We start from the raw sequence: 57,446 nt of genomic DNA on the forward strand, positions 1-57,446 counted from the left end.
GCCGGTACTGCCCCGGCCTTCGGCCGGGGGCCCTCGGCGAAGCCGAGGGCTGGCCCGTGCTGCGCGCGGGCAGCGGGCCGGCTGCGCCGGCCGGACCGGGCTGCGCCCGATCGGGCAGGGTGGCGGGCGCTGCGCGGGCGTGGGTGGTGGTGGGTCAACTCCGCGCTTCGCTGCGGAGTTGGGTGGGTGTCAGGGTGGGGCCTTCGGCCCTTGGTGGGGTGGGGTGGGTGCCGGGCTTCGCCCGGGCTGGCTGGGGTGGTGAGCGGGGGCGCTTCGCGCCTTGAGCGGGTGGCTGGGTGATGGGTGGTCATGGGGTGGGGTCACTCGTTGGGGTGGTGGCAGGGCGGGCTTCGCCCGTTCTCATGAATCAAAGACAGCAGCCCGCTAGACTCTGCATTGTTGGACAGTCTCCGGGCGGCTCTGGAGCCCGCTGGATCGGCTGGGTCTGGGCCTCTTCAAAGGGCCCGGATGTGACTCCTCAATGGATCGTGAGTGCTGTGATCGTGCGAGACGCTGACGGTATTGAGCTGCCGGAGCCGGAGAAGGCGGCGCCGGTTGATCTGTGGCGGGTGCTGCGGATGTTCCCGGGCATCGCCAACGACATGGAGCAGAAGCCGCACAGCTTCGCCGTCGCCGGTCCCCTGCTGATTGCCCAGTTCGAGCGGGTGGCCGAGCTGAGTGAGTGGGTGACGAAGTGCGCCCACGCGCTGCACGACGAGCTGGCCGATGACCTGCACAACGGGCGGGGCCCCTGGCAGCCCGAAGGCTGATCTGGCGCTGCTGGAAACGGGCCTGCCGAATAGCGGAGCGCCCTATAAAGAGACCGTAGCGGCTTTCCTGTGCGTCGCGTGAATTCCGGAAAATGGAGACAGTAATGATGGCGAAGAAATTGCGCCTGAACCAGGAAGAGGCGTGCGACGCGGCAGTGCGACTTCTGACGCCTCCGGCGTCGGGTCTAGTGCCGCCGGAGGAGCTGCGGTGCCAGATCCGGGCGGCGACGGGTGCGGGCAAGTCGCTGACGGCCGTTCACGTCGCCTCCCGGCTCCGCTCGGAGCGGACGCTGGTGATCGTGCCCTCGCTGCCGCTGCTGGAGCAGACGGCCTCTGTGTGGCAGCGCGAGGGCCACGGCGGGCTGATGGTCGGGCTCTGTTCGCTGGTGGGCAACGAGCAGCCCGTAGGCCTGCGCTGCACCACCGACCCGGCGGAGCTGGTGAAGTGGACGGCGGGCCCGGGGAAGGTGACGGTGTTCGCCACCTACGCCAGCCTGGGCCTGGGCCACCTGGAGAAGGCGCACAAGGCCGGACTGCCGGCCTTCTCGCTCGCGATCGTGGACGAGGCGCACCGCACGTCCGGGCAGGCCGGGCGGCCGTGGGCGGCGATCCTGGACAACGCCCGCATCCCGTGCGACAGGCGGCTGTTCATGACGGCCACCGCTCGGTTGTGGGCGGTGAAGGAGTCGGATCGGGAGCGGGCGGCGGCGGGCGGGATCGAGGCGGCCGAGCTGATTGCGAGCATGGACGACGAGGCGCTGTTCGGCCCGGTTGCCCATGACTACCCGCTGGGGACCGCGATCTCGGACGGGGTGATCGCCCCGTACCGGATCCTGTGCGTGGACGTGTCCGACCCGGTCCTCCAGGGCCTGGAGCAGCGGGGTGCGAGTGATCGGTCGGTGGAGTACCGGGGGGCCCGGTTGGCGGCCTTGCAGACGGCTCTGCTGACGGCCTGTGCGGAGTGGGACCTGTCGAGGGTGCTGTCCTTCCATCACATGGTGGCCGAGGCGCGGGCGCTGAGTGCCGGCCTGCCGGAGGTGACGCGGGTGCTGTGGGAGCAGGACTCCGCTTTGCACCCGGACCCGGCGCTGGTCGGGACGACGTGGCTGGAGGCGGAGCACACGCCGGCCGAGCGCCGGGCCGTGCTGGGAACGTTCGCCTCCCTGATCAAGGATGACGGGTGGCGGCTGCTGCGGTACATCCTGGCCTCGGTCAAGGTGCTGTCCGAGGGCGTGGACACCTTCGACTGCGACGCGGTGTTCTTCGCGGACGTGCGCGGCTCGATGGTCGACCTGGTCCAGGCCGTCGGGCGTGCGCTGCGGATGAAGCCGGGCAGCGGCAAGGTCGCCACCATCGTGGTGCCCGTCCTGCTGTGTGCCGGGGAGAACGGCAGCCAGTTGCTGACCTCCCGGGCCTACGACGGGCTGTCCAAGCTGCTGATGGCGTTGCGGGCGCACGACGCGGCCGCCGTCGAGCGCCTCGCGATGCCGCAGTCCGAGACGCGGCCGCCGAGGCACGCCGGGGAGCCGGACGCGCTGCGGTCCGCCAGCGGTGAGGCGCAGCTGCTCCAGTTCTCCACCGAGCGGGATCCGGCGGTGATCGCGGCGTTCGTGCGGACCCGGGTGCTGGAGCCGGAGCGGGCCGAGTTCCGGCGGGGCCTGGAGGAGTTGCTCGCCTACCGGGAGACGTTCGGTGACGTGAAGGTCCCGTACGCCTACCGGGCGCCGTCCGGGCACCGGCTGGGGGTGTGGGTGGCCGACCAGCGCCGGTACAAGGCGGCCGACGTCCTGGACGCCGAGCGGGTCAAGGAGCTGGACGCGCTGGGCATGGTGTGGTCGGCGTTCGACACCGCCTTCACCGACAACCTGGCCGCGGTCGCCGGCTACGCGGCCGAGCACGGGCACGCCTGCCCGCCGAACGAAGCGGTGTGGGGCGGGCGGCCGGTCGGGACCATCATGAAGAACCTGCGCACCGCCCAACGCCGCACCGAGGCGCTCCAGCGCCGGGCCGAGGCCGGGGAGACCGGGTTGGACTGGACCGGTGCGCTGAGCGCCGACCGCAAGGCCGCCCTGGACGAGATCGACGCGAGGTGGTGCCCGTCCTGGCCGGTCGAGTGGCAACGCTGCTTCATCCTCGCCTGGCACCACATCAAGGCCCGCGGGACGCTCGCCGGGGCCGAGCCGGGCAGCATCATCGTCCAGGGCGAGGACCTGGCCGGGTGGGGCCGCGCCCAGCAGGCCGGGTGGGACAAGCTCGGCCCGGCCCAGCAGTGGGCACTGGAGCACGTCCTCGGACTCGAACCCCTGGCCCCGGAGCAGCGGCCAGCCGTGAAGGTGACGCACGCGGAGAAGGAGGCCCGGAACCTGGCCGCCGCCGCCCAGTACCGCGAGCGGGAGGGCAACCTGAACGTCTCCCGCAAGCACAAGGAGACGCTGCTGCTGCCCGACGGGAGCACCGTTGAGGTCAGCCTGGGCCTGTTCATCGCCAACAGCCGCAGCAGACGCGCCACCATCCCCACCGACCGCGCCACCCGACTCACCAAACTCGGCATGCGCTGGGAATAGCCGGACGCGGGCCGGGGCGCGGGGTGCAACACGCCCTCTGCAACACGGCCCGGCCGCCCTCCGGGGGATGTGGATGCCCAGGTCAGGGGCGCAACACAGGCCGCGTTGCACCCCTTTTTGTTGGCGCTCGGGGCCTGCCGCGCGTAGCTGTCGCGATACACTGCTGCCCAGTACTGGCGGGCCGATTAGGACGACCCGGTCAGCCGGTGTGGTCCGGTCGGGCCGCCCGCTTCCTTGCGGCTGTCGCCCTTGAGCCAGTTCGACACCGCCGTCACCGTCGCGCCGATCTCGTTGGCGAGGGACGTAATCGTGGGGCGTTCAACCTCTGGTACCAGCCAGTACCGTTCGCGGATCTTGCGGATCACAGCATCGGAATATCGTCTGCCCAGGTGATGTGTTTCCCCTCGGCAGTCGGTCCCATGGATCGCCTTGTCGGCGATGTTCTCAGCAGAGGTGCCGGCCTGCAGGTGCCTGGGGTTGTTGCAGTTGTTCCGCAGCTCCGGGTCCGGACACTTATGCATGATGACCGTCGTACTGGGTATCTCCTTGAGCCTCAGACCATGGTGAATGGCGTAGGCGATGCGATGGGCGAGCGCGGTCTGGAAGCCTTCCCACCCCATCTGTCCATACCCGAAGTGGTTGCGGGTGCGGCCGATCCACGGCCAGCACTCGTCATCTGCGCGGCAATCGACACGCGCCCAGAACCGAGACTCGTCCGACGCTCGGAGCATCACTGCCAGCTCTCCGCTAATGATCTTCCACCCTCCCGTCGGGGGCGGCTCCGGATCAGCGACCTCGCGCGCCCCGGTGTACCCCTCCTTGCGGGCGCGCCAGGTGTCGGCGTTGTTCTCGCCCTTGGTTCCGGGGCGTAGGTGAGCGGGGTTGCAGCAGGGCTTGAAGTCGCACAGGTGTCGCAGTACCTTCCTGTCGGGCGCGGCCGGAAGGCCGCAGGCAAGGGTGTAGGCGACGACATGCGAGCAAGTGGAACCGGCGAGGTTCTGGCCAGCTGCGGTCAATCCGTACCGGTTGCCAGTGACGCCCTTAAACGGCCAGCACGCGTGAGGGCCAGCGGTCATGTCGACCCGGTCCCAGAACCTCGCCTCCCGGTAGTGGCGGGTCTCCGGCGTCTCCGCCAGCCCGTACAGCTTGCCTCCGTCTGTGATCCGCTGGCCTGCAGTGCCGTGCAGGTGCCGGTACGTCTTCCCGTTGACGAGTTGGTTGATCCGGGACAGGGTCGCTTGGAGCGCGGCGGCGACGGCGGTCTGCGTCATCCGGCCGGACCGGACTTCGTCGATCGCCCATCGGGCCTGAGCATCCGTCAGGGAATGTCGCATGCGCCCGACGGTAGAGCGGGGGTCTGACACCAGCATCAGCCCGATCCCCAGGTGCCCACCGTCCGCAACTACCTGCGCAGCGTCCTTGGGCTGGGTCCCAGGCGGGCGCGGCAGCCTGACTTGTGGATGGGCCATCGAGGTGCAGCACGGCCTGACGGCGTCGGTAAGGGAGTAACAGGCCGTAGCGCCAGCAGAGGAGTCCGAGCGGGCCGTGCTCGGGCCAGCAGTTCCAACAAGGTGGCGATGACGAGCACGGCATCGTCGTACTTGCGCCCGACCCCGCGGCCCAAACTGGGCTGGACACGCCCATTGTGCTCAGGTTTGTTCCCTAGGGGAGAGACGCCGCGCCATCTCGATCACGAAGGTTGAGGGCCCGTGAGATATCCAGTATCCGCTCTTGGTCTCGTACCCGGGGCCGACGATCATGGTCACGGTCGACTCAGCTCGGGTGAGAGCGACGTAGAAGGTGCGTCTCTGCTCTGCGAGCTCTGTCTCCGTCGGCCTCCGCCACTTCGTCCCGGCGGGTACATCACGCGGAATGATGCCTTGAAGAAGGCCCGGCAGAATCACGGTGTCGAACTCTCGGCCCTTGGCTGCGTGGTAGGTAGCGAGCAGGACCTTCCCGACGACTTCCTCACCGCGCGAGAGATCCTGCAGCGCAAGATTGTTGGACCTGCACAGGCTGGCTAGTACGTCAAGGCTGCTCGTGTTGTCCTGGTCAGGGTGTCCTGCGGCTACCTCGTCGAGAGCCAAACTGGCACGCAACTTCTCCAGCCAGGCGGCGGCTGGAGCCTCCGCTGGGTAGAGCTCCTGAGGGTCGAGGCACAGCTGCAGGGCTCTGGGCAAGAAGAGCCGCGAGGGAGGCGGGGCGAGGTGGGCCTCAGTGCGTAGCGTGGTGAGGGCGCGGGCCAGAGCGGCCAGGGACGGTGCTGGCGTCCGGCGCAGCATGTCGGCGCGGTCGGTGCCGGATGCGACGTGGATCTGGTAGTTGGTGACAGCGCGGCTTGCGCACTGCTGGACGAAGCGGGAGAGACTGCCTGCTGGCAGCTTGTCGTCGCCCTCGTGTCGGAAGTCCAGTTGGCGTCGAGTGAGTTCGTTGCGTACGACGTCGAGCAGGAGACCGCGAGCGGGGTAGAGGATGGCGATCCGCTCGGGGCTGATGCCCCTGTTGCGCGCCTGTTCGACAAGGTCGCAGGCCACCCGAGCGTGGTCTTGGATGCCTCCCTCGACCTGTTCGAGGTTGACATCGCCTGGAGGTGCGCCTTCGCGGGCGAGGCGGCCTCGGGGGAGTCCGAGGGCGGCTTCGGCGGCGGTGATGATGTCCTGGCCGCTGCGATAGTTGACTTCGAGCTCAAGGTCGCGGAAGTCTGCACGGCCTGCCAGTTCGGTCAGGTACTTGGCGTCCGCTCCGGTGAAGCCGTAGACGGCCTGGTCGGTATCCCCGACGGCGAAGATGGTGATGCCCGCCAGGTCGCGCAGTGCGAGGACGAGTTCGTGGAGGACTCCGCCGAGGTCCTGGTACTCGTCGACGACGAGGTGGGGGAAGCGGGCGCGCAGGAGGTCGCGGACGTGTGCGTGCTCCCTGACGAGGTGCACCGCCCGGGTGACCATGGCCTCGAAGTCAATCACGCCTCGGAGGGTGAGCTGTTCCTCGTAGAGGCGTGCTGCCTGGACTTCCCGCGGGTCGAAGCTGTCCAGGTTCTCGTTGCAGGCCAGGGCTCGGCGGATTCGGGTGCTCTGGGGCATGCGGTGTTGGGCGAGGACCTCGGCGATGCCGACTTGGTCGAAGCAGCGCTGCAGGAGCGCTTCGGTGGCCGCCTTGTTGAGGACGTGTCCGGCTTGGGGCGCCGGCTGCCCGGTCAGATGTGCGAAGGCGCGCAGTATCTCGTTCAGGCAGAAGGCGTGCACGGTGGAGCAGGTGATGCGCCCTTCGGCACGTACGCCGCTGCGGAGAACGCGGCGGCGGATCTCCTCGGCCGCCGCGTTGGTGTAGGTGATGCAGGCGACGCCGCGGAAGGCCGAGATCTGAGTCTGGAGCACGTAGGCGATCCGGGCAACGAGGGTGCGCGTCTTCCCACTTCCGGGCCCGGCTCGCAGGACGACGTTGCCGTCGTGGAAAACGGCGGTCCGCTGCCTAGCGTGCAGACTGTCGAGCTCCGCGAGAAGAGTGTCACTGACCTGCATCACTGCCCTGTCCGTTGGCTGGCGGCGCCGTGGGGCCGGTGACCAGCGAGGTTCCGCGGGCCGCGAGACTGATGCGTTCCATGGCCAGGAAGAGGTAGGAAGCCGTGCCCAGGCGGCGCAGGGCGTGCTCGTCCAGCGGGACATCGTCCTCGATCTGAGCTTCGGAGCGGATCCGGGCGCCCAGGTCGACCTGGGCGATGTGCTCGGCGAGGCGCTGTGCGAAACGGCCCTTGCCGAGGTCACCGATCCGCTTGAGCATCTTCTTCCGCAGCTCGGGGTCGATGATCGTGGCCAGCTCGTTGGCGACCCCGCGGCTCACGTCGTCGATCGCGGTGGTGTTGCCGTTCAGCTCCTTGAAGGCCTGGACAATCTCCTCGCCGAACATGGGGCACAGGTCGGTTTCCAGGGTCTGGGCGCCGACGTAGATGTCGAGGTCCTGGAGTTCTGAGGCGAGGGGATCGCGGGTCGTCCGGTAGTCGGCTGCGCCGGTTTCCGGCAGGACGGCAATCTGGGCCAGGAGGGTCGTGCGGCGGGCTGCCTCGGGGTGGAGTTTCGCGCCTCGCTTGAGGCCGGCTTCCCGCACATCGCGTTTGTCGCGGGCGGCGTCTCCGTCGGTGATGACCACGTGGGGGGTGTCGAGGCCCTTCGGGCCCAGGAGCGCCCGGTAGGGCTTGAAGTCGGTGCCGTGGACACTGGCCACCACGGTGCCGTAGGCATCGAGGTCGAAGCTGGCGGCTTCGGCCAGAGCTGGGAGGATGTACAGCTCGGCCAGTCCTTCGACCAGCACGACGGCGGAGGCGAAGAGGACTTCGGCGCGGCTGACGTCGAGGTAGCGCTCCAGGTCCGCGGCTTCCTTGCTGCTGACTGGGAGGGCGGCTGTGGTGGCTCCGGTCGTGCCGTTCTCTGTGGCGCGCAGGACAATGAAGGAGCGGACCGGGGCGACGGCGGCGATGTGCGGGCTGTGGGTGGTGAGGATGAGCGACGGCCCTGTGCGCAGCAGGTACCGAAAGAGGTGCCGCTGGAGGGTGACGTGGAGGTGGGCCTCGGGTTCTTCCACGGCGACCAGGGTGGCGATGAATTCCTCGTCTATTCGCTGCTGGCTGAGGGCTTCGAGCAGCAGACCGAGGTAGATGACGTTGGCGCTGCCAAGGCTGGTGTCGGAGATGCTCCTGCGGCGAGCCGTGTCGAAGAACAGGCGTACGGCGCGGATCAGTTCGTCCGGCTTGGAGGAGGCGAAGCCGAGGGTGGGCTGGACCGCCAGGCGCGGCCCGAACATCGCTCCCAGCCGGTCCGTAAGGTGCCCCTCCAGCTTGACCACGTTGCCGTCCTTGGTGAGCTGGTCGACAGCGGTCGCGATCGCCGACGCGGTGGCTTCCAGGTTCACGGGGTCCAGAGGAAGCCGTTCGAGGAGATCCCGCATCGGGCTGCGCCGCCAGTTGTGCAGGTCTCCTTCGGCGTCACGCAGGGCCGGGAGGACGCGCAGGGCCACTTCGCGGCGGATGGCGCGCACGTCGTTGGTCTCCCGGTCGCCGGCGAAGACGACGACGTCGTAGTCCTTCGCGGTAAGCGGCCGGCCGGTGGCCTGCACCTGGGAGCCCTCAGCGGCTGCCACTTCCGTTCGAGGGGCGAAGCGGTAGGTCAGCCGGGCTACGTATGGGTCGTAGTCCACCATGGCGCTGGACAGGATGCTCTTGGCGTCAGCATCGTCGTCAAAGCCTCGCAGCTCGACCACGATGATCACTTCGGCTCCGCCGGCAAGGCCTGCGGGGTGCCCTTCCCAGATGTCTTCCTCGCGCAGTATGCGCCGGGCATCGGACAGAGACGGGTCGAGGACCAGGCGGACCGCTTCCAGCAGGTTCGACTTGCCGACGCCGTTCTCACCGACGATCACGGCGTGGGCAGGGAAGTCGTCGATGACGAGGTGCTGGAAGTTGCGGAAGTTGCGTATCTCGATCCTCGAAATGTGCAGGCCCATTCGTCCCCTTGCCGATCTGTTGCGATGTGGTGATTCATCATTCCAGGGCCGTCCCGGTGGTGGGCGGTTTCCCGATGTCCGATGTTCTTCTCAGGGCTCCCGATGGCGGAGGAGGCTCGGGGGCGTTCCTGCAGTGCTCCACCGACCACTCCACGTACCACGATTGGGCTTTCTTCGCCGCCGTGGGTACCGGCGGACGCAGCGGGAGCCCCGGTCATGGGGCGATGGCGGGAACGACGGAGCCGCCCTCGGCGCCGTCGATGAGCATTAACGGCCGGACGGGAGCCAGCGGCCCAGCATCCCGAGGGCCCGGGCAAGAGGGAAGGCCACGCCAGAGCGGGGCCTTCCTCATCCCAGCCTCATTCCAGCCTTGCGATGACACCGCTGTGGTGGGTCAGTTCAGGTCGAAGTCGTTGGGGTCGAAGTCGAAGTCGTCCCGGCCGAAGCCGCCGTAGCCGGCGCCGCCGTTGAAGTAGTCGGCGAGGGCCTGGCCGACGATTCCGCGCACCTCGTCCTCGTCCTCGGCGAGGGCCAGGGCTGCGGCCTGCTCGCCCGTCAGGTTCAGGTGGATGTCGCGGGCACGGACGGCGTCCGAGCCGCGGATCTCGAAGCTGACGGTGCGGCCGACCCGGGCGCCGATCCCGGAGACGGTGCCGCGCTGCGCGAGCTGCTTGGCCTTGCGCCCGCGGCCGCGCTCGGTGGTCTGAACGTCGACGGCCTCGCGCTGGAGCTGGTCGACGTTCTGCTGCTTGGTGGGGTGGCGGGTGCCGTCGATCCAGCGCAGCACGGTGCGCGGGGCGACGCCGTAGGCGGCGGCCATGGCCTTGGTGTTCCCGCCGTACTTGCGGTCCCGCACCTGGCCGGCCCGCGTCGTGGACTGCACCGGTGCCTTCCGGGAGGGGAACATGGCCTCGCGTACCCGGCCGAACAACCCGCCCGCCATCAGTTGCCGCCTTCCTCATCGTCGTTGCCAGTGCTGACGGCCCCGTCGGTGCCGGGCTGCTCCTGGTCGATCGGGGTGCCGTCGGTGGTGTAGTGGTGGACCAGCTTGGAGGGGTGCTCCCGGCGCTCCATCGCCTCGACCACGGCCGTGAGCGAGATCGAGGACTCGTGCTTGTGGCTGCCCGGGGCGATGCCCAGGCGCAGCGCGCCGGGGACGGGGGTGCCGTCGTCCTTGACCGGGAGCAGCTCCAGCGGGGACGGGGCGTCGGCGGCGTACAGGTAGCTGTCGACGTTGACGGCGAAGGGGGCCCGGCCGGTGAGGAGCAGGGTTTTGCGCAGGCGGCGGTGGGCGGCGATGCGGGCGGCGGCGATGACCTGGAAGCGCAGCGCGGGGTCGTAAGACCAGGACGCGGCGGCCTTCTCCAGCCACACCTGGTCGTCGAGGTGGCGGGCGCTGTCGGCCCACTTGCCGATCCCGCCCTTGTAGACGTTCTTGTAGGCGCCCGCGAGGACCAGGGCGTCCGCGCGGACCGGGTCGGTGCCGACGTCCTTGTGGACGGCGTAGGCGGCCAGGAACTCCTCCGGGGCCTGGCCGTCGACCAGGCCGAGGTCGGCGTACGTCCGCTTGTAGCCGCCCCGGATCCGACCGGTCCACTCCTTGAGCAGCGGCGCGGTGTGAGCGGCCAGGTAGGCGGCGGTGACGGTGGACGGGTCGAAGCCGTAGGTGGTGGCCATGTAGGCGACCGTGGGGGTGGCGTACCAGCCCGGGCCGGTCGGCGCCTGGCCGTGGAACGTCGCCGGGTGCGGCAGCAGGGGATCGACCTCGATGCCGGTGAAGTCGCACCACCACAGGCCGGCGGTCTTGCCGCCGTCCCAGGCCGGGTTCTCCACGTACTTGTACGGGCCAACCGGCAGGCGCAGGGAGTCGGTGACCGAGAGATAGCTGGCGCAGACGTCGACCGCGACCGCCCACGGACGCCGGGCCTCCTCATCGGTGAGGGGGCGGGCCCACCACTTGTAGTCCTCCTCCTCGCACACCGCCTCCCCCTTACTGCGGAGTTCGCGGGTGAGCGGGTGCCGGGCGCCGGCGGCCGGCGGCACGCACAGGTCACCCGAGGGCAGGGCGCCCTCGCGCGGGTGCGAGGACCACTCCCCCGTCACCTGGTCCTTGACCCACTCCACGCGCGGGCGCACCGCATCCAGGAGCAGCATCGCGGTGGAGGCGGTCGTGGCCCCCGGCGCGACGCCCAGGTCGGCGGTGAAGGCCCGGTAGCGGCGCGCCAGGGTGAGCCCGTCCTTGGTGCCGTCGGGGGCGGTGGCCAGCGGGGCGGCGAGGGCGCTGACGGCCTGCTGACGACCGTCGCCCTGGCCCAGCCACGGCGCCACCGTGACCCGCACCGAGGTCTTCGGGCCGCCAGCCGAACCGGCTCGGCGGAAGGCGTGGAAGCTCGGGCCGATCTGGTCGCTGATCTCCATGCCCACCGTGGCGGCGGCCTTGGCCAGCTTGGCCTGGAGCGCGGTCAGGGCCTTCTCGGTTGTCGGCAGGGCGGCGGGCAGGCCGAGCTGCTTGAGCGTACCGGCGGTCAGGCAGACCATGCCGTCGCCGCCGCGCCCGGCCGCGTGGGCGCGCTCGACCCGCAGCGGCAGCCCGGTGCCCAGCCACGCGAACCAGTCGCCCAGCTTCGGCCCGGCCGGGGCCGGGAAGCCCGGGATGTCCAGCGCCCAGGTGCCGTCCTCAGCGGCGTCCAGCGCGACCATCGGCCACCAGCGCGGGGCAGCAGCCGGACCGGTGGGACGCTGCGCCGCCGGGCGGGTAGCGGTGCGGGCCGGCGCCGGGCACGGCCTGGCCGACGGGGCCGGGGACGCGGTGGGCGCGGGCCGGACCGACACCGAGGCGACGGAAGCAGCAGCAGCTGCGGGCGCAGCCGGGGCGGCGACGGGCGCTGGGGCAGTCGGAGCCGGAGCCTGCAGGGCGGGCTGCTGGGTGACCACGGCGGCCTCGGGCGCCGGGGCGGCGGGGCGGCAGAACCCGCCCAGGTGCATCGGGCGGCCCTGGGCGCGGTACACGGAGGGCTGGCCGCACTGCACGCACGGCGCCGCCGGACCCATCACCAGCGAGCCGTCCGGGTTCTGATCGAGCACCGGGACCACCAGGCCGTCAGCGGCCTCCTGGACGGGCGCCGGAGCGGTGAACGCCTGCGGCACCGACGAGACCGGAGCGGCGGGCTGCTCGGGCGCGGGGAAACGCTCCGCCAGGCCCGCGAGCAGCCGCGCGTAGGCCGGGGCGATGTCCTGGCCCGGGACGGCGCTGCCGTCCTCCCAGCCCAACACCTGGGCCAAGTCCACCCGCAGAGCTGCGGCGATCTGCGCGGGCGTCAGACCGGCCGCCAGGCGTAGCCGCACCCGCTCGGCCGGGACCGGCAGGCCGGTGTTCACGGCCGCCAGCAAGGCGTCGACGGAGTTGAACAGGTCATCCGACATCGGTGTGTCGCTCCTCAGCGTCCGTTGGGTCGGGTCGGGTCGATCCGCGGATCGCCGAACAAAGCGTCGAAGACCCGCTCGGTGAGGCAGGCAATCAGGCCCTGCTCAGCGTGGCGCAGGGTGTAGCCGGCGGTGCGCCCGAGGTCTGCCACCGCGATCGGGACCTGGGGCCGGTAGTAGAACTCGAGCTCCCGGCCGGCGAACTGGGTCGGTTCCACCACGCCCTGCGCGGGGTTGAACGGCAGGGCGAACGAGGGCAAGCCAGCCACGTCCTCCTCGGCGGCCAGGTGCAGCACGCCGTCGTCGGTGGTGCGGAACGCAACGGCCAGGTCCACGCCGCCGGCGCGGCGGTCGCGCGGCAGCCCGTGACCCTCCAGCACCCGGCCCAGCTGTGAGGGCGCCATGCCGGCGGCCACGCCCAGTGCGCGGCGGTTGGAGTAGCTGCCGGTGGCGTCCGCGCGGGACATCGCCAACTCCTTGACCACGGTCAGGCGCTGGGTGACCCGGCTGATGCAGTCCACCAGAGCGGTCAGGTCATCGAAGGTAGAGGCCTGCGGCGGCTTCACTGGCTGCTCGTCACGCAGCGCCGCGAGCAGCGCCCGGGCGAGGTCGTCGTGCACCTCGACCCGCTCGCCGCCGATGCTGATCCTCACGAAACAACCCCCAAACAGTACGACATAACCAAATACTACACACGTCTCTTTTGGGATGCCGAAAAAGGGGCGCGCGGCAACGCCGCGCGCCCCTTGAAGTCCTCGTCGGTCTCTCGGCCGCTGCCCTGATTCAGACCGTCAACCGGCACGCCTCCGGTCACGTCGAGCCGATAAACGGCACCCGCTGACGGTACATGCCCCAGGGCCCGTTTCCGCTCTGACGGGTCCCCGCCCAGGCCACGGGTATGGTCCGCGCCACCGGGTCCGACCGGCACAGCATGCAGTCTCGGCCATGACGAGAACAGTGACAGGTCGGAGGATCCGGTCAACAAGGGCAGCATCAGCCAGGTCTTCCTTCCGACTGCGTAGAGGACCTACCAGGCGGCACCTGACGTGCGGGATAGAACTGGCTGCGGAAGGCCGATTCCGGCAGCCCATGGACCAAGACCATCGCTCGTTACGGCCGTGTCGACCTCCTCTGCATTGATGAACTCGGCTATCTCGAACTGGACCGCCGCGGCGCCGAGATGCTGTTCCAGGTTCTGACCGAGAGGGAGGAAAAGAACAGTGTCGCGATCGCCTCGAACGAATCGTTCGGGGGCTGGACCAGGACCTTCACCGACCCGCGGCTCTGCGCGGCCATCGTCGACCGGCTCACCTTCAACGGCACCATCATCGAGACCGGCACCGAGTCCTACCGCCTCGCCCAGACCAAGGCCAAGCAGCAGCAGGCGAAGATCCGCTGATCCAGCAGAGGGCTACATCCTGCCGCCGCGGGCCTGACGGTCCAGGAACTCGATCAGCCGTGTCTCGGAACGCTCAAGCCGTTCCCGTTGCTCACGGGGAAGCGAGGCCAGGACGTCAACAAGGACTTGCTTCCGGGGAACGTGCACCATGTTGCCGGAGTAGATCCGGCAGCCGGAACACCACGAGAGCCCGATACACCGCTCGAACATGGAGGACTCGGGCGGATGGAAACGGAACTGGTACGAGCGGACAGACGTTCCGCACGCGGCACAGATCCGTCGGTCCCCATCGGAGGCCGTGTCCCAGGTCCCGACCTTGAGCCAGTGCTGCCGCTTGGCCGGTGCTCTTCAAGTCGTCATGCCGAGCATTCTCTCCCACGGCAAGCCACCTGGCGCCCCGTCACAGTGAACCGGAGCCGTTCCAAGCCGGAAGCCGGGGCCACTTCAAGCCGGAACCATCGCTCCGCGATCCACGCAGTGGGGCCAACTCGAACCGGAAAGGTGGGGCCACTTCAGCCGTTAACGCCACCTGCGCTCGATCAGTTGGTCGCCGACCCCGGCTCGTTGCCCGTTCCTCCCCGCGCTCTCCCCCCGGGCGCGGTCACGCGTGCACTGGACTGTCAGCTCCATCCGACACGATCGCGGGATGTCTGCCGCGACGACAGAAGATGGCACAATCCAGGGACGGAACTTCCACACACTGGCGGGCGGCGGTGCTGTGCTCTACATCGCCGAGTGCGTCGAACTGGACGCACTCAAGGTGGGCATCACCAGCCAGGCAAGCCGCACCAGCCGCGTTCGGGTGCACGCACGGCACGGCTGGCGCACAACAGCCGAGATTCCCTTCGACCACAGCCGGCATGCCCTCATCGCGGAGCAGGCCGTCCTGGCCTTCCTGCGGGCCTGCGGGGCGCGCGAGACTCTTCGCCGGGAACAACTGCCTCAAGGCGGCTACACCGAGACCATCGCGTCGCCCGACAGGCCGGTCTCAGTACCAGCGGCTTGCTCGAAGTGGCCCGTGCCGCCGCGGGAATCGTGGAAGCCACCGAGCAGCCGTCCTACCTGCTCCTGACAGCTCTCGCCCGGATTCATCAGGGCCTCAGCGGGATCCTCGAAGACATCCAGGCCCTGCGTCGGGCCGGCCACCAAAAGGACTTGGACAGGTTCGCTGCCGTGGCAAGGCCCGCGTTCGACAGGCTCCTCGAACGCCTTGAAGACATAAGAGCCAACCTGTCGAACTGACAGGCCGTCACTCGCACGCCCCAGCCTTCGGATCGGTCGCGCTCGGCGGCGGGCATGGACCCGGTAGCCATGGCAACCGCCTTGTCCCAATGGGTGGGGATGAGGTGGCCAGTCGGTGCCGAGCGGTGGCAGGCCTGACGTCTTCAGTTCAGCTCTGGGTGGCGTAGCGGCGGCGGATGGGGCTTCTCAGGTCAACTGCCCGGACGCCACTGCGACAGCCCAGACGAAGTCCTGGCGCAGGCGCTCCTCATCCCGATCGATCAGGGCGACCGTCTCGGTCCAACCGCGTTGAGGCATATCCGACTTCGCCACGCCGTACGCCAAGTCCAATCGGGCCCACCGGTCGAGGACTAGCTGCTCTGCGCCGAGCGCGAGCGCGCCCGGGAGAAGTTGCTGGTGTACGAGCGTCCAGCTCTTCCGCTCGTGCGCACGGATCCGCTCACCGTTCTCGTTGCAGATCCCGATCTTCCCTGCGCCGAACTCCTCGTGGACCAGGAGGTAGAGGTAGCCCGGCTGGTCCGGCTTGAATCCGAATCTTGCGCAGTGCTGGCAGGGAGCCCGCCTGCGTTGGATGACCTTGTCCAGTGTGGGTTCGACTCGTTTCCCGCATGCCTCGTGCTCAGCTGGCCAGGGCGCTGTGACACTCCCGGGAAACGGCTCCAGCGGCCGCAGCCCGGCGTCCTCCATGATCGAGACCGCGGTCTCGGGATCAGTTGCCCGCTGTGCGCAGTAGCGGCACTTGGACTTCGTCTTCCGGGCGTTGGAGAGAGTCGGGTCGACAGTCTTCTTGCAGTTCAGGCAGCGGCTGCGCCACTTGGAGTTCAACCCGGGGTAAGCGACCAGGGGTTCGAGCCCGAGTGCGAGCATCTCGGCTCGTGCTTCTTCATCCGGTATGCGCATGGTGCCGGAGCAATAGAGGCAGGCCCCGTTGCCGGCGTAGGCCACACTCGAGTACCAGACGTCGATCTCCCTGCCGCACGCCTGGCAGCGGCAGCGCCAGACTGCATGGGTCCCGGGGAAGGGCTCCAGCGGTTCGGCGCCGACAGCGCGGACGACCCCTTCCGCCACTTCGGAGCTGACGCGGCGCTTCTCGGCTGCCGCTTGGGAACTCTTGCGCTGCCCGCAGTGGAAGCACGCCCCCTGCCCATTGGTGACCACGCTGGTGTAGGACGACCTCGTCTCCTGCTGGCACGTCTGGCAGATCCCCGCCCAGGGCTTGTCTGCCCCCGGATAGGGCACCTGCGGATCAGTGCCGCGCTCCCGCATCGCCTGTGCCCGGGCTATCGGGTCGATCCGGGCCACGTCATCCCCCGTCAAGCACAGGCAAGCACCCCCACGCGGAGCTGACCCGACCGTACAACCGCTATGCCTGGGGACTTTGATGACGCCTCGTCACCATTTGCCCCGGGCACGGCCGCCGCCTCGGCGTCGGCCGACGCCGTCAGCGACGTCCGCGGGCCGTCCTCGGCCTGCTCCAGGGCATACGACCAGCCGCCCGTGCTGTCCCACTCCACGACGAGCTGGAGCGGGAAGACCGGGCCCCGCCGGCGGTCCGGGCTCCAGACCAGCTGCACGCCGAGCAGCACGGCGCCGTCCCGGTCGTCCTCCCAGGGCCTCCACCGGACCGGGCCGCGGCCGAGCTCTTCGAGGCCGGTGACGACCTGAATGCTTGTTCTCAGCCGGCCTCTGCCGCCCGCAGCTCGGGGAACCCCGTCCGGCGGGCCGCCAGCGCCGCGGCCGCGCCGACGACCACCAGGGCGAGCGCCGTCCACGGCACCGCCCCGATCCCGGCCCGAGCGAGGATCTGGCCACCGAGAACCGCACCGGTGCCGACGCCGATGTTGAACCCGGAATTGAGCACGGAATCGGCGACCTCGGGGGCGGCCGGGGCCGCCCGCACCACCGCCGCGTGCAGCAGCGTGGGCAGCGCCCCGAACGCCATACCCCACACGGCCAGGGCCACCAGCACGACCGGCGCGCAGCGTCCCGCCACCGCGAGGAGCAGCGCGGCACCGGTCAGCAGGCCGAGCCCAGCCAGCACCGCCGCACGCGGACGGCGGTCCACCAGTGCCGCGGCCGCTCCGACGCCCGCCGCGCCCGCCGCGCCGTACGCCAGCAGCGCCCAGCCGATCGCGGACCCGCCGAGCCCGGCGCGCTCCAACAGCGGTGCGAGGTACGTGTAGAGCGCGAACTGCCCCAACATCACGACCAACGTCGTACCGCAGACCACCATGGCCCCGGGCGTGCGCAGCACTGCGGCCACCCGCGTCGTACCCCGTGCCCGATCCCCGGGCCGCGCGGGCAGAGAGCGCGCCACCAGCACGGCGAGCAGCAGCGCGAGCACGGCCAGACCGCCGAAGGCCGCCCGCCAGCCGGCCGCCGAGCCGACAGCCGTCCCGAGCGGCAGGCCGGCCGTCAGCGCGAGGGCCTGGCCCGCGAACACGATCGCCACCGCCCGGCCGACCCGCTCGGGGGCCACCAGCCGGGCCGCGTAGGCCGCGGCCGTCGACCAGAACACCCCGGCGAGCAGACCGCCGCCCGCCCGCGCCACGACGGTCAGCACGAAGCTGCCGGAGACCGCCGTCAGCACGTTGACCACCGCGAACCCCGCCATGAGGGCGACCGTCAGCGGGCGCCGGGGAAGGCCCCGGGTGAGCACCGTCAGCGGTATCGCCCCGAGCGCCATCGCATAGGCGAACGCCGTGACCAGGAGTCCGGCCGCATCCTCGGACACCCCCAGATCGCGGGCCGCCGACGGGAGCACCCCGGCCGGCAGCATCTCGGTGGTCAGGGCCAGGAACACCGCCGCCGACAGGCTCAGCAGCCCGCCGACGGGCCAGCCCGGGGCAGGGCCCACGGGAGCCGGGGAAACGGGAGAGGAGGAGGAAGAGGAACAGGAGGAGGGTTGTGCTGTCTTCGCCATGGCTGGGACGCTAGAACTCTGACATCGATGTGAAAGTCAATCCCGGCTGGGTGAGGTGGCGCACATGAGGATCGGTGAGCTGTCCCGGCGCACCGGGGTGAGCCCGAGGCTGTTGCGCTACTACGAGGAACAGGGCCTGCTCGACCCCGTCCGGGAGGAGGGCAACGGCTACCGCAGCTACCCGGACAACGCGGTCCGGTGCGTTCAGCAGATCCGCGGGCTGCTCGACTCCGGCCTGTCGACGCGCGCCCTGCGCTCGGTCATCCCCTGCCTGCACGGCTCGGTGACGCTCCCGGCCGCCCCGGGGCCAGAACTGACCACCCTGTTGCGGCGCGAACTGGACCAGCTCAACGAACGCATCGACTGCCTCACCCGCAACCGCGACGCGATCCACGACTACCTCGAACCCCACTCCTGACACGGCAGCCGCACAAGGGACCGCGCCGGCGATGCACGGCGCGCCCCGCCGGACCGCAAGACCGCCCGACGCCTTCAGCGCGAAGCCGCGGCCACGCGGATCGAGGCGGCGTAGAGCCTTGATCATCTGACGTTCGCCCAGCTCACAGCATATGATCGAACATATATTCTGCGCCGAACTACCCGTCCCGTCGCCCTACCCCGCCCGGGGCCGTCGGGTCCTGGCGTGACGCCCGCCGCGCACCGGCCGACGAGGTCGCCCGGGCCGCCGACCGTCGGCGCTGTGGCTGACCGCGCCGTCGATGCCGAGGACGGTACTCCCGTGGGCGGTGAACAGTCCCTTCCTGTCCCGTCTCAATTGATCTGGTCTGCAGGTAGGGCTGCGACCTGCGGCGACCAGATCAATTGAGACGCCGGGCGGCCGAGGATCTCAAGTGATCTGGTCCTGGGCGGTTGGACGCCGGGTGTTGTCTCGGTTGATCTGGTCCGGTGGCGCGGTTTCGAACCGGAACCAGGGCTGGGCGGTCAGCCACGACTGGTAGTCACCGAAGATCCTGGCGAGGCTGTCCGGCTGCTCTCGCGCATCGAAGAACGCGGCGAGGGGGAGCGACGGGACTGACCCGCCGCGCAGGCGTGCTATTTTTGTGAGCAATCGTTCAACTACGGGAGTTTCGGTGGGGCGCAAGCAGGTCTGGGATCAGACGGAGGTACTGGCCGGTGCCATGCGACTGTTCCGTCGCCGCGGCTACCTCGGGGCCTCGGTGCGGGACATCGAGGAGGCGACCGGGCTGCATCCGGGCAGCCTGTACCGGGTCTTCCAGAGCAAGGAGGGCCTGTTCTGCGCTGCGCTGGACGCCTACAACGACCAGGTGGTGCAGGGTCGCGTCCGGGCCCATCTCCTGGAGCAGCCGGATCCTGTGGCCGGCATCCGGTCGTTCTTCACCTCGGCGTTCGAGACCGGTCTCGAACGCGATCCGGGATGTCTGCTCACCAACACCGCGGTGGAGTCCTTCACCGTTTCGCAGGCCGCCGCAGGAGTGCGCCGAGGACTGAAGGCGATCGAGTCCGGCTTCGCCGACGCGCTGACGCGCGCCCGCGCTCTGGGCCTGCTGTCGGCGGATCTGGACGTCGAGGTGTCGGCAGCCCGGCTGTTGGCGCTCTATCAGGGCCTGCTGGTGCTGGTCCGGGCCGGCACGCCCCGTACGAAACTGCACACCATCACCGATGGCGCGATGGCGTCGATCGGCTCCGACAAAGAAGGACAGCGATGAGCGACTCACAGCAGCTTTGGACGAACTATGCCGCGTGCTGGTCGGCCGACCCCGCCGAGCAGCTCGCCGCACTCGGCGCGGTCGCGGTCGAAGACGTCGCCTATCGGGACCCGGGCACGGAGGTGGGCGGGCTGACCGAGCTGGCCGCCTACATGGCCGGATTCGCCGCAGCCTTCCCCGGTCACCGGTTCCGCATCGACGAGGTGGTCGAGCACCACGACCGGTCGCTCGCACGGTGGACCCAGCTCGGCGAGCAGGACGAACCCGCCATGGCGGGCGTGAGCACCGCGCTCCACCGTCACGGCCGGCTCGCCGACATCACCGGGTTCTTCCTCCCCGCGTGAGCGGATCCCGCAGCCTCGCCGAGCATGTCGCCGATCAGCTGGCGCCGCTCGGCGAGGTCACCGTCCACCGCCATTTCGGCGGCCGGGCACTGCGCAGCCACGGCATCCAGTTCGCGATCGTGATGGACACGCTCTACCTCCGTGTCGACGACGCGACGCGCCCCTCCTACGAGGAGCCGGGTCCACATCGTTCACCTACCGTGCTGCGGGCCGCGCGGTCGTGGTGCACGCCTATTACAGTGCCCCGGCGCAAGTGATCGACGACCGGACCCAGCTGTGCGTCCTGGCCCGCGCGGCACTCGCCTGACGGTGAGACCGGACAGCTCCCCGCGCACGGACCAGATCAACTGAGACGCCGAGCGAATCGGACCAGATCAACTGAGATGGGGACCAGATCGCCTGCGACGGGACAAACACGAAGCCCGGCCGGTTGACGAGAGGCTGTCCCGTGTCAAATGATCTTGACCATTTGCCAAACGATCTTGACGTCTCCATGCGGCGATTTCGGGCAGTGGGCCACCGCCCGATCTTGGTCGGCGGCGGAGACAGTCCGCTGTGCGGAGCTGCACCGTCGTGTCAGGGCAAGGGCATACGTTGCCGCCGAAGGTGCAGTCGCCGAGAAGGGGAGCAGGATGGCACTGACGTTGGATGAAGCCGTGGCGCAGCTTGGTCACCGGCTCTCGCCCAAGCGGCGCTCCGCCGCATCGCGCTTGCGTCGGCTTGCCGACCCGGCTGCGGGCCCGGCGCTGCTGGAGGCTCTCCAGCGGGAGATCCGCGATGCCCGCACATGGGAGACCCAGTACCAGATCGTCATGGCGCTCGGGGTGTCCGGCCACCGGCCCGCTCTCGGCCTTCTCCGCGATCTCGCCCAGCACCCCTTCAAGGCCACCATGGCGTACGTCGCGCTCGGCGACGCCATCGTCCGACTGAGCGCCCCTGAGGAGACAGCCGATGCACTGCGCTGGTGCCTGGACGCCGGCACTCCGATGCTCGCCGACGGTGCCCTGCGCTCCGTCGCCATGCAACGACTCCCCCTGGACGCGGCCACGATCGACCACGTCCTCGACGTCCTCGCGCCGCTGGATCCCCACGACGGACTCCGCTTCTGGGCCGCGGCAGCCGCAGCAGGATGGACGGGCCCTCGCGTTCAGGGATTCCTCCAGGAGTGCGCAGCTGGCCCCCGGGCCGATGTCGCCGACGCAGCCACCTCATCCCTGCAGGGCAAGTACCAGACCTACTCCCCCCTGTAGCGACCCCCACCCCGGAGCCCACCGGTCAAGATCGTTTGGCGATCGGTCAAGATCATCTGATACGGGACAGAGGCTCCTGGCCGCCACACCGCCCAGGACCGTTGCACGGAGCCCGACGTTCCGTCACGATGCGCCTCGTGACGGAACCTTCCACCGTCCCCGTCTGCGCCCGGCCGGGGTGCGGACGGGCGCTGCCACGGGCGGCCACAGGCCGGCACACCGCGCACTGCAGCCCGGCCTGCCGGCAGGCTGAAAACCGTCGGCGGCGCTTCGACGGCACCCTGTCCGCCCTGCACGACGAGGCCCGCGGCCTTCTGACCCGCCTCGGCGGCGGCGAACGGGCCGGACAGGCCCTGGACCGGCTGGAGATCCGCGAAGCGGGCGGAGGCGGACGGGAGCACGCGGTGTCCCTGCGCGGGCCGGCCAAGGCGATCGGCATGACCACCGCGGGCGCCAACCACCGCCTGGAGAGGGCCGGTTGGCTGTCGCCGCTCGGCCCCGCCGAACCGGGAGCCGGTGCGGGAGGCGACGGTGCCCGGCCCGGATCCCTCCCCCGACGGCGAGCGGCCGGCCCTGCCGGCCGCGTTCCGCATCGCCGTGAGTCCCCGGACGGGTGCCGTCGCCCGCCAGGGCGCCGCACGAGGCAGGGTTGCGTCGCTGCCTGCCGGTGACACAACCAGACGAACAGGCACCCCGGCTGCGGGAGGAGGCCCGGGAACTGCTGGAGGGGATCGATCCCGGCCTGGCCGGCGCCGGGCGGCGGGGTCAGGCCCAGGGGACGGTAGCCGGGCAGGTCGCGGAAGTCCCTCGCCACGGCGGTCGGCGTCTTCCCGCTGTGAGTGGCACGGTGCTCGATGGCCGCGCCTTCGGCGCGCCGGGCGTTCCATCAATCGGATGACCTGTGACGGACGCCCGGACGCGGGACGCGGGCGTGGTCGCGGGGCGGTCCAGGCCGCCTGTGACCGCGCTGCCCGTGGTGTCCGCCGACAGCATCGCAGGCCACCGCCGGGGTCCCGCACGGCGGGTGTCGCCGTGCGCCGATCGGACGAAATCCGTGGACACCCGCCGCCGGGGTCCCGGCCGGAGAGCCGGCGGGCTGAACACTGACTGCCGCCCGGAACCGACGGGCGCGAGGGAACGAGGAGACCTGGTGAACCACGGAATGAGCGTGCTGCTCCGGGCGATTCCGCTGCTCATGGGCTCGGTGTCGGCCGCGCTCGGCGGCTACGTCCTCGCGCACTCCACCGGGCCGGGCGCCCGGGTCGCGGGCCTGACGCTGGTGTTCCTGGCCGCCGTCTGTCTCTGCCTGTTCGCCGTCGCGGCGACCGTCGTGCGGCAACTGATCGGCCGTTTCGGCGCGTTGGACCGGATCGGCTACCCGGCGTTCGGCTTCGCGGTGGCCGGGGCCGCCGTCGGCTACGGGCTGGTCCTGCTGGCGGAGAGCCACCGGCCGGTGGCCGACTTCGTGGCCGGCAGCGTGGTCCTCGGCATCGGCCTGGTCTGCGTGTGCGTCTCGTCGGTGGCCGCGGTCGCCACCCGCTTCACGCTGATCGGGCAGAACGCCGTCCTGCCGGAGGGTTCCCCGCCGCGCTCGCCCGCGCCGTTCGGCCGGTCCGCGGCCCGGGCGCTGGTGGCGGTCCCGGTCCTTGCGGCCGCCGCCGCCTGGGCGTGGGCGATCGTCATGCTGGCCAACGGGGGCGGCGGGGACTCGGACGGGCGATTCACGGCCGGGCACGTGGTGGTCGACCAGGCGATCGTCTGCACCGCCCTGATCGGGCTGGTGATCACCTTGCTGCGGCAGATCCGGAACACGTACACCCGGCGGGAGCGGGTCTGGTGGCTCGTCCCGGCCACCGTACTCGGCGCCATGGACATCACCGGGGGCCTGGTCGTCGTCGCCCTGGACCCCCGGCCCGCTCAACTGGCCACCGGGTACGTGCAGATCGGGCTGGGCCTGCTGTGCTGGACAGTGCTGAGCGCGGTGCTGCCACTCGCTCTCGGCTGGCGCCGTGCCGCGCCGCCGGCCGGCCGCGCCCCGCTGGTCCCGGTCGGCACCACACTGCTGTGCCTGTTCATGTCGGCGTTCCTGTTCGAGTCGGCCGACCCGGACGTGACGGTCGCGGCCCGGGTCCTGGTCGGCCTCGGCGCCGCCTGCTTCTCGCTCTTCGCCGTGGTCTCCGTCCTGGAGGCCGGCGTCGCCGACCGGAACTGACCGGCCGCCCGAAAAAGCCGGCCGAGAACGGCGAAGGCAGGGAGCCGAAGCTCTCCTGCCATTGTCCGACTCCTACCGGACAGGGGGCCTTGCGGCAAGGCCCCCTCCCTGGCGCTCGGTCGCTGACTGCATCGGGAAACCCGCGCAAACCGCACAAATCGGGCGTACCGCGTGCAATTGCCCGGCAGGGGATCGGAGAAGCAGGACACATGACCCGGCAATCGCCGTCCTGCTGGCCGGCAGCTGCCCTGCCGCCCACGGTCCCTGATTCCCTGTCAGTCGATGCGTCGGGCCTTGAGCAGTTCGACGATCTTTCGGACGAGTTCGCCGTCGCCGCGGGCGTCGGCATCGACGAGGGTGCCAAGGCGTTCGGCGGTGAGGGTGTCGTAGGCGGTCTCGGCCTCCGCGCCGGGGATGTGTTCGTACGCGGCGCCGGCCCGGAAGCCCACGACCTGCTCGACGAGCTTGGCGAGCAGCCAGGTCACGGTGAAGGAGAACGCGGCCATCGCCAGCAGCGCCAGCACCTGCTTGCCGAGCAGGCTCCAGCCGCCGCCGTAGAACAGGCCCTCGGTGCCGCTGATCCGGGCGGTGGCGAACAGGCCGACCATGATCAGGCCGGTGGCGCCGCCGACGCCGTGCACGCCGACCACGTCGAGGGTGTCGTCCACGCCGAAGCGGTACTTGAGGGTGACGGCCCAGGCACAGACCGCGCCGGCGGCCAGGCCGGTGACCACGGCGCCGAGCGGGTTGATCTCGCCGCAGGCGGGGGTGATGGCGACCATGCCGGCCACGCCCGCGGAGACCACGCCGGTGGTGCTGACCCTGCCGGTGCGCCACTTCTCGACCAGCGGCCAGGTGACCATGGCGGCGGCGCCGCCGAGCTGGGTGTTGAGGAAGGCCGCGGCGGCGGTGCCCTGGTCGTTGAGCGCGGAGCCGGAGTTGAAGCCGAACCAGCCGAACCAGAGCAGTGCGACGCCGATCACCACCAGTGGGATGTTGTTGGGCCGTTCCTCGCGCCGGGCCCAGTCGCGCGGGCCGCGCAGGGCGACGGCGACGGCGAGGCCGGCCATGCCGGAGTTCAGTTCGACGGGCAGGCCCCCGGCGAAGTCGAGGGCGCCGAGCCGGTCGTGGATCCAGCCCTGGGAGTCGAACACCCAGTGCGCGGCGGGCGCGTAGTCGACCAGCAGCCACAGCGGGACGAACACCAGCCAGCCGCGCATCCGGGCCCGATCGGCGACGGAGCCACTGATCAGGGCGACGGTGACGACGGCGAAGCCCATCTGGAAGGTGGCGAAGATGTAGGTGGGGATGGCGCCGGTGAGGGTGTCGATCTCGACGCCGCGCAGGAACGCCCGGTCGAGGTTCCCGATGATTCCGGCCCCGCCGACGTCCGGTCCGAAGGCCAGCGTGTAGCCGAGCGCCCACCAGACCAGGCTGCCGAAGGCGAGCGCCGCGAAGCTCATCTTCAGCATCATCAGGACGTGTTTGAGCCGGACCAGGCCTCCGTAGAAGAACGCCAGTCCGGGTGTCATCAGCAGGACCATCGCGGTGGAGGCCAGCAGCCAGGCCGTGTCGCCGGCGTTGTAGGCCGGGGGCATCGGCGGGGACACGGAGAGCACGGGGTTACCTCCGGGGCAGTCGGGTTGGCGGGCGGGTCGGAGCGTGTGCGGCCGGGCCGGGCGGTCAGGTCTTGCGCAGCGCGGGAGCGGGCTGTCCGGTGAGCAGCAGCCGGACGGCCCGCCAGGCGGCGTCGAGCGCGGCGGCGGTTCGGACGGGGTTGTCCGCCAGCATGCGCAGCCAGGCGCCGCTGTCCTCGGGCAGGGTGGAGACGCCGTAGAGCAGGCCGCTGCCGTCGAGGGCGCGGTGCAGGGTGTCGGCGATCTCGGCGGCGGGGCGCAGGTCGCTGACGGCGTACAGGGTGGCGAGGTGGTCGTGGCCGGCGAAGACGGCGGGCCCGGTGACGGCAGCGCGGTCGCCGCCGGGGGTGAGCCGCAAGGTGTCGACGGCGAGCGGAGTGCCGTCGGGGCGGGTGATCTCCAGGTCGGTGGCGAGCACCTGGTAGTCGTGCCGTTCGCCGCGGGCGAGCCGTCCGGCGGTGATGGTCTCGCCGAGTACGACGGTGGCGCCGGGCGCGGCGGTGACGGTGGTGCGCTGGTGGAACCGGGAGCCGCCGAACGGGATCAGCGGGTCGGGCAGGTACTCCAGGTAGGCGTCTTCGTCGGCGGTGAGGTGGACGAGCTGGCTGGCGTAGTCCTGTTCCATCCGGAACACCTTGGTGGCGGCCTGGGTGGTGAGGTGGACCCGGGTGCCGGAGCCGCAGCGGGCGTCGATCCGGTAGCGGTCGGCCTGGGCGACGCCGCCGCCGGTGGCCATCAGGTAGACGTAGGCGGCGTCGGGCTGGGCGGGGTCGATCCAGAGCGGGCGCGTGATCTGCAGCGGGGTCTTCTGGTATCGCTCGACGAGTTCGGTGCGGCCGCCGCGGACGGCGAAGGCGAGGTCGAGGATGCCGACCTTGGCGGGCGAGCCGGGGGCGAGGGTGTCGGGGCGGGCGGCCAGGCAGGCCACCTCGGCGGGGAGGTGGCCGGTGGCCCAGTGCGCCGGGTCGAGCCGGTCGACGGAGCGGACGGCGGACTCGGAGCCGGCGGGCGTACTGCCGGACGGGGGGTCGGACTCGCGGCCCGGTTCCCGGCGGGCGGGCCGGTCAGCGGGTTGCCCGTGTGCTGTCATCGTCGGCCGTGGAGGGGCGGAGGTCATGGTCAGATCAGCGCCTTGCGGCGGGCGCTGAGGAACGCGGCGAGCTCGTCGATGCCGGTGCCGTCGAGCGAGTTGGTGAGGATGACGGGCTTGCCGTCGCGGACCTTGTGGGCGTCGGACTCCATCACCGCGATGTCGGTGCGGACGTACCGGGCGATGTCGATCTTGTTGATGACGAGCAGGTCGGACTCGGTGATGCCGGGGCCGCGCTTGCGGGGCATCTTCTCGCCCTCGGCGGTGTCCAGCACGAAGACGAACACGTCGGCCAGCACCGGGCTGAAGGTCAGTGTCAGGTTGTCGCCGCCGGACTCGTACAGCAGGGTGTCGACCTCGGGGAAGCGTTCCAGCAGTTCGGCGCCGGCGGCAAGGTTCATCGTCGGGTCGTCGCGGACAGCGGTGTGCGGGCAGGCACCGGTCTCCACGCCGACCACCAGTTCGGGGTCGAGGACGCCGGCCAGGGTGCGGCGGACGTGCTGGGCGTCCTCCTGCGTGTAGATGTCGTTGGTGATCACGGCGGGGCGGTGGCCGCGGGCGATCAGCACCGGCACCAGCGCCTCGATCAGCGCGGTCTTGCCGGATCCCACCGGGCCGCCGATGCCGATCCGCAGGACGTTGTCATCCACAGGTGTTCCTTCTCTCTGGTTGCCGATCGGTTGGGAGGTCGGTTCCGGGTCCGTACCTGCCCGGCCGGTGGTGGGACGGGTACGGTCCGGGCGCGGCGTGCCGTCAGCTGGCGAACAGCCTGGCGTCGGCGCGCTCGTGGCGGCCGGACATGATGTCGGAGGCGGGCGCACCGGCGCCGAGGTCGGCCTCCGGACGGGCGAGGGCCGCGCGGACGGTCTCCTCGATGACGGGGGCGGCGCCGTGCAGCAGCACCTGGGCCTTGCGGTGGTCGGTCAGCCGCAGCCGCAGCGCGGCGCCGGCGAAGCTGGCACTGAAAGCGAACAGGTCGGCCGCGACGGCCTGTTCGACCGGGACGCCGGCGGCGGCCTGGACGATTCCGGCGGCGACGGCCTGGCAGCCGGGGGCCCGGCGGTCGGTGACCAGCCGCAGGTAGTCGGCGATCGGCGGCCGGCCGAAGACCTCGGCGGCGAGGTCGAGCAGCTGCCGCCCGGTGCGGGTGGCGGCCTGCCGGTTCTCGCGGCCCAGCTTGGCCGCGTGCAGCCGCCGGTCGACCCGCAGGGCGTCCGACAGCACTCCTGTGGTGACGGCCCGGTGGGCGAGTGCGAGGGCGGTGGCGTCGGACGGGCCGACGCCGTGCCTGAGCAGGTCGGCGAGCAGCGCGGGCAGGGTGTCGGGGGTGACGGCCCCGGCCTGGGCGTAGCCCTCCAGGCTGTGCGAGAGGGTGTAGAAGCCGCTGGGGAAGGCGGAGTCGGTGAGTTGCAGGCTGACCAGCAGGGCGGCCAGTCCCCCGGGCCGGGACTCGGGGGACCCGCTGCCCGGATGAGCGTCCGGGCCGTGGAACATCCGCTACACCGCGAAGTAGAGCTGGTTGAGCGGCAGGGTCTGGGCGGGTTCGATGGTGGCGACCTCACCGTCCAGGGTGACCTTGAAGGTCTCCGGGTCGACCTTGACCTTCGGCAGCGCGTTGTTGCGGACCATGTTGTGCTTGCCGATCACCCGGGTACCGCGCACCGGCAGGACCCGGCGCTGGAGGCCGAGTTCCCCGGGGACGCCGGCGGCGATCCCGGCCTGTGACATGAAGGTGACGTGGGTGGCCTGCTGGGCGCGGCCGAACTGGCCGAACATCGGCCGGTAGAGCACCGGTTGGGGGGTGGGAAGGGAGGCGTTCGGGTCGCCCATCCGGGACCAGGAGATGATCCCCCCCTTGATGATCATCGTGGGTTTGGCGGCGAAGGAGTGGATCGGCCAGAGCACGATGTCGGCGAGCTTGCCGGCCTCCAGCGAGCCGATGTGGTCGGAGATGCCGGTGGCGATGGCCGGGTTGATGGTGACCTTGGCCAGGTAGCGCAGCACCCGCTGGTTGTCGTTGCGGGTGCTGTCGCCGTCCAGCGGGCCGCGCTTGTCCTTGCAGTGGTGGGCGATCTGGAAGCAGCGGGTGACGGACTCGCCGACCCGGCCCATCGCCTGCGAGTCGGAGGAGATGATGCTGATCACGCCGAGGTCGTGCAGCACGGTCTCGGCGGCGATGGTCTCGGCCCGGACCCGGGAGTCGGCGAAGGAGACGTCCTCCGGGATGCCGGGGTTGAGGTGGTGGCAGACCATCACCATGTCCAGCAGCTCGTCCACCGAGTTGACGGTGTAGGGCAGCGTCGGGTTGGTGGAGGACGGCAGGATGTTGGGCTCGCCGGTGACCCGCAGGATGTCGGGGGCGTGGCCGCCGCCCGCGCCCTCGGAGTGAAAGGTGTGGATGGTGCGGCCGTCGATCGCGGAACGGGTGTCCTCGAAGAACCCGGACTCGTTGAGGCTGTCGGTGTGGATCGCGATCTGCACGTCGTGCCGGTCGGCGACGTTCAGCGCGTTGTCGATGACGGCGGGGGTGGCGCCCCAGTCCTCGTGCACCTTCAGTGCGCAGGCGCCGGCCGCGATCTGTTCGTCCAGCGCGGCGGGCAGGCTGCCGTTGCCCTTGCCCATGATGCCGATGTTGACCGGTACCTCCTCGCACGCCTGGAGGAGACGGGCGATGTTGAACGGGCCGGGGGTGCAGGTGGTGCCGTTGGTGCCGTCGGAGGGGCCGGTGCCGCCGCCGATCAGGGTGGTGATGCCGTTGGTCAGCGCATGCTGGGCCTGCTGCGGGGAGATCAGGTGGACGTGGGTGTCGATCGCGCCGGCGGTGGCGATCAGGTGCTCGCCGGAGATCGCCTCGGTACCGGGGCCGACCACCAGGTCCGGGTGCACGTTGTTCTGGGTCTGCGGGTTGCCGGACTTGCCGATGCCTGCGATGAAGCCGCCCTTGATCCCGATGTCGCACTTGACGATGCCGATCACCGGGTCGATCACCACCACGTTGGTGATCACGGTGTCCAGCGCGCCCTGGGCGGCGGTGGCCTGCGGGTCGGAGCCCATGCCGTCGCGCATGGTCTTGCCGCCCCCGTAGACGACCTCGTCGCCGTACAGGCCCTCGCTGTAGTCCTTCTCCACCTCCACGACCAGGTTGGTGTCGGCGAGCTGGAACCGGTCGCCGACGGTCGGGCCGAACATGTCGGTGTACTGCTTGCGGGACAGGATCGGCATGTCAGTTGGCACCCTTCTGCTTCGCGTTCCCCGCGGAATCCTCGGTGGCGGAGCTTTCCTCGGCTCCCTGGAAACCGTCGGCGTAGGCCTTGCGGAAGGCCTCCACCCGGGCGGTGGTGGAGACCACCGAGCCGTTCAGCAGGCCGCTGAAGCCGACCAGCCGGCCGGTGCCGCCGTACTCGCACAGCTCGACCTCGCGGGTGCCGCCGGGCTCGATCCGCACCGAGGTGCCGGCCGGGATGTTCAGGTGCATGCCGAGCGTCTTGTCGCGGTCGAACCGCAGCGCCGAGTTGACCTCGAAGAAGTGGTAGTGCGAACCGACCTGGACCGCGCGGTCGCCGGTGTTGACCACCTCGACCTTGACGGTGCGCCGGCCCGCGTTGATCTCGATGTCGCCGTCACCGTACAGATATGTACCGAATGTCACTGGGGACTCCTTGCGCACGCCGCCACGAGGGGGCGGATCGGCGGGGGCGAGTGGGTGTGATGCGCTTGGGGGGTGTGATCGTGGGAGTGACTGCCTCCCGGGCCGTGGTGATGGTCCGCACCAGGCCCGTGGCTGTGGTCGTGCCCGTGGTCGTGGTCGCCTCCGGGCCCGTGGCTGTGGCTCAGCCCGTGCCGCCCGGCAGCGGTCAGCGCGGCGGCCAGGCCGTCCTCACCGCTCTCGTGCAGCCGCCGGACGGCGGTCGTGGCCCGGGCGGAGAGCACGGCGGCGAGCGCGGCGGGGCTGAGCAGCGGCCCGGTGTCCAGCACGGTGGTGCGGGCGGGGGCGGGCGGCGGGACGGGCGGCAGGAAGGACGCGGAGAGCACCGCGACCTGCCCGGTGCCGAGCAGCACGCAGCGCCGCAGACCCTCCGCCGGGTCGGGGTCGCCGCCGAGCAGCGCGCACTCCACCACCCGGTGCCGCCCGTACCGCCGCACCAGGTGGGCAACCCGGTACAGCTCGGCGTCCTGGTAAGGGTCGCCACCGGGGGCGGTGAGCAGCAGTGCGGCCTCGGCGTGGACGGTCGAGGCGGCGGCGCGCAGCCAGCCGACCAGGTGCCCGGCGTCGCCGAAGGGTTCGGCGACGGCCACGGGGGCGTCGCGGCGCCCCTCGGACGGCAGGGCGCGGACGGTGCGAGCGGCGTCGGCGACCAGTTCGGGGTCGCGGCCGAGTGTCATCGGAACGACGACGGTCTCCTGTCCGGAGGGCCGGGCCGCCAACGCCCGGTAGAGTTCGCGGCCGCCGGTGACCACGGTGGTGTCCGGCCCGGCGAGCTGTCGCAGCGCCGTCCCGTCGCCCGCTTCGTGGCCGCGGACCGCGAGGATGTGGACCCGGGTGCCAGGCACCCTCAGCCGCCGATGGGGTCGTGCACGGAGACCAGCTTGGTGCCGTCGACGAACGAGGCCTCGACCTGGAGCAGCGGCAGCATCTGCCGCACCCCGTCCATGCAGGCGTCGGGGCCGAGGACGTGTCGGCCGAGCTCCATGCAGTCGGCGACCGACTTGCCGTCCCGGGCGGCTTCCAGGATGGCTTCGGTGATCAGGGCGACCGCTTCGCTGTAGTTCAGCTTGAGGCCGCGGCCCTGGCGTTTGCGGGCCAGGTCCGCGACCACGTAGACGACCAGTTTGTCGATCTCGCGGGGCGCGAGGTTCATTGGCGGGTGCCTTCCTCAAGTGGGGACGTGAAGGGGAAGAGGGAGGGGGCTGTGGGCCGGCCGTGGTCAGGCGGCTCGGCGCAGGCGCGGAAGCAGCGGGACCGCGGCCATCAGCGCCCAGGTGGTGAGGATGAACGGCCAGGTGAAGGTGTGGCCGTGGAAGGGTTTGAAGAGCGAGGTGATCCCTGCGGTCAGCCCGGTGGAGAGCATCGCGCCGAACAGCGCGTAGCCCGCGTTCCAGGCCGTGTCGGCGAGGAACACGGCGCCGACCGCGATGCCGACCAGGACGGCGTTGTAGCCGTAGATGCCGTTGGCGATCTGCTCGGTGGGCGCGCCGAGCGCCCAGGCCGCGACGATGCCGGCGATCGACCCGGACACGGCGCCGAGCAGCACCCGCACGCCCGCGCAGGCCAGGCCGACCAGCATGATCAGGCCGACGTACCAGCTGTTCACCAGGAAGACCTGCGAGACGTTGGTGAAGAAGGCGTGCCACAGGTCCGACCAGGTGACAGCGGTGTCGCCGACGGTGGGCTCGACCTGCCCGGGAGGTCCGTGCCAGATCCGGGCGAAGGAGGGGGCTCCCAGCACCATCACCCCGGAGACCACACAGAACGGCGCGGTCAGGGCCGTCAGTCCGTAGGGCTTGGCCAGGACGGCGATCGCCGAGGTCAGAATGGTGCACACCACTCCGCCGACCACGGTGAGGACGTACGTGGCGGGATGGTGGCCGAGCGAGCCGACCAGCGCGATGCCGGTGAGGCAGCCCGAATAGCCCTGCAGGCCCTTGGCGATGGAGCCGCGGTCGACGCCGAACGCGTACGCGGCGGCGGTGGAGACGAGCGTCCCGAGGGTGGCGAACAGGCCGACCTTCCAGCCGGCCGCCCAGAGCGCGGCCAGGATGAACGCGCCGGTGAGCAGCTGGGGCTGCAGGTCGACCTGGCCGACACCGCGCAACGAGGCGACCAGGTAGGCCAGCGGTTCTCGGTCCCAGTGACGGCTGGTCGTGCCCCGCGCGGCGTCAGCATTGTCACCATCTGTCACGTTTTCTCCTGAATATCACAGGAACGCCGGATGATGTGAAATACGCTGTTGCGCATGGTTTTTCCCGGCAGTCATGTTTAGCCGAGCCGGTTACCCACGGGCACACCGTGATCCTCCGTATGCAGCAGGTTTCGCCTGAACAGCTCACGTCCGTCCACGAAGGAAAGGTGTGCTTCCGGTGACCAACCCCTACTTCGACCCACAGCACCATCCGGCCCGCCCGCCGGGCCACGCCCATTCCGAGCACGCCCCGGGCCGGCAGCCGCCGGTGGTGCTGGCAGTGGCGGTGGGCGGCGCGTTCGGCGCCGGCGCCCGCTACGGGATCGAGCGGCTCTGGCCGACCTCCGGGACGGAGTTCCCGTGGCCGATCCTGTGCATCAACGCGGTGGGCTGCCTGGCGATGGGCGCCCTGATGACGGTGCTGGCGGACCGCTTCCCCCGGCAGAAGAGGATCGTCGGCGCGCTGCTCGGCACCGGCTTCCTCGGCGGGTTCACCACCTTCTCCCACTACACGGACAACATCCGGCTCCTGGTCCGCGGCGACGCCTACGGCACCGCGGTCGGCTACCTGCTGCTGACCGTGGCGGCGGCGCTGTCCGGCGTCACCTTCGGCGTGCTCGCCGCCCGCGCGGCGGTCGGCGTCCCGGCGCACCAGCGGGAGGCCGCCGGTGCTCACTGACTGGCTGCTCGTGCTGGCCGGCGGCCTGATCGGCGCGCCGACCCGCTACCTGACCGGGGTGGCGGTCAAGTCCCGGGTGCACAGCCCGTTCCCGTACGGGACGCTGGCCGCCAACGCCGCTGCCTGCCTGCTGCTCGGCTTCCTCTCCGAGACGGCCCTTCGCGGCCACCTGGGCGCCCACGCGGAACTGCTGCTGGCGACCGGCTTCTGCGGGGCGCTGTCCACTTGGTCGACCTTCTCCTACGAGGCGTTCACCCTGGCCTCCACCCGGCGGATCGCCCTCTCCGGCCTCTACGTGACCGTCTCGGTGCTGCTCGGCACGGCGCTGTCCTTCGCGGGCGCGGGCATCGCGGGCGCGATCCAGTGACCGCTCGATCGACGTGGCCGGGCGTGGTCGGCGGCAACATCGCCCGCCGGTAACGCACCGTGTCCGTACTGCCTCGGCGCACGATCCGCTGTAACTGCTGACCCTCCTGGTCCGTGAGCCTGCGAGCCCTGGCCGGCTCCGCCACCGGGCCCCCTCCCGAGCTGGACGTCTCGCGACATCCAGCCGGCCGAGGGCCCTGCGGCGCCGACCCGGTGAACCTATGCGGTCACAGCACCAGGACATGTCGTCCAAGGAGTCATGCCCACATGAGAAGTGCGGCGAGGGTGGTCGCCGGCGGGCTGCCCGTCCTGGTGATGGGCGAGCGAATCGCGCTGGTCACGGTCTGCGCGCTCGCCGCCGCGATGCCTGGCACAGTGCCGAACGAGGTGGAGCGCGAGTTGCCCGCCCTGGCCGCCACGATGGAGGCCGCCACCGATGCAGGCACCGCGGCGGGCCCGCCCTAGGTTCGCTCCGACTACGGCTGCGCCGCCTCGGGGTCCGGGTGCGGATCGCCGCGGGGTCAGTTCCGGTCGTCCGGTACTGCGGGGGCGGCCAGGCCGCCGGGCCCGAGCCGACGGCGGGCGGCCGGCACTGCGGGCGCCTCGGCGGCGGGCGGCTCCAGGAACGGGGCCCGCTCGACCGCGAGCAGCCGGGCCCCGCCGGACGGCTGGACGGGGATGTCGGTGGCGGGCTCGGAGAAGGGCTGCCACATCGGGCGGCGGTGGTCGGAGTTCATGATCAGCAGTCTCGCATCCCCAGCCCGGCTCAGGGCCCGATCCGGCGATCGCTCGTCCGGACCGTTCAGCGAGGGCCGCAGAAGACGGCGTCGAGGAACTTGAGGCCCGCCGTGTTCTGCGCCGTCTGCTCGGCGTCGTCGCCCCGCGGGGTGTAGGACAGCGCGACCTGGCGGTCGGCGGTACCCCACAGCTGGGTGGTGAAGCCGAACGTCCCGCCGTTGTGGCCCAGCACGGTGGTGCAGGAGAGCTGGGCCCGCGCCAGCCCCATCCCGTAGTCGAGTTCGTGCGAGCCCGGCACGGTTTCGAGCATCGTGGTCATCTCGCGCTGCTCCGCCGGACGCAGCAGCTTCCCGTGGAGCAGCGCCTGGTCGAACCTGATCAGGTCATCGGTGGTGGAGATCATCTCTCCGGCGGCGCCGGCCCAGGTGGGGTTCTGGTCGGTGACGTCGATGTCGGTCTTCGTGACGTTCCCGGTGCCGGCGCCGTCCACGGTGGTCCAGTAGCTGTGGGCGTGCGGGCCGGGGATCGTGGTGGAGAGGCCGGGAACGGTGGTCTTGGTCATCCCGAGCGGGCGCAGGATGCGCCGGCTGACCTCCTGTCCGTAGGGGTGGCCGGTGACCTGCTCGATGATCAGGCCGAGGATGTCGAAGTTGGTGTTGGAGTAGCCCCACTGGGTGCCGGGCGCGAAGTACGGGGCGTTGGAGACGGACGCGGTGACCAGTTGGCGCGCGGTGAACGTACGGTTCAGGCCGCCTTGAGCCAGCCAGCTCCGGAAGACGGCCGGGTCGTTGAGGTCGGGAAAGATGTCGGTGCCGTCGTTGGTGGCGTCGAACAGGCCCGTACGCTGGTTGAGCAGTTGGCGGACGGTGATGTTCTGCCCGTTGGGAACCAGCCCCGGCAGGTGGCTCGACACCGGGTCCTCCAGGCCGATCCGGCGCTCGCCGACCAGTTGCAGCACCGTGGTGGCGGTGAACGTCTTGGTGACACTGCCGATGCGGAACCGGCCGTCACCACGGACGGGTGTCCGGCCGACCAGGTCGGTCACCCCCGTGACGCCCCGCCACCGCCGGTCGCCGTCGTTCACCTCGGCGATCGCGGACACCGCCTTGGCGTCGGTCAGTCCCTTGAGGGCGAGTTGCAGCGGACCGCCGTGCGAGCGGGCCGACGAGGCTTCGGAGTCCTCGGCTCCGGCCGCGACGGCGGAGGCCGGTGACACGGACACCGCCAGACAGAAGGATGCGATCAGGGCACAGGCCAGACGACGAGACATGGGTCTTCCTTTCACTCGGGCGAACAGGAGTCCGCCACAAGTCAGCCTGTCAGCACCGCCACTGAGGGAGCGTCACTCCGGATGAGGACCCGTCGATCCCTCGACAGGCTTACGGAATCGCCACATCAGGGCACCTGAGAGGTACGCGGGAGGTCGGCTCGACGGCCGTACCCCGCCGACATGGCATGGCACGGGCGCCAACAGAGCCGCCGAGGCGCCGCCCGGTTCAGGGGTTCCGTCCGCCGCTGCCGTCCGACGGCTCACCGCCCCGCGAGCGGTGCCGCCGCAGGAACCGGACCAGCAGGGCGACGGCGAGGCATCGTCACCGACACCGACGGCCAGGCCCTCACCTTCCCCAGCACCGTCACCCACACCATCCCCGCCCGCTGGCTGCGCCCGCCCGGCGAGCAGTTGGAACTCCACCCGGAGTCCGAACGCTTCCACCGGGCGGCGGTGTGCCGGGAGGCGGACGGGATGACGCCGGCCGAGATCGGCCTGGCGGCCGGGCGGGCGCTGGAGCAGCTCCAGCCGGTTGTAGTGCAGGCGCAGGATCGCCTCCCGTTCGGCTGCGGCCTCTTCGAGGGGCCGCGGCGCGGGCTGGGCCCGCCGGGCGCGGTCGACCATGGCCGGGAGAGGTCGGGCCCGAAGGCGTCCAGCCCCCAAGTCGTGCAGCATGGCTGTCAGATGACCGGGTCCGTGCCCGACGTCGGCTACCCGCAGGTTCCCCGTGTCACGCACGAGCTCGGCGAGGGTGCAGATCATGTTCCGTGCGAACGGCCGCGTCTCCAACCGACTGGCTTGATCTTTAACGTCGGGGTTCGGCCGATGGCTTCGGGTCAGGTCCGCTTGCGGCTCGCGATCTCGTCAGAGAGGTGCTGCACGTGGGCGGGGTCCGCGTCCCGGGCAAGGGCGACGTAGTGGTCCATGACGGCCGGCCGGTAGCGCACGGGGAACGTCTGTCCCGGGGCGAGTCGGGTGAGCTCGGTGATCGTGAGGTCTTCGTCGGCGATACCGCGGAACGAGATGCCGTCGGCGGTCTCCACGTCGAACATCAGGACCACGCGTGGATTGCTGTTGACCTCCCGCCAGTCGACGAGAACGCCGAGCGCAAGCGCCCCCGTACGCAGTTCCGCGTTGCGCTTCCGTGCGTCACTGCTCAGGAGCGGGTTCGGGGCGACGCCCGGGAAGTCGGGCCCGACGCCGAGCGATTCCCGACTCAGGTCGGGCCTGAGTTGCGCCATCAGATCGTTGAGCTTCTTCTTCGAACCGAACATCCTGGCCCCTCCCTCACACCGGTGCCGGGATCTCGGCCTGGCGCTTCGCCTTCACCGCGATTGTACGTCGCGGCCAGAGCGGCGCGGTGGCGTTCGCGGTGCTGCCGGGCGTGGTCGGCGGCGCTGGTCGCCGGCGCACTGCTGTCCGGCACGGTGCCGCCCCCGTTCCTCGCGACCGCCCGCCAGGAACTCACCGCGCTCACCGTCGCCGCCCCGGACCCGATGACCGGCTACTCCCGGGCCGCCTTCTCCATCTGGGCCACCCCAGCCCGACCACTGCACCACCCGCCAGGACGTCCTCGCCCACGACGGCCAGAACGTCGTCGACGGGGTAGGCCCAGGGGGCGGGCAGGACGATGGCGAGGATGAGGCCATATGTCCGGGTGCTCTCAGGCCGGGTCCACATCAGGATCGCGACGCACCAGGTGGGCCTTCTTCCCCCGGGCCCACTGGCGCTGGTCGTGGGCGACGCGGGTGTCCGGGTTGCCCAGCGCCGCACAGGAAGTCGACCCGCCGGCTTCCTGCGAGCTCGGCGGCGGAGTGCGGGTCCGGGGTCGACCGGCGGGAAGCGGCGACGCTCGTGAGCCGTCTGCGAAGTGACGATGACTCAATTCGGGATGCAGGATGGGCTGTTGACTTGAAGCACCTCTGGCACCTGACCAGAACCAGTCAAAGCATGGCCGGTTGTGACCGCCGAGCGGGGAAAAACGGAATATGACACTCCCTTCGTGATTGAGCTGTGTAGATTCCTGCTCGGTTCGGGCGACGGTGCAAGCCGCCACCCGCCCACGGGAGTTCCTTCACAACCGGCGCGGACGGCGCCTCGCAAGCCGCACCCGCCTCCCGTACGCCCTACCGCGAACGGAACCGTGCACCGACCATGGGCACGCGAACCGTGACCGACAGCGGCCGAACGCCCGCATCCGTATCGATGCCCGGTCGCGGTCGGCGGCCTCACCGAGAGGACCTCGATGGCCATACCCCTGCGCACCCGCCTGACCCGACGGCTCGCCGCCCTCGGCACGACGCTGCTCGCCGTGCTCGCCGTCGTCCCGCTCGCGGCGGCCCCCGCCTCGGCGGTCGCCGCGAGCCCGATCTGTCTGAGCGGCACCTTCCAGTACGACTACCAGAACGCGGAGGAGGGCCCGGCCAAGCCCACCCGGACGAAGCCCGTCCGCAACGCCAACGTCGAGCTGTGGGGCAGCGAGAAGGCCGGCGACACCCCGCACGCACTCGGCGGCTACGACCTCACCGCGGTGTCCGACGGCGGCTTCAACCTCTGTTACACCCCCACGACCACCACGACGATGAACAGCATGTGGGTGCGGTTCTACTCCGAGAGCACCAGCATGTGGAGGGTCCTGTCCATGGACGTGCCCTCCTACCGGTACACCGTCGACTCGCCGGTCCGGCAGAACCTCTCCGCGAGCACCTCCCTCGGCGTCATCAAGCCCCCGGCCCAGACCTCCCGGGCCTGGCACGTCCTCGACACCCTCAACCTCCTGTGGTGGGGCCGCAGCAACCCGGTCAGCGACTGCTGGAGCGCCCGCGAGCCGAACAGCAACTCCTGCACCGAGCTCACCGTCTTCTGGAACCCCGACTCGACCAGCGGGCCGGTGTACAACCTCGACAACAGCATCAGCCTCTCCGCCGCCGACCCCGACTCCGAACACATCGTCCTGCACGAGGGCGGCCACTTCCTGATGGACCGCCTCTACGGCGGCATACCGCCCGAGGGCATCTGCACCCCGACGTACATCTGGGCGGCCAGCAACCGCTCCTGCGCCTGGGTCGAGGGCTTCGCCAGCGCCGTCGCCGCCTACCTGCTCGGCGACAACCGCTACGTGTGGTCGAACGGGAGCAGCACCGAATTCACCTACGGCAGCGGCTGGGACATCGGCGACGCGGTCTCCGGCAACGTCGCCGGTTCGCTGCTCGACCTGTGGCGGAAGGTCGACCAGGGCTGGCAGGGGACCGCCAAGGTGATGCTCGACCACACGTCGTCCACGTTCGCCGACCACTACAAGACCGTCCGCCCCGCCGCCGTCCCGCCCCTCGCCACCACCGGCGCGGCGCTCGACCTGCTGGCCAAACACACCATCTACTACGGGCCCCTGCCCGTCGGCGACGGCCGGCCCCACTTCCTCTCCAACGGTGGCAACCTCGTGCTGTCGCACCAGGGCGGCGGTTGCACGGTGCTCCCCAACAGCTACGCCTCCATCTACGACAAGAGCCCGTCCGACCTCGGGCAGCAGTGGCGGCTGGACGCCAACGCGGACGGCACAGTGCGCATCCACGACGGCTGCAACCCCTCCCTCTCCCTGACGTCCAGCGGCTACCCGAGCTACCGGGTCACGGTGAGGCCGTCCGACCCGCAGTCCGCGTCCCAGAAATGGCGGGTCGCCCGGAACGACGACGGCAGCCTGAAGATCACCGACCCGAACACCGGCTACGTCCTCGACACTCCCAGCAACCAGTCCGGCATGGGCGCGACGCTCACGGCGCCCTCCGCGACCAGCGCCACCCAGCGCTGGACCACCCGCGACTGACCCGACGTCCACCGCTCGCGGAGCGGACCGGGAAACGCTCCCTGCCAGTCGGAGCAGCGGTGTGGAGCGCGGCCGAGCGCCAGGCCTACGCCAACGACCTCGACGAACCGCGTTCCCTCCTCGCGGTCCACGACAGCGCCAATCAGTCCACAGCGGACCGGGACCCGGCCCAGTGGATGCCCCCGGCTGCCCGCGCGACCTGCCGCTACATCTCCGACTGGGGCACCGTGAAGACCCGGTGGGGCCTGAGCACCGACCCCGCCGAACACGCCGCGATCCAGCGCATCGCCGCCACCTGTGAAAACCCGTGATCACCGTCACCCACGCCCGCTGACCACAGCACCGGGGACTGGCCCCGCTGCGCGCCCAGTCGCTCCTGCACTGACCCACCGCCCCGGGTGGTTCCGCGGCGCCGCCAGGAGCCTCACCGCCCCGGCGGCGCCGGGCCCGAGCGGCGATCCACCGCGTCAGGGGGTGTCGCCGGCCCAGCCCCAACGGGACGGGTCGACGGGGCACAGCCTCGCGCCGCTGGGAAGACTGGCCTGCCCCGGTGCCCTAATGGCCGAGTCGGCCTCCGCGTAGTCCCTTTTCTGGCCACGTGGCCCCGAGCACTGGCCCGGCGCGTTCGGTGGTCCCACGATCTCCCCATGTCAGAACGGCCGACAGGTGGCCTTCGGTCGACGTTCCGGCCACCCGGCCCCGGAACCTCTCGGGCCACACCAGAACAAAGCACCCCACGCCTTGCGGAAATCCCGCATGGAAATGGCCTGGAACACGTTGGGTCAAGGCGTGTTTGATTGACCCTCATAAAAGTAGCCTGGATACTGATTGGGCACGACGCAACAGAAATCCGTTGCACAGCTGAATTCGATTCATAATTTCATCTGACTGGGGAGGATACATGTTCTCGAGCGCGAAGAAGGTCGTGGGTTCGATGGCCGTGGCCTTCGCCGCGGCGGCCACGCTCACCGTGGCCGTGCCGTCCGGCAGTGCCTTCGCCATCGACCACATCCCGTGTGACGGAAGCCGCAATGACTTCCTCAAGATCTGGTCGCACCTCGACGGCCGTGACAGCGTCGACTGCTACGCGAACGGCGGGACGATCGGCTTCGGCGGGTGGTGGGTCGACCGGATCTCCACGGGAAACAACGACCTGGTCTACTCCGACGACAACGGCGACTCGGTGAGGGTCAACCGCTGGACCGACATCTCGTACCCGAACCGCCCGCCGAAGGTCAACTCCATCCGGATCCTCTGAAGAACCGGCGGAGCGGGCCCCGCACGGAATTCTCCCGGCCACGTCGCCACAAGTCCCGTCGCCTGGGTCGCCGTCGAATTTTTCCGTGACGTGAATTCGCTCCAGCCCGGCTCATCGGTGCCGGCCATGCCCCCCTGGCATGGCCGGCACCGGTCTGTGGCGCCGCGGCCTGCCAGACCTGGTGCCTGCCGCCTCTTGGCGGAGGTGCCCGGCATCTCGGCGGCCTCGCGCAGGGCGGTGGCCGGTCCGGCCTGGCCCCAGGGGCCGACCGAGTCCCTGAGTCGGCGGCAGCCGCCGACTCAGGCGCTCACAGACGCTTGTCCTCGGGCGGGCTCTGGGGCAGGTGCATCTCGTCATGGCGTGCCTGTATGCGAGCGATCACGCGCTCCTGTCCCAGCTTCTTCGCTTGGCGGAGCTTGGCTTCGGCGACGAACACGGGAGCCCAGAACAACCAGCCCCACAGGCTGAAGTCCAGCAGTCCACTCCACACCAGCGCCTTGTTCGTGCCGAACGATGCCACGAACGTCAGCACGTACGCTTCGACCCGGTGCGCGAGGAGCAGGCGTAGTGGTGCGTTCCGGGCCCCCTGCAACAGCTCCACCGCCGCGGCGAGTTCAGCGGCCCGGAGGTCTTCACCTGTCTCCTCGCCGGACTCGCCGGACTCGCCACGAGCGGCTCGCCGTAGCGCGTCAGTCACCAGCACGCTCTGCTCCGCTTTGACCGCCTGCTGAGCCTGCCCTTGAGCGGCGGCTACGTTCAGGTCGTCCCAATAGCCCCGTCCGGCCCAGCCCGTCGCATCATCGACCCGCTCGCGCTCGGCTGACCCGGGCGGGGCCAGCTCTTCGATCTTTTCCCGCAGAGCCACAACACGGCGCGCCCGCCCCGGGTATTCGAAAGAGTCCGAGCGAAGGCACAGCTCCAGGTACGACATCAGGAGTCCGAGATCGTCCGCTGCCAGCGCGAGGCCAGCACGATATGCGGCCTCAGCCTCGCGATCATGGTCGTCCTCGTCCGCTGCGGCGTGTGCCTGTCCGAGCCAGCGGAAGAGGACCGGATCGGGTCCGCACTCCTTGAGCCCCGCCTGTGCCGCGGCTCTCACAGCCTCATAGCCACCCACGGCGAAGAGCTCCGAGCATCTCTCCACGTACTGCTGCCGTTCCACGTTCCCACCCCAGCCGTCCGAAGCAAGCACCTCGGCACCGCTCTCAACCACCGCTTGATCACGAACGCCACGTCAATTGTGCACCCGGCAGCCGAAGCCACTTCTCGACGCCTGCCCCACCCCGCTCACCTGCTGTGACCCAGCACGCTGCTCGTCGCCGACAGAGCTACTCGACGTGCGGTTCTCCGGCCGGGCCGGCGCGGCAACTGTCGCTGAATCGGCGAGGTGTCCGACGGAAGGGCGATCGTCGAGCGCGCACGTTGTCGACGGCTCCCGTCTCCTCGACGACCGGCAGAGGAGCGATCGCCTTCAGCAACCACACCGAGGTCGTCTCCCCACCGCCCGGTGCGCGCCGGGGGTGGTGTGGGGGCGGGCGAGACAACCTGGCCCTGCCCCGTCGGCCGCCGACGCTCGGCGATGTCGGGCAGCGACTGCCGGAAGTCCGCCACCGATGGCGACCGGGGTCAGCAGCCGAAAGCTCTCGGGACGCACTGGTAGGCCGGGCCGGTTGTGGGACATGACATGGTGTCCCATGAAGGCATCAGCCCCATCCCACCAGGAGGTCCTGTATGAGCAGCGACGCAGCGTCACCCGAGAACCCCGAGAACTCCGAGAACTCCGAGAACTCCGAGGGGCCGGAGGCCGGCCCGGCCGTCGAGGCTCCCGCGGAGGCCGCCCAGGGCGACGTCAAGGCCCGGTTCCTCGCCGCGCTGGAGCGCAAGCACGGCGCCAAGGGCGGGGGCACGGCCGGCGGCCCGAACGGCGATTCGAAGATCCACGGCGCGCACGCCGCGGCAGGGGGTAAGCGCAGCTTCCGCCGCAAGAGCGGCGGCTGACCGCACTGGTGCGCAACGAAGCGGCCGGGCCTCGGCGGGGCGGGCGGCCGCGGGCCGGCGGGACGGACGGGTTCCGGTTCTGCCGTTGCCCGGTGGCTGCGGTGCCAGGAGCGGTGGTGGTGACGCTGCCACCTCCGGTGGGCGGCCACGGCCCGGCGGTGCGGGGGTGGTGCGGGCCGCGCGTCGGGTGGCACGGGCTTCGGCTTGGTGGTCGGTGAGCTGCACCCGGTTGCCGCCCCGTCCGGTACGTCGCGGTCGTCGAAGTAGCGGAGACCGTGCGCGGGGTCTACGCACCGCCGGGTGGGTCCCCTTCGGGGCTGTCGTCCCGGCCGGTGGGGTGTGGGCCTGTGGGCGGGGGGTTCCCGCCTGCGGTGACCAGGCCCGTCTCATAGGCGATGACGACCATCTGGGCCCGGTCGTGGGCGTGGAGCTTGGCCAGCAGCCGCCGGACGTGTGTCTTGACGGTCGCGATGCTCAGCCCCAGGTGCTCGGCGATCGCGTGGTTGGGCAGTCCCCTGGCCACCAGGCGGAGGACTTCCCGTTCCCGTGGGGTCACGCCCGCCAGCTCCGGGGTGAGTCGCGGGCTCTGCTCGTGGCGTCCGGCGAACTCGCGGATCAGGCGGCGGGTGACCGCGGGCGCGAGCAGGGCGTCGCCGGAGGCGACCACCCGCAGGGCTGTCAGCAGGTCGGCGGGGAGGATGTCCTTCAGGAGGAATCCGCTGGCTCCGCCGCGCAGTGCCGCGTACACGTACTCGTCCAGGTCGAACGTGGTGAGGACCAGCACGCGGGTGCCGACGGCGTCCGGATCCGCGCAGATGCGCCGGGTGGCCTCCAGACCGTCCATGCCCGGCATCCGGATGTCCATCAGCACGACGTCGGGCCGCAGCCGCAGGGCGAGTTCGACGGCCTGCTCGCCGCCGGCGGCCTCGCCCGCGACGGTGAGGTCCGGCACGCTCTCGATGAGCAGGCGGAAGCCCGCCCGCAACAGCGCCTGGTTGTCGGCGATGAGGACCCGGACCGGCCGGTTCACCGTGCCGTCTCCGGTCCGCAGGGCAGCCGCGCATGCACCCGGAACCCGCCCGTCGCCAGGGGGCCGGCGGAGAGGGTCCCGCCGCACATGGCCGCTCGCTCCCGCATCCCGACGAGTCCGTGCCCGCCGCCAGGACGCCGGGACGGGAGCCGCGACGGCGCGTCGTTGACGACCTCGATCTCGACCGCCTCGGGACCCGTCCGGGACAGGTTCACCCGGCAGTCCGCCGATCCCGCGTGCCTGACGACGTTGGTGAGGGCTTCCTGAACGATCCGGTAGACCACCAGTTCCACACCCGGGGGCAGCGGTGGATCCGGGTCGACGGACAGCTCCACGCGCGGGCCCGCGCCGGCCGCGAGCGCGGGCAGGTCCGCCAGACCGGGGGCGGGCCCCGACTCGGTTCCGTCACCGGGTGACCGCAGAACGCCGAGCATGCGGCGCATCTCGGTGAGCGCCGTCCGGCCCGCCGTCCCGACCAGTGCGAGGGTGCGCTCGGCCTCCTGCGGGTTGGTGGAGGCCACCGCACGGGCCACCTCGGCCCGTACCGCGATGACCGTCAGATGATGGGCCACCACGTCGTGGAGCTCGCGGGCGATCCGCAGGCGCTCGTCCGTCACGGCCTGTCGGGCGGCGAGTTCCGCGTACGACCGCTGCTCTCTCAGCGCGGTGCCCACCAGCCAGGGCAGGGTCATCATCAACGACGCGAAGACGACGCCACCCGCGGCCCCGGAGGCCGGGACCGGTCGCGGTGCGAGGGTCATGGCCGCCGTGACGGCGCCCAGCGAGCAGCCGAGCGCCGTCGCGGACCGGCGCCGCGGTTCCCGCGCCGCGACCGTGTACAGGGCGGCCCCGACCGGGACCCAGGACTCCTCCCATCCGGTGAACGCCATGGCGAGGACCGCTCCGGCCAGGACCGTGTACAGGACCCGGACGGGTCGTCTGCGCCGCACCGCGATCGGCAGCCAGACCACCGCCGCCACGGCTCCCGCGAACCAGCCACCGCTCCGCGTCTCGCTCGCGCCGAACGCCAGGGCGAGGAGCACGGCCGCGACCGTGTCCACGCCGTGCCACTGTCCGTCCCGCAGACGTCCGGCCACCAGCGGCCGTGACTCCCCATCGCCCATGCCGGCCACGCTATCGAAGCGGGCCCCGGGGCCTGTCAGCCCGGAGGACGTCATCTCTCAGGCTGAGTCATCCGCGTGGCTGATGCCCGTCGTACCCTCCTGGGCTGACACCGGGTTCCTCCCCGGGGGCGAAGCCGTCGGGCTCGTCGGACGGAACAGTGGAACGCATGAATCGGAGAACACTGCTGTCCTCGTGCGCCGGACTGACCGCCGCCATGGCCCTGGGTCCGCTCGCGCCGCCGGCCGTCGCGCTCCCGGGGCAGGAGGAACCCGTGCGGTTCCAGTTGCCCGCCCCGAACGGGCCGTACCCGGTGGGTACGGTCGCGCTGCACCTGGCCGACACCGCGCGGCCGGACCCCTGGGTGCCCTCCCGCCCCTGCCGTGAGCTGATGATCAGCATCTGGTACCCCGCCCGCGGCGGCGCGGCCCGCCCCGCTGCTCCCTGGATGCCTCCGGCGGCGGCCGACCGGTACCTGAGCCTCCTCGGCCTGCCTCCCGGCCGGGTACAACTGGGAGACACCCACGGCCACGAGGGCGCTCCCGTCGGCGGCCCACCGGGCCTCCTGCCGGTCGTGCTCTACTCCCCCGGCGCCAACGCGTCACGGTCGTTCGGCACCGGCGTCGTGGAAGACCTCGCCAGTCACGGCTTCCTGGTGGTCACCGTCGACCACACCTACGACGCCGTCGTCGTCGAGTTCCCCGGTGGACGCGTCGAGACGAACCCGCTGGGCAGGATCAGCGACTACGCCAAGGCCCTCGCCGTCCGCACCGCCGACATCCGCTTCGTCCTGGACCGGCTCGCCGTCCTCCACGCTGGTGGCCACCCCGGCGTCTGCCGCACCCCGCTGCCCACAGGCCTGCGCGGGGCGCTCGACCTGCGGCGCGTCGGGATGCTCGGCCACTCCCTGGGCGGCGCCACCACCGCCGCGACGATGCTCACCGACGGGCGGATCACCGCGGGAGCGAGCCTGGACGGGGGCGCGGCGGGCCCGGTGGTGGACGCCGGGCTCGACCGTCCGTTCCTGGTCGTGGACACCCCGGGCAAGGGCGGCATGGAGAGCAACCCCGCCCTGCGCGCGTTCTGGTCGCACCTGCGCGGCTGGCGCCTGCATCTGACCGTACGGGGAGCCGCGCACGAGTCGTTCGGCGACGATGCGCTGATCCTGCCGCTGATCGCCCCTCTCCTGGGCATGTCGGCGCCCGATCTGGAGGACGAGGTCGGGACGATTCCCGGGCACCGGGCACAGGCGTTCCAACGTGCCTACCCGCGGGCCTTCTTCGACCTCCACCTCCGCGACCGGGGGCGGCTGCTCGACAGTCCCTCCCCCGACTTCCCCGAGGTCGACTACGCCCGGTGAACGCCTCGGCGGCGGCCCGGCCGGCGTCGCGGTCGCCGACCGAGGCCGCGGTGACCGCCGCCCGCACCGCCACACCGCCGCACCGTCCAGGGCCGGCACGGCGACCACCGGTTCCAGGGTGGAGGGCGACCGGGGGCACCTCCGAACGGTGTGATCGTACGTCAGACATATCGGCCAACAGCCCAGCGAGGCTGGCCCGTTGCGACCTCGCCAGCCGTCACCAGATCGGTGGATACCTCTGAAGAAGCTCAGCAATGAGGCGAAAGCACCGGCGGCTCCGGGAGCAGCGGCTACCCTCCGGATATGGGGTCATGGGAAGTGGCGATCGCCGTCTCCGGCGCGGCCGCCGCCTTGTTCACAGCCGGGGCCACCGTGCTCTCGACCGGAATCGACGTGCGTGAGCGGCTGTCACGGTTACGTCGTCCTCCGGATGCCCCGCCGGCGGTGGAGCCCGCCGCCGAACCCGGCGACACGTACGACGCGTTCGTCTCCTACGCCGAGGCGGACACCGAGGCGGCGCAGACCCTGGCCACCCGGTTGCGGGGCGAAGGGCTGCGGGTCTTTCTGGCCGAGTGGATCGGCCCGGGGCTGGTGGAGAGCCTGGAGAAGGAAGCGGCCCTGCGCGTCACGGCCAACGGGATCCTGCTCTTCAGCAGCGCGACGATGAACGACGCCGCGATCCGCGACGAGTACGCGGTGCTGCTCCAGCGTGTGCACAGCGGTGGACAGCGGTTCATCCCTGTGCTCGTGGAGGACGTGGAACTGCCGCCCTTCGCCAGGATCCGCCGGCCCGCGGACCTGCGGAATCCCGGCAGCGCACCCTACGACGTGAGCCTCGCCGCGCTGGTGCGAGCGGTACGGCCACGGGGCGAAGCCGTATGACCCGCGTGTTCCTCTGCTACGCCAGGGAGGACGCCGGCTGGGCGAGAACGCTGGCGGCCCGTCTCGGACAGAGTGCCCTGACCGTCCTCTTCGACGAGTGGGACGTGCTGCCCGGTGACGTGGGCGTGCACCGCACCGAGGCCGCCATCGAGGACGCCGGGTGCGCCCTGGTCGTCATCGGCCCGGCCTCCCACACCTCGTCCTGGGCCCGCGAGGAGTACGCGGCCCTGGTCACGGCCGGAGCGTCGCGGCAGCTGCGGCTCATTCCGCTGCTGATCGGGGACGCCCCTCTCCCGCCCCTGGCCGCGAGCCGGGTCTGGCGCGACTTCAGGACCCTGGACGGCGCCGACTACGAGCGGAAGGTCGACGAACTCGTCGCCGCCATCCGCGGCGAGACCGTCCGCCACGGTCCCGGCGGATCCGTCGCACCGGGACACCCGGAGAACATCGCGGCGGCCCAGCCGTCGCCGCCCCGGCCCCTCGTGCCGCCCGACCGGCCCGCCGTCGTCCTCTGCTACGACAAGGCCGACACGTCGTACGCCCACGCGCTCGCCGACCAGGTGAGAGGAGCCGGACTGCGGGTCTGGTCGGTCGCGGACCTGAAGGCCGGGGACTCGCATGTCTGGGTGAGGCGCCAGCAGTTGGGCTTCGCGACGGCCGTGATCGTCCTGATGTCACCGCATTCCCAGGACTCCGACGACATCACGGACATGATCCTGGAAGCGATGCACCACCAGCGCCCCTTCTTCCCGGTCCTGCTGGACGGGCAGCGCAACTACCTTCTGGCACACTCCTGGTACATCGACGCCCGGGACGGCCGGCTGCTGAGCCCGGAGGAACTCGTCCGGCTGCGGGACATCGACTCCGCTTCCCGCGACGGCAGTTCGCCGGACGAGATGTCCTCCCTGTTCCCGGCTCCGCTCCAGCACCCTGCGGTGCGGACGGTGCGGGTGCCGGCGGCCGTCTCCCTCGGACGCCTCGACGGCTATCTCGCCGAACGCAACTTCGCACACGCGGATCTCCAGACCACCACCATCGTGCTGGAGGCGGCCGGCCGCCTCGACGAGGGCTGGCTGGGCACCCGCCACGCGCGCCGGATCCCCACCGAGGTCCTGGCCCGCGTCGACGGCATATGGGCCGACCACACGCATGGACGGCAGGGCTGGAGCGCCCAGGCGGCACGGGCCGCCGTACGCGGCAACCGGCACGCGGACTTCCTCGCGCTGTCGGTGGCCTGTGGCTGGCGGAGCTCCGCCGACGCGCTGGTGCCGCGGTTCTACCCCGAATTGACGGAGCGGGCGGGGCACGGTCCCCGCGCCGCGTACTACCCGACGCTGCGCAATCCGCAGAACGAGCCGTTCAACCACTGGTACGACGAGTGGACCTCCACGGTTCTGGCCGTGCATCTGCGCAGAGGGGACAGGAGGTGAGCCGGTGAAGTGGGCGAACCGGGCGGATCTGGCGATCTACCTGGTCGGGTCCCTGGCGGCGCTGTGCTCGCTGGCCGTCTGCGCCCGGCTGGCGCTCTACATCCACGCGTCGGTGAACGTCTTCGGCATCGTCGCTTTCGCCCCCCGCGTCAAACGGAAGATGGACGCGCTCAACAGGGACGGGAAAGAGCCCTCCACCTGGGGCTGTCTCCCCCTCTTCCTCCTGATCAACATCACCGCCACGGAGGTCTGGCACATGGGTACCGTGATCGTCGTTCTCCTGCTCCTGGCGGTCGCCGGTGTCGTCGGCCGGCTCGTTCTCCATCACGTGCCGCCCGGCCACATCGGCATCGTGCGGCGCCGGTCCGGCCCGGCTCATCCGGATTTCCCGCAGGTCACCCCGTACTCCACCCACGGGGTGCTCGCCCGCACGCTCCTGCCCGGGCGCCACTGGATGTCACCGTTCGTCTACGAGGTCCGGGTCGTTCCCCGGACGCAGGTGCCGGAGAACAAGATCGGCCTGGTCACGGCGAAGGAGGGCCGGACGCGGTCGGGGAACCGGGCGCTGGCACGGCCGGTGCCCTGCGACGACTTCCAGGACGGTGTGCACTTCCTGCTGAACGGCGGGGAACAGGGCACACAGGTCGGCGTGCTGGCCGGCGGACAGTCCTACTCCATCAACACGGAGCTGTTCCAGGTGAGGCTGGTGGACCGGGTCCACGTTCCGACGGGCACCATCGGCCTGGTCGACGCGAGGGCCGGCGGGAACCGGCGGCCCGGGGCGCTGTTCGGCCCTCATGTGGAGTGCGACGACTTCCAGGACGGCGAACGGTTCCTCGCCGGCGGCGGCCAGCAGGGCAAGCAGCTCGCCATCCTCCAGGGCGGCGCCTACTACGACATCAACCCGGCCCTGTTCGACGTCATCACCACGCACAACGTGGGGATGCGCGGCGGACCGCTGGAAGAACGGCACCTGCAACAGATCGCCATTCCCGCCGACCAGACCGGCGTGGTGATCACGCTCGACGGCGCGGGCCCGGGCGAGGACGACCAGGTGGGACCACAGGTGCCGGGCCATGAGGGGTTCCACCTGCCATGGGTGTTCCTGCGCAACGGCGGCCGCCGGGGGGTGCAGGACGAAACCCTGCCCGGGGGAACGGTCTCCGCGCTCAACCCGTACTTCGTCCGCGTCATGCTGGTCCCGACGCACCTCCTCGCCCTGGAATGGGATGAGAAGACGCCCGCGGAGCAACAGAACTACGACGTGCATCTGGGGAGGATCACGGCCACCGTGCAGGGCTACCGGCTGTTCGTGGACGTGAAGCAGCTCATCCGGATTCCCGCCCAGTCCGCTCCCGGGCTGGTCAGGAGGAACGGCGGAGCCCAGATCTCGGACATCGGCGGCCTCGACTGCAACCGGCTGCCCGTCCAGCGGTTCGTGCAACGTGTGCTGGGCGCCATCGTCACCACGTACTTCAGCCAGATCGCCACCGCGTCGACCGTGCTGGAGTTCCTGAAGAACTACCGTGACACCCGGCTCGAACTCGCCACCCTGGTGGAGAACGAACTCCGTGACTGGGGAGTGGAGCCCAAGGGCACCCACCTGGGCATGTTCCGGGCGGAGGACGAGAGGCTCAACGAGATGCTCAAGCGGACGGCCGACGAGGAGATGGAGAGCGAGAAGCTCGCGCTGCAACTGGAGAACGCGGAACGCGAGGACGCGATCGACCAGGTGCGGGTGGAAGCGCAGAGGCGGCGTGTGCAGCTGGAACTGGAGGCCGAGATCCAGCTCCTCGGCCTGGAGAACGTCATGGTGCTCAAGATGCTCCGGGAGATCGCCCAGGCGCCCGTTCCGCAGATCGTCAGCGGGGGCGACCTCTCCGCGTTCCTCGAAACACTGCCGATCACCCGCCTCGACGGGCTGATGGACCGGATGCGCACCCTGCACACGGGAACCCGGACCGCGAGCGCGGAGCGGCCCTCGCTCCCCGAAGCGCAGGACGGCGAGGCCGGGAAGAAGGAATGAGACGCGCCGCCGGCGAGACCGACACCGAGGCGTCCGGCAGGCGCCACCTGAACGAGCGTCACAGGCGACGGGCGACCGCCCGGTCAGCGCCACCTGCCCGACCGGCAGGCGGCAGCACGACGGGGAACGGGCATGGTCACGATACGAATACCCCCCTGCCCACCGGCGCCCCGGCCCGCCATCATGATCAACCGTGTCCACCTACCCCAAGCCGCCCGCCGCGGCGTCCGCCCACAGGCCCGTCCACAGGCCCGTCCACGGTTCGCCGTGCCCGCGCTGCGTCGCCCCCCTGACCGACGACCCGCGCTTCCTCGTCTGGTGCCCGGCCTGCGACTGGAACCTCGTGCCCGGCGAGAACGACGCCCCCGAGCCCACCCGGCGCGAGCGGGCCGCGGTCGCCCGCACCGACCGGCTCTACGAGGAACAGGCCGCCGGGGGCGACTCCCCCACCGCCCGCCGGGACTGGCTGCTGGCCTCCGCCGCGGCCGGGGTGGTCCACCTCGTCACCGTCGGCACCTTCGCCCTGGCGCTCTGGCTGCTGATCACCGGGACCGTCGTGCAGCGCTGTGTCGGTGCGGTGGTGCTGGTGATCGCGGTGACCCTGCGGCCGCGGCTCGGCCGGCTGCCGAAGGGCGCGGGCGTGCTCGACCGTGCCGGGGCGCCGGCCCTGTACGGGCTGGCCGACCGGGTGGCCGCCGAGGTCGGCGCCCGCCCGGTGGACGTCATCCAGGTCACCGACGAGTTCAACGCCTCGTACGGGCTGGTCGGGCTGCGCCGCCGGTCGGTGCTGCGGCTCGGCCTGCCGCTCTGGGAGGTACTGGACGACCGGGAGCGGACAGCCCTGCTCGGCCACGAGTTCGGCCACCGGGTCAACGGCGACCGCCGGCGCTCGTTCTGGCTGTACAGCGCCGTCTCGGCGCTCTGGGCCTGGTACGACATGGCCCGCCCGGGCCACGACGGGCCGGTCGTGGGCCGGGACGAGGTCTCGATGCTGGTGCGGCTCGGCGCGGTGTTCGGCCGGCTGGTGCTGCGGGGCGTCGCCTGGGTGCTGTACCAGGGGCTGGTGCTGTTCGACCGGATCACTTCCCGGGCCGGCCAGCAGGCCGAGTACCACTCGGACGTGCTCGCCGCCCGGGTGGCGGGCAGCGAGGCGGCCCGGGGCATGCTCGCGGCGCTGCTGCTGCCCGGCTCGGTGGACACCGCGATCCACCAGATCCGGGCCGAGGAGCGCGGACGGCCCCGGGTCGGCCGCGCCCGGAGCCGCCGGACCGAGGACGCGCCCGCGCCGCCCGCGCCGGACCTGCTCTGGGAACGGGTGCGTGAGCGCCTCGCCTCCGTCCCCGCCGACGAGCGGGAGCGCCTACTGCGGCTCAGTGCTCGTGACCGGTCCGCCGTGGACGGCTCCCACCCGCCGACCCACCTGCGGATCGCCCTGGCCGCCCGCGTCGGGGACAGGGACGCCGCCGTCACCGTCACCCCCGCCGTGGGCGCCTCGATCGCCGCCGAGCTGGCGCCGCACCGCGCCCGGATCGCCGCCGAGCTGCTGGCCGGCTGACAAGGCGGGCCGACGACGCAGCGCCGTGCCACCGTGGTGCGGTTCGAGGGCCGCGACAGCGACGAGGTGGCCGCCAGCCCTCGCCGCCGCGCTCACCCTCAAAGGGCACCGGGTCCTGACCATCCACGCTGCCCGGCCCCGCATGCCGCTCGTCCGCAGCAGTCGGCCCCGCCCGGACCAGCCCGCACCTGAGGTCTCCACGGTCGAGCGCCGGCCACCGAAGGCGGGGCCTCGGCGGCGGTGGCCAGGATTTCGGTGGCGTGAGCGTCGAGCGCGTCGCCGCATTCCCACTGGGCGTACCAGGAGACCCTGAGCGACTGGATGGCAGGTGTGGTCATTCGTCTCCTCCGGGAAGTGAGCCCGTCCCGGCCTGGGTGGGCCGGGACGGCGGGGAACGGGTTGGTCAGCCGGCGGCGCATCCAGGCGCCCACCGCGTAGTCGTCCAGCTTGGCGGTGGCGGGGATGGCGAGGTGGCCGTGCCGGAGGTGGAACACCGCGGCGACCGCGTGCATCCGCTGCCACACGACCGCGCGCGGGTTGAACGCCCGCAGCTTGACGGTCTGGAGGATCAGCGCCGCGTGCCGGCGAGCGTTGATCTTGAGCCACTCGACCGGCGACTCGACCAGGGCCGGCTGCTGCTCGCCCTCGGCCGACTGGGCCGCGGTGGTGTGCGCGGTGCCCTGGGAGCGCTGGGCGCGCAGTTCGGTGATCCGGCCGACCACCCGGGCGCGTGCGCCGCGAGCGCCCGCAGGACGCGCCAGATCGTGCGGGAGGAGGAGGCTTCGATCTCGGTGTCGGCCTCTCTGCCGCCTGAATCTCGGCGAACGTGGCGTACGCAGTGGAGCGGTCGACCGGGGCCAGGGCCATCTCCCCGGCGGTGAAGCAGCTGCCCGTAACGCGGCGCGGCGCACGCCCGGTGACGGATAGCCGGCACGAGCCGGTATGCCGGGGACTGCGGGCCTGGTGCTCGGTGCGCGGGGCGGCGAACGCGCTGCGCTGGTCTCCGGCGAGGGCGGCGGTCCAGGCCTGGCGGGCGGAGGTGAGGGAGCGGGCGCGCGGGGAGTCGCCGAGGGCGGCCTGCTGCCCGCCCGCCCCTGCGGCGCGGCAAGCGGCCTCGCCGGTACGGGCCGTGGGCTCCTTCGCCCGCTCGGCGCCGGGCTCGGGAAGGTCGGCGGGTTCACCGAACGCGACGCCTCCGGCCGGCGCCGGCGTCAGTGACGCCTGTTCAGCAGCCCGCGTTCGAGGGCTACGACCACCGCGTGGGTGCGGTCCCTGACGTCGAGCTTGGCGAAGACCCGCAGCAGGTGGGTCTTCACCGTGGCCTCCGCGATGACCAGCCGCCGGCCGATCTCCGCGTTGGACAACCCGTCGGCGACCGCGCTCAGTACGTCCGCCTCCCGCGTGGTCAGAGCCACCGGAGCGGGCTGCCGCATGCGCGCGACCAGCCGCTCCGCGACCCTCGGGGCCAGGACGGTCTCGCCGCGGGACGCGGACCGGATGGCGTCGACGAGCTGGTCACGCGTGGTGTCCTTGAGCAGGTAGCCGATCGCACCGGCCTCGACCGCGCGCTCGATCTCCGCGTCGGTGTCGTACGTGGTGAGGATCAGTACCCGGGTCCCCGGGTGGCGGGCGACGATCTCGGCGGTGGCACTCGCCCCGTCGAGGACCGGCATCCGCAGATCGATCAGTGCCACATCGGGCTTCAGGAGTTCGACGAGTTCGACGGCCGCGCGGCCGTCGCCGCCCTCGCCGACGATGTCGATGGTGGGTTCCGAAGCCAGCAGGGCGACGACCCCGGCGCGCATGACCGTGTGGTCGTCGACCACGATGATGCGCAGGCCTTCCGGTTCCGTTCGGGCTGTCATGTCGTCACACCTGACTGTTCGTGGGAATCACGGCGAGAACGCGGGTGCCGTCGCCGGGGGAACTGGTGACGGTGAGTTCGCCGCCGAGTTCGGCGAGGCGGTTGCGCATGCCGTTGAGCCCGAAGCCGGCGGAGTCCTCGACCACGAAGCCCCTGCCGTCGTCGGTTATCTCCAGTTCGACGCCGTACGCGGACGCGGTGAGGACGATCTCCACCGCGGAGGCGGCCGCGTGCTTGCGGACGTTGGCCAGGGACTCCTGGGTGCAGCGCAGGAGCGCGATCCGGGTCGGCTGGTCGCACTCGACGTCCGGCAGGTCCGCGGTGACGGTGAGCCCCGTGTCCTCGGTGAACCGGTCCAGGGTCCGGCGCAGGGCCCCCGCGACCGAGCCGAGGGCGGGACCGCTCTGCGGGGCGGAGCCGACGAGTACCCGCGCCTCGGCGAAGTTCTCGCGTGCGGTGTTCTCGATCGAGAGCAGTTGCCGGGCGCTCCTTCCCGGGTCCGTGTCGAGGCCGGAACGGGCCGCCTCCGCCAGCACGATGATGGAGGCGAAGCCCTGGGCGAGGGTGTCGTGGATCTCCCGTGCGAGCCGCTCGCGCTCCTCCGTGGCCCCCCGGCGCTTGTGCGCCTCGGCCAGGCTCCGTTGGGCGCTCTCCAACTCGCAGGCCAGGCGGCGGGCGCGCTCGTCGCTCTGCTCGACGATTCGGACCACCCCCAGTCCGAGCAGCACGCTCACCGTGTAGCCGATGAGGGTGAAGACGATGTTGCCGGTGGAGAAGTCCTCCACGTGCCGGCTCTGATGGCGGATGATGCCGGCGACGGTGGCCGCGGCGGCGGCGCCGCTGAACGCGATCGAGTACCGCGGGCTCCTGGCGAAGAGCCAGAACTGCGGGAGCGAGACGATGAACAGCGCCGCTCCGTCGCCACGCAGGAGGGACAGCGCGCCCAGACCGAGCACGAGCAGGCCCAGGAAGATGTGGGGGCGCAGCACGGGATTGCGAGGGAAGGCCGCCACGGTCGCGTAGCCGAGGGCGATCACGGCCGCCAGCGCGAACGACCAGTACTTCGTCGTCCCGTCGTCGTTCAGCGCGGAGACGACCGGGGGGCACACGCCCAGGATCACCCAGGCAGCTGCGTACCACCGGCGGAGGATCCGTATGCGGAACCGGTCGCCCGGCTGCGGCCGTTGAATCATGATCGTCAGCCTACGTTCTGCGGCAGTCCGTCCGCGGGGACGGCGGCATGGGCCCGCCGCGCCGGACGCAGCGGCCACCACGCCCGCTCACCGAGGAGGATCAGGAGCGAGGGCAGGACCATGAGCCGGATGACGACGGCGTCCAGCAGGACGGCCACCGCCAGGCAGAAGCCCATCTGCTTCATCTCGGTGAGGTGCAGGGCGACGAAGGCACCGAACACCGTCACCATCACGATCGCCGCGCTGGTCACCACCTTGGCCGACCGGCTGATGCCGTCCAGTACCGCCGCGCGGGCCGGCATGCCGTTGCGCATGGCCTCCTGTATCCGGCTGACCACGAAGACCTGGTAGTCCATCGACAGGCCGAAGAGGATCACGAAGAGGAACAGCGGTACCCGGGACGCGATGGCACCGAGGGAGTGGAAGGCCAGGAGGTCCTCTGCCCATGTCCCCTGGAAGAACGCGACCAGCAGGCCGAGCGAGGCCCCGGCGGACAGCAGGTTGAGTGCCACGCCGATCAGGCCGATGACGACCGAGCGGAACGCCCACACGGTCATCGCGAAGGTCGCCAGCAGCAGGAACCCGATGACCAGCGGCAGCTTGCCGTTCTCGTGGTCCACGTAGTCGCGGCCCCGGGCCACGTCACCGCTCACCCCCGTCTCCACGCCGGACAGCCTGCCGACCGTGGCGGGCAGGTAGTCGTCACGGATGTGGTCGAGGGACTGGATCGCCTGGGCGGAGGGCGCGGGGAACGGGACGGCCAGCTCCAGCACGCTGACCCGGCCGTCGGCCGACGTGCGCACCGTGGGCTCGGTGTCCCCGGCGAACAGCGGGTCGGCCCGCGTCCGTCGGCCGAGGTCCGCCAGGGCATGCCGCACCTGGGCGGCCCGGTCCGGAGTGGAGCGGGCGACGACCGCGTGCTTGACCAGGAGTTCCGGGAAGGCCGTGGTCAGCCGGTCGTGGACCTGCATGGCCGGGATGTCGCGGGAGAAGGTGTCCTTGCCCGGGTCGACGAGCTTCAGGCCGAGCGCGGGCGCCGCCAGGGCGAGCATGATCAGCGTTGATGCGCACAGTGTGAGGGCGGGGTGCTTGTGCGCGGGTCGCAGCAGGGCGCCGAACACCCGGCCCGTCTCGGCTGCCGCACGCTCGGTACGGACCGGCTTGCCGCGGGCCGCGCGGCGGGCCGTACGGAGTTCGGTCCGGTGGCCGATCTTCACCAGGAGTGCGGGAAGTACGGTCAGGGAGCTGACCACGGCAACCGCCACGACCAGGATCGTGCCCGTCGCGAGCGAGGAGAAGATGACGTCCGTGGCCAGGTACAGGGTCGCGGTGGAGACGATCACGGCGAGACCGGAGACCACGATGGCCCGGCCGGCGGTCGCCGCCGCCAGCTCCACCAGGGCCTCGGAACCGAGCCGCCCCCCGGCGCGGGCCCGTTCCTCGCGTTCGCGCTTGAGGTAGAAGAGCGTGTAGTCGACGCCCACGGCCAGGCCGATGAGCAGGATCATGTTGGTCCCGACACCGGGGTCGGGCAGGACATGGGACGCGATCATGGACAGCCCCAGGGCGGCGGCGATCGAGGAGAGCGCGAGCAGCAGCGGCACACCGGCCATGACCACCGATCCGAAGACGATCAGCAGTGTGATGAGCGTGACCGGCAGGGTGATGCGCTCGGAGAGCGCGAGGTCCTTCCCTCGCTGGTCGTTGACGCCCTTGCTGATCGATGGGGAGCCGGTCTCCTCCACGATCAGGTCCGGGTGGCCGTCGCGAACCTTCGCCGTCTGCGCGAGGAGCGGGATGACGTTCTTCTTGCCGTCCAGCTCGGGGCCGTTCAGGACCACCGGGACCCTGACGACCTGGCCGTCCCTGGAGCGGACCGGCGCCGCCACGCTGTCCACCTCGGGAAGCTTCCGCATCCGCTCGGTGAGTTCCTGCGCCGCCGAGGCGGCGGCGGCCGTGTCCAGCGGCCCGGACCTGGCGTGGATGATGATCTGCTCGGTCGGCCGCTGCTGCATGCCGCCCGCGGTCGCGATCGCCTCGGCCCGCCCCGCCTCACCGACCCGGTAGTCCTCGGTCGTGGCTTCGTGGGAGCCGACCGTGACGCCGGCAGCGAGGCACAGGATGACGAACGCGAACCAGCCGGCGATCGCGCGCCACGCGTGCCGGGCGCTCCATCGGGCCATCCGCACAGGGAGTTGACTCATACCCGAGATCCTGGTCGGCCGGGGGCGGAGCCCGACACGCCCGGCCGGTTGAACCTTGGGTCCACCGTTCGGTGGACAGCGGGGAGCGGGGAGCGGCGCAGCGGCGCAGCGGCGACGGCCCGCCGGGGGCGGTACGGCAGGACGTTCCGTCAGCGGTGCGGGATCGGTACGCCCGCGGCCCGGAGCTTGGCCTCGGTGAGCGCGGTCAGCCGGGCCGCGACCGGCGCCTGGTCCCCGCGGTGGTTGTTGATCAGCCTGTACTGGGCGGAAGCCCTGGACCATGCCCGCAGGCCGGCGCGGTCTCCCTGCAACGCGGGGTTGGCGAGGTAGCGCTCGGCCATGGCGGTCGCGAGTTCTTCGATTCTCGGGTCGTCCGGCTCCCAGTTCTCCGCCTCCCGGCCGCGCTTGATCAGGTCGACGTGCTCGGGGTCGTCCAGTCCGTGTTCGAGTCGGGTCAGGAAGCCGTCGAAGCCCTCCGGAACCAGCGCCCTGGCCAGCACCAGTGCCTCGCGTTGTGCGGCCACGTAGTCGGGGCTGAAGCCGAGGCCGGGCATCCGGTCCAGGATCGCGCAGGCACGGTCGGGCAACAGGGCCCGGTCGCCGTCGGCGAGCCGGTGCAGTGTGTCGCGGCGGGCGATCAACTCGTCGATGCGCCAGGTGAGTTGCCGCCCGACGTCGGCGAGAGCGGCGCCGAACTGCTCGACGCCGGCGCC

51 protein-coding genes and 1 pseudogene (1 of these 52 running past the window's edge) are annotated in these 57,446 nt (G+C 71.1%); 23 read left to right on the forward strand and 29 right to left on the reverse strand.

Going from position 1 to position 57,446, the window contains the following annotated elements; genetic code table 11:
• Positions 1 to 497 precede the first annotated feature (497 nt).
• The gene (locus tag BU198_RS23325) at positions 498 to 770 is read left to right on the forward strand and encodes a hypothetical protein (RefSeq protein WP_188298815.1); all 273 of its coding nucleotides are present in this window, start codon (positions 498 to 500) and stop codon (positions 768 to 770) included.
• A 107-nt stretch (positions 771 to 877) separates the two neighbouring features.
• The gene (locus tag BU198_RS23330; RefSeq protein WP_317620283.1) at positions 878 to 3,334 is read left to right on the forward strand and encodes a DEAD/DEAH box helicase; all 2,457 of its coding nucleotides are present in this window, start codon (positions 878 to 880) and stop codon (positions 3,332 to 3,334) included.
• A 185-nt stretch (positions 3,335 to 3,519) separates the two neighbouring features.
• Here BU198_RS23330 and BU198_RS23335 read toward each other — a convergent pair whose 3' ends face one another.
• From BU198_RS23335 to BU198_RS23360, 6 genes are all read right to left on the reverse strand, one after another.
• The gene (locus BU198_RS23335; protein WP_188298817.1) at positions 3,520 to 4,668 is read right to left on the reverse strand and encodes an HNH endonuclease; all 1,149 of its coding nucleotides are present in this window, start codon (positions 4,666 to 4,668) and stop codon (positions 3,520 to 3,522) included.
• A gap of 315 nt (positions 4,669 to 4,983) precedes the next feature.
• Positions 4,984 to 6,852, reverse strand: a complete 1,869-nt coding sequence (locus tag BU198_RS23340; protein WP_223244832.1) for an ATP-dependent helicase — start codon at positions 6,850 to 6,852, stop codon at positions 4,984 to 4,986.
• The gene (locus tag BU198_RS23345) at positions 6,839 to 8,827 is read right to left on the reverse strand and encodes an ATP-dependent nuclease (RefSeq protein WP_188298819.1); all 1,989 of its coding nucleotides are present in this window, start codon (positions 8,825 to 8,827) and stop codon (positions 6,839 to 6,841) included. Before BU198_RS23345 ends, BU198_RS23340 begins: the two co-directional genes overlap by 14 nt.
• Positions 8,828 to 9,221: 394 nt before the next feature.
• Positions 9,222 to 9,710, reverse strand: coding sequence for a hypothetical protein (locus BU198_RS23350; RefSeq protein ID WP_188298820.1), 489 nt, complete (start codon positions 9,708 to 9,710; stop codon positions 9,222 to 9,224).
• Between the two features lie 59 nt (positions 9,711 to 9,769).
• Positions 9,770 to 12,250 carry a hypothetical protein gene (locus BU198_RS23355; RefSeq protein WP_188298821.1) on the reverse strand — a complete coding sequence of 827 codons (2,481 nt, stop codon included), beginning with the start codon at positions 12,248 to 12,250 and terminating at the stop codon, positions 9,770 to 9,772.
• Between the two features lie 14 nt (positions 12,251 to 12,264).
• Complete coding sequence (locus BU198_RS23360; RefSeq protein WP_188298822.1) at positions 12,265 to 12,903, reverse strand: hypothetical protein; 639 nt, start codon at positions 12,901 to 12,903, stop codon at positions 12,265 to 12,267.
• A 410-nt stretch (positions 12,904 to 13,313) separates the two neighbouring features.
• Here BU198_RS23360 and BU198_RS23365 point away from each other — a divergent pair, with 410 nt between their 5' ends.
• Together BU198_RS23365 and BU198_RS23370 are read left to right on the forward strand one after the other, a co-directional pair.
• On the forward strand, positions 13,314 to 13,649 hold the full coding sequence (locus tag BU198_RS23365; RefSeq protein ID WP_262987060.1) for an ATP-binding protein: 336 nt from the start codon (positions 13,314 to 13,316) through the stop codon (positions 13,647 to 13,649).
• Positions 13,650 to 14,295: 646 nt separating this feature from the next.
• A complete protein-coding gene (locus tag BU198_RS23370) occupies positions 14,296 to 14,721 on the forward strand; it encodes a hypothetical protein (RefSeq protein WP_188298823.1) in 426 nt (141 codons plus the stop codon).
• A gap of 356 nt (positions 14,722 to 15,077) precedes the next feature.
• Here BU198_RS23370 and BU198_RS23375 read toward each other — a convergent pair whose 3' ends face one another.
• Both BU198_RS23375 and BU198_RS23380 read right to left on the reverse strand, forming a co-directional pair.
• Entirely contained in the window at positions 15,078 to 16,193 is a 1,116-nt protein-coding gene (locus BU198_RS23375; RefSeq protein ID WP_188298824.1) for a hypothetical protein, read from the reverse strand.
• 373 nt (positions 16,194 to 16,566) lie between these two features.
• Complete coding sequence (locus BU198_RS23380; RefSeq protein WP_188298825.1) at positions 16,567 to 17,748, reverse strand: MFS transporter; 1,182 nt, start codon at positions 17,746 to 17,748, stop codon at positions 16,567 to 16,569.
• Between the two features lie 130 nt (positions 17,749 to 17,878).
• Here BU198_RS23380 and BU198_RS23385 point away from each other — a divergent pair, with 130 nt between their 5' ends.
• From BU198_RS23385 to BU198_RS23410, 6 genes are all read left to right on the forward strand, one after another.
• A complete protein-coding gene (locus BU198_RS23385; protein ID WP_188298826.1) occupies positions 17,879 to 18,232 on the forward strand; it encodes a MerR family transcriptional regulator in 354 nt (117 codons plus the stop codon).
• A 673-nt stretch (positions 18,233 to 18,905) separates the two neighbouring features.
• On the forward strand, positions 18,906 to 19,502 hold the full coding sequence (locus BU198_RS23390) for a TetR/AcrR family transcriptional regulator (protein ID WP_188298827.1): 597 nt from the start codon (positions 18,906 to 18,908) through the stop codon (positions 19,500 to 19,502).
• Positions 19,499 to 19,846 (forward strand): nuclear transport factor 2 family protein, encoded by a 348-nt coding sequence (locus BU198_RS23395; RefSeq protein WP_188298828.1) that lies wholly within the window; start codon positions 19,499 to 19,501, stop codon positions 19,844 to 19,846. The genes BU198_RS23390 and BU198_RS23395 overlap by 4 nt, the downstream gene beginning before the upstream one ends.
• Positions 19,843 to 20,103, forward strand: coding sequence for a TfoX/Sxy family protein (locus BU198_RS23400; RefSeq protein ID WP_188298829.1), 261 nt, complete (start codon positions 19,843 to 19,845; stop codon positions 20,101 to 20,103). Before BU198_RS23395 ends, BU198_RS23400 begins: the two co-directional genes overlap by 4 nt.
• A 375-nt stretch (positions 20,104 to 20,478) precedes the next feature.
• Entirely contained in the window at positions 20,479 to 21,096 is a 618-nt protein-coding gene (locus BU198_RS23405; RefSeq protein WP_188298830.1) for a HEAT repeat domain-containing protein, read from the forward strand.
• A gap of 1,150 nt (positions 21,097 to 22,246) precedes the next feature.
• The gene (locus BU198_RS23410; protein ID WP_188298831.1) at positions 22,247 to 23,308 is read left to right on the forward strand and encodes a DUF2776 family protein; all 1,062 of its coding nucleotides are present in this window, start codon (positions 22,247 to 22,249) and stop codon (positions 23,306 to 23,308) included.
• Between the two features lie 275 nt (positions 23,309 to 23,583).
• Here the strand turns inward: BU198_RS23410 and BU198_RS23415 are convergent, their stop codons facing one another.
• The 9 genes from BU198_RS23415 to BU198_RS23455 form a co-directional block, all read right to left on the reverse strand.
• Positions 23,584 to 24,906 carry an ammonium transporter gene (locus BU198_RS23415; RefSeq protein WP_188298865.1) on the reverse strand — a complete coding sequence of 441 codons (1,323 nt, stop codon included), beginning with the start codon at positions 24,904 to 24,906 and terminating at the stop codon, positions 23,584 to 23,586.
• Positions 24,907 to 24,991: 85 nt separating this feature from the next.
• Positions 24,992 to 26,035 (reverse strand): urease accessory protein UreD, encoded by a 1,044-nt coding sequence (locus BU198_RS23420; RefSeq protein WP_223244830.1) that lies wholly within the window; start codon positions 26,033 to 26,035, stop codon positions 24,992 to 24,994.
• Positions 26,036 to 26,064: 29 nt separating this feature from the next.
• Positions 26,065 to 26,685: an urease accessory protein UreG gene (gene ureG, locus BU198_RS23425; RefSeq protein WP_188298832.1), complete on the reverse strand. Its 621-nt coding sequence runs from the start codon at positions 26,683 to 26,685 to the stop codon at positions 26,065 to 26,067.
• Between the two features lie 103 nt (positions 26,686 to 26,788).
• A complete protein-coding gene (locus BU198_RS23430; protein WP_188298833.1) occupies positions 26,789 to 27,529 on the reverse strand; it encodes an urease accessory protein UreF in 741 nt (246 codons plus the stop codon).
• Between the two features lie 3 nt (positions 27,530 to 27,532).
• A complete protein-coding gene (gene ureC / locus BU198_RS23435; RefSeq protein WP_188298834.1) occupies positions 27,533 to 29,257 on the reverse strand; it encodes an urease subunit alpha in 1,725 nt (574 codons plus the stop codon).
• Between the two features lies 1 nt (position 29,258).
• A complete protein-coding gene (locus BU198_RS23440; protein WP_188298835.1) occupies positions 29,259 to 29,684 on the reverse strand; it encodes an urease subunit beta in 426 nt (141 codons plus the stop codon).
• Positions 29,681 to 30,586 carry a sirohydrochlorin chelatase gene (locus BU198_RS23445; protein WP_188298836.1) on the reverse strand — a complete coding sequence of 302 codons (906 nt, stop codon included), beginning with the start codon at positions 30,584 to 30,586 and terminating at the stop codon, positions 29,681 to 29,683. The genes BU198_RS23440 and BU198_RS23445 overlap by 4 nt, the downstream gene beginning before the upstream one ends.
• A 2-nt stretch (positions 30,587 to 30,588) precedes the next feature.
• Positions 30,589 to 30,894 (reverse strand): urease subunit gamma, encoded by a 306-nt coding sequence (locus tag BU198_RS23450; protein ID WP_188298837.1) that lies wholly within the window; start codon positions 30,892 to 30,894, stop codon positions 30,589 to 30,591.
• A 66-nt stretch (positions 30,895 to 30,960) separates the two neighbouring features.
• A complete protein-coding gene (locus BU198_RS23455) occupies positions 30,961 to 31,935 on the reverse strand; it encodes an urea transporter (protein WP_188298838.1) in 975 nt (324 codons plus the stop codon).
• Positions 31,936 to 32,113: 178 nt separating this feature from the next.
• On the opposite strand from BU198_RS23455, the gene BU198_RS23460 reads away from it, so the two are divergent.
• On the forward strand, positions 32,114 to 32,614 hold the full coding sequence (locus BU198_RS23460) for a fluoride efflux transporter FluC (RefSeq protein ID WP_188298839.1): 501 nt from the start codon (positions 32,114 to 32,116) through the stop codon (positions 32,612 to 32,614).
• Positions 32,604 to 32,981 carry a fluoride efflux transporter FluC gene (locus BU198_RS23465; RefSeq protein ID WP_188298840.1) on the forward strand — a complete coding sequence of 126 codons (378 nt, stop codon included), beginning with the start codon at positions 32,604 to 32,606 and terminating at the stop codon, positions 32,979 to 32,981. Before BU198_RS23460 ends, BU198_RS23465 begins: the two co-directional genes overlap by 11 nt.
• Before the next feature lie 34 nt (positions 32,982 to 33,015).
• On the opposite strand, the pseudogene BU198_RS42435 reads toward BU198_RS23465, so the two are convergent.
• Positions 33,016 to 33,126, reverse strand: a pseudogene (locus tag BU198_RS42435) (IS630 family transposase); the annotation flags it as partial.
• 121 nt (positions 33,127 to 33,247) lie between these two features.
• Between BU198_RS42435 and BU198_RS23470 the strand changes: the two are divergent.
• Positions 33,248 to 33,445 (forward strand): hypothetical protein, encoded by a 198-nt coding sequence (locus BU198_RS23470; protein ID WP_188298841.1) that lies wholly within the window; start codon positions 33,248 to 33,250, stop codon positions 33,443 to 33,445.
• Between the two features lie 56 nt (positions 33,446 to 33,501).
• Here the strand turns inward: BU198_RS23470 and BU198_RS23475 are convergent, their stop codons facing one another.
• From BU198_RS23475 to BU198_RS23485, 3 genes are all read right to left on the reverse strand, one after another.
• Positions 33,502 to 33,717: a hypothetical protein gene (locus BU198_RS23475; protein ID WP_188298842.1), complete on the reverse strand. Its 216-nt coding sequence runs from the start codon at positions 33,715 to 33,717 to the stop codon at positions 33,502 to 33,504.
• 65 nt (positions 33,718 to 33,782) lie between these two features.
• Entirely contained in the window at positions 33,783 to 34,988 is a 1,206-nt protein-coding gene (locus BU198_RS23480; protein WP_188298843.1) for a serine hydrolase domain-containing protein, read from the reverse strand.
• An 836-nt stretch (positions 34,989 to 35,824) separates the two neighbouring features.
• A complete protein-coding gene (locus BU198_RS23485; protein ID WP_188298844.1) occupies positions 35,825 to 36,262 on the reverse strand; it encodes a hypothetical protein in 438 nt (145 codons plus the stop codon).
• A gap of 971 nt (positions 36,263 to 37,233) precedes the next feature.
• Between BU198_RS23485 and BU198_RS23490 the strand changes: the two genes are divergently transcribed.
• The 3 genes from BU198_RS23490 (at position 37,234) to BU198_RS23500 (ending at position 40,069) form a co-directional block, all read left to right on the forward strand.
• Entirely contained in the window at positions 37,234 to 38,811 is a 1,578-nt protein-coding gene (locus tag BU198_RS23490; protein ID WP_188298845.1) for an RICIN domain-containing protein, read from the forward strand.
• A gap of 59 nt (positions 38,812 to 38,870) precedes the next feature.
• Positions 38,871 to 39,122 (forward strand): hypothetical protein, encoded by a 252-nt coding sequence (locus BU198_RS23495; RefSeq protein ID WP_188298846.1) that lies wholly within the window; start codon positions 38,871 to 38,873, stop codon positions 39,120 to 39,122.
• 590 nt (positions 39,123 to 39,712) lie between these two features.
• Positions 39,713 to 40,069, forward strand: coding sequence for a beta/gamma crystallin domain-containing protein (locus tag BU198_RS23500; RefSeq protein ID WP_188298847.1), 357 nt, complete (start codon positions 39,713 to 39,715; stop codon positions 40,067 to 40,069).
• Positions 40,070 to 40,376: 307 nt separating this feature from the next.
• Here BU198_RS23500 and BU198_RS23505 read toward each other — a convergent pair whose 3' ends face one another.
• Positions 40,377 to 41,231, reverse strand: coding sequence for a hypothetical protein (locus BU198_RS23505; RefSeq protein WP_188298848.1), 855 nt, complete (start codon positions 41,229 to 41,231; stop codon positions 40,377 to 40,379).
• Positions 41,232 to 41,800: 569 nt separating this feature from the next.
• On the opposite strand from BU198_RS23505, the gene BU198_RS23510 reads away from it, so the two are divergent.
• Positions 41,801 to 42,067, forward strand: coding sequence for a DUF5302 domain-containing protein (locus BU198_RS23510; RefSeq protein ID WP_188298849.1), 267 nt, complete (start codon positions 41,801 to 41,803; stop codon positions 42,065 to 42,067).
• Between the two features lie 286 nt (positions 42,068 to 42,353).
• On the opposite strand, the gene BU198_RS23515 is transcribed toward BU198_RS23510, so the two are convergent.
• On the reverse strand, positions 42,354 to 43,097 hold the full coding sequence (locus tag BU198_RS23515; protein ID WP_188298850.1) for a response regulator: 744 nt from the start codon (positions 43,095 to 43,097) through the stop codon (positions 42,354 to 42,356).
• Positions 43,094 to 44,221: a histidine kinase gene (locus BU198_RS23520; protein WP_188298851.1), complete on the reverse strand. Its 1,128-nt coding sequence runs from the start codon at positions 44,219 to 44,221 to the stop codon at positions 43,094 to 43,096. The genes BU198_RS23515 and BU198_RS23520 overlap by 4 nt, the downstream gene beginning before the upstream one ends.
• 167 nt (positions 44,222 to 44,388) lie before the next feature.
• On the opposite strand from BU198_RS23520, the gene BU198_RS23525 reads away from it, so the two are divergent.
• The 5 genes from BU198_RS23525 (at position 44,389) to BU198_RS43905 (ending at position 51,472) form a co-directional block, all read left to right on the forward strand.
• Positions 44,389 to 45,579 (forward strand): alpha/beta hydrolase family protein, encoded by a 1,191-nt coding sequence (locus tag BU198_RS23525; RefSeq protein ID WP_188298852.1) that lies wholly within the window; start codon positions 44,389 to 44,391, stop codon positions 45,577 to 45,579.
• A gap of 318 nt (positions 45,580 to 45,897) precedes the next feature.
• Positions 45,898 to 46,461 carry a toll/interleukin-1 receptor domain-containing protein gene (locus BU198_RS23530; protein WP_317620280.1) on the forward strand — a complete coding sequence of 188 codons (564 nt, stop codon included), beginning with the start codon at positions 45,898 to 45,900 and terminating at the stop codon, positions 46,459 to 46,461.
• The gene (locus BU198_RS23535) at positions 46,458 to 47,891 is read left to right on the forward strand and encodes a TIR domain-containing protein (RefSeq protein ID WP_188298854.1); all 1,434 of its coding nucleotides are present in this window, start codon (positions 46,458 to 46,460) and stop codon (positions 47,889 to 47,891) included. The genes BU198_RS23530 and BU198_RS23535 overlap by 4 nt, the downstream gene beginning before the upstream one ends.
• Positions 47,892 to 47,895: 4 nt before the next feature.
• Positions 47,896 to 49,917 (forward strand): SPFH domain-containing protein, encoded by a 2,022-nt coding sequence (locus BU198_RS23540; RefSeq protein WP_188298855.1) that lies wholly within the window; start codon positions 47,896 to 47,898, stop codon positions 49,915 to 49,917.
• Positions 49,918 to 50,110: 193 nt separating this feature from the next.
• Positions 50,111 to 51,472, forward strand: coding sequence for a M48 family metallopeptidase (locus tag BU198_RS43905; protein ID WP_188298856.1), 1,362 nt, complete (start codon positions 50,111 to 50,113; stop codon positions 51,470 to 51,472).
• Between the two features lie 98 nt (positions 51,473 to 51,570).
• Here the strand turns inward: BU198_RS43905 and BU198_RS23550 are convergent, their stop codons facing one another.
• Positions 51,571 to 52,194, reverse strand: a complete 624-nt coding sequence (locus tag BU198_RS23550) for a helicase associated domain-containing protein (protein ID WP_188298857.1) — start codon at positions 52,192 to 52,194, stop codon at positions 51,571 to 51,573.
• A gap of 220 nt (positions 52,195 to 52,414) precedes the next feature.
• Here BU198_RS23550 and BU198_RS23555 point away from each other — a divergent pair, with 220 nt between their 5' ends.
• Positions 52,415 to 52,690: a hypothetical protein gene (locus BU198_RS23555; protein WP_188298858.1), complete on the forward strand. Its 276-nt coding sequence runs from the start codon at positions 52,415 to 52,417 to the stop codon at positions 52,688 to 52,690.
• Here BU198_RS23555 and BU198_RS23560 read toward each other — a convergent pair.
• The 4 genes from BU198_RS23560 to BU198_RS23575 all read right to left on the reverse strand — a co-directional run.
• Positions 52,684 to 53,337, reverse strand: a complete 654-nt coding sequence (locus BU198_RS23560; RefSeq protein ID WP_188298859.1) for a response regulator — start codon at positions 53,335 to 53,337, stop codon at positions 52,684 to 52,686. The genes BU198_RS23555 and BU198_RS23560 overlap by 7 nt on opposite strands.
• A 4-nt stretch (positions 53,338 to 53,341) precedes the next feature.
• On the reverse strand, positions 53,342 to 54,529 hold the full coding sequence (locus BU198_RS23565) for a sensor histidine kinase (RefSeq protein ID WP_188298860.1): 1,188 nt from the start codon (positions 54,527 to 54,529) through the stop codon (positions 53,342 to 53,344).
• Positions 54,530 to 54,534: 5 nt separating this feature from the next.
• Entirely contained in the window at positions 54,535 to 56,733 is a 2,199-nt protein-coding gene (locus BU198_RS23570) for an MMPL family transporter (RefSeq protein ID WP_188298861.1), read from the reverse strand.
• A gap of 149 nt (positions 56,734 to 56,882) precedes the next feature.
• On the reverse strand, positions 56,883 to 57,446 hold the 3' portion of the coding sequence (locus BU198_RS23575) for a MerR family transcriptional regulator (protein ID WP_188298862.1). Its footprint extends 213 nt past the window's final position; 564 of the gene's 777 nt are visible here — the last part of the coding sequence; its start codon lies beyond the right edge, outside the window; the stop codon is at positions 56,883 to 56,885.

Source organism: Streptomyces sp. CBMA156 (genome assembly GCF_014596515.1).
Taxonomy (GTDB): Bacteria; Actinomycetota; Actinomycetes; order Streptomycetales; family Streptomycetaceae; genus Kitasatospora.

What these genes read in the sequence shown, in the direction of transcription:
- BU198_RS23560 (WP_188298859.1), bottom strand. Translation starts at nt 53,337, where the DNA reads ATGACAGCCCGAACGGAACCGGAAGGCCTGCGCATCATCGTGGTCGAC.
- BU198_RS23395 (WP_188298828.1), top strand. Translation starts at nt 19,499, where the DNA reads ATGAGCGACTCACAGCAGCTTTGGACGAACTATGCCGCGTGCTGGTCG.
- BU198_RS23430 (WP_188298833.1), bottom strand. Translation starts at nt 27,529, where the DNA reads ATGTTCCACGGCCCGGACGCTCATCCGGGCAGCGGGTCCCCCGAGTCC.
- BU198_RS23345 (WP_188298819.1), bottom strand. Translation starts at nt 8,827, where the DNA reads ATGGGCCTGCACATTTCGAGGATCGAGATACGCAACTTCCGCAACTTC.
- BU198_RS23535 (WP_188298854.1), top strand. Translation starts at nt 46,458, where the DNA reads ATGACCCGCGTGTTCCTCTGCTACGCCAGGGAGGACGCCGGCTGGGCG.
- BU198_RS23525 (WP_188298852.1), top strand. Translation starts at nt 44,389, where the DNA reads ATGAATCGGAGAACACTGCTGTCCTCGTGCGCCGGACTGACCGCCGCC.
- BU198_RS23510 (WP_188298849.1), top strand. Translation starts at nt 41,801, where the DNA reads ATGAGCAGCGACGCAGCGTCACCCGAGAACCCCGAGAACTCCGAGAAC.
- BU198_RS23565 (WP_188298860.1), bottom strand. Translation starts at nt 54,529, where the DNA reads ATGATTCAACGGCCGCAGCCGGGCGACCGGTTCCGCATACGGATCCTC.
- ureC (WP_188298834.1), bottom strand. Translation starts at nt 29,257, where the DNA reads ATGCCGATCCTGTCCCGCAAGCAGTACACCGACATGTTCGGCCCGACC.
- BU198_RS23330 (WP_317620283.1), top strand. Translation starts at nt 878, where the DNA reads ATGGCGAAGAAATTGCGCCTGAACCAGGAAGAGGCGTGCGACGCGGCA.
- BU198_RS23480 (WP_188298843.1), bottom strand. Translation starts at nt 34,988, where the DNA reads ATGTCTCGTCGTCTGGCCTGTGCCCTGATCGCATCCTTCTGTCTGGCG.
- BU198_RS23420 (WP_223244830.1), bottom strand. Translation starts at nt 26,035, where the DNA reads ATGACAGCACACGGGCAACCCGCTGACCGGCCCGCCCGCCGGGAACCG.
- BU198_RS23555 (WP_188298858.1), top strand. Translation starts at nt 52,415, where the DNA reads ATGCCGGGGACTGCGGGCCTGGTGCTCGGTGCGCGGGGCGGCGAACGC.
- BU198_RS23385 (WP_188298826.1), top strand. Translation starts at nt 17,879, where the DNA reads ATGAGGATCGGTGAGCTGTCCCGGCGCACCGGGGTGAGCCCGAGGCTG.
- BU198_RS23490 (WP_188298845.1), top strand. Translation starts at nt 37,234, where the DNA reads ATGGCCATACCCCTGCGCACCCGCCTGACCCGACGGCTCGCCGCCCTC.
- BU198_RS23475 (WP_188298842.1), bottom strand. Translation starts at nt 33,717, where the DNA reads ATGAACTCCGACCACCGCCGCCCGATGTGGCAGCCCTTCTCCGAGCCC.
- BU198_RS23335 (WP_188298817.1), bottom strand. Translation starts at nt 4,668, where the DNA reads ATGCGACATTCCCTGACGGATGCTCAGGCCCGATGGGCGATCGACGAA.
- BU198_RS23450 (WP_188298837.1), bottom strand. Translation starts at nt 30,894, where the DNA reads ATGAACCTCGCGCCCCGCGAGATCGACAAACTGGTCGTCTACGTGGTC.
- BU198_RS23340 (WP_223244832.1), bottom strand. Translation starts at nt 6,852, where the DNA reads ATGCAGGTCAGTGACACTCTTCTCGCGGAGCTCGACAGTCTGCACGCT.
- BU198_RS23485 (WP_188298844.1), bottom strand. Translation starts at nt 36,262, where the DNA reads ATGTTCGGTTCGAAGAAGAAGCTCAACGATCTGATGGCGCAACTCAGG.
- BU198_RS23470 (WP_188298841.1), top strand. Translation starts at nt 33,248, where the DNA reads ATGAGAAGTGCGGCGAGGGTGGTCGCCGGCGGGCTGCCCGTCCTGGTG.
- BU198_RS23520 (WP_188298851.1), bottom strand. Translation starts at nt 44,221, where the DNA reads ATGGGCGATGGGGAGTCACGGCCGCTGGTGGCCGGACGTCTGCGGGAC.
- BU198_RS23500 (WP_188298847.1), top strand. Translation starts at nt 39,713, where the DNA reads ATGTTCTCGAGCGCGAAGAAGGTCGTGGGTTCGATGGCCGTGGCCTTC.
- BU198_RS23370 (WP_188298823.1), top strand. Translation starts at nt 14,296, where the DNA reads ATGTCTGCCGCGACGACAGAAGATGGCACAATCCAGGGACGGAACTTC.
- BU198_RS23405 (WP_188298830.1), top strand. Translation starts at nt 20,479, where the DNA reads ATGGCACTGACGTTGGATGAAGCCGTGGCGCAGCTTGGTCACCGGCTC.
- BU198_RS23570 (WP_188298861.1), bottom strand. Translation starts at nt 56,733, where the DNA reads ATGAGTCAACTCCCTGTGCGGATGGCCCGATGGAGCGCCCGGCACGCG.
- BU198_RS23415 (WP_188298865.1), bottom strand. Translation starts at nt 24,906, where the DNA reads ATGCCCCCGGCCTACAACGCCGGCGACACGGCCTGGCTGCTGGCCTCC.
- BU198_RS23355 (WP_188298821.1), bottom strand. Translation starts at nt 12,250, where the DNA reads ATGTCGGATGACCTGTTCAACTCCGTCGACGCCTTGCTGGCGGCCGTG.